This window comes from Kitasatospora sp. NPDC088346, from assembly GCF_044740765.1.
Taxonomy (GTDB): Bacteria; Actinomycetota; Actinomycetes; order Streptomycetales; family Streptomycetaceae; genus Kitasatospora.
Window position 1 is genome coordinate 57,672 of the sequence record NZ_JBIURH010000012.1, and the last position, 56,104, is coordinate 113,775.

Genomic DNA, 56,104 nt, shown 5'->3' on the forward strand with positions numbered 1-56,104 from the left:
TGTTCTCCGGTTCCGCCGCGCGTCTCCCGGTCGAGGCGTACGTGCAGTTGCGGGCCCGCGCCGCCGGGCTGAGCGCGAACGACCGGAGTCTCGGTGCCGCCCGGCTGCGCGGCGCGGTGTTCAGCCACCGCGAGTGGGTGGAGGCGAACAGCCGTCGCGAGCTCCACCGCCACGGCTGGCGGCGGTTCTTCGCCGAGTTCGACGTCGTGGTGTGCCCCGTCACGCCCACCCCGGCGTTTGCGCACGACCACGATCCCGACCTGATGAACCGCCGGATCGACATCGACGGCGTCGCGTACCCGTACCTGGACCAGCTCGTCTGGGCCGGTCTGGCCACCATGCCCGGGCTGCCCGCCACCGCCGTGCCGGCGGGCCGCTCACCCGAGGGGCTGCCGGTGGGTGTGCAGCTCATCGGGCCGATGTTCGAGGACCGTACGCCGCTGAGGCTGGCCGAACTGCTCGAACGGGAGATCGGCGGCTTCCGGGCACCGGAGTAGGCCGCGCGGCCGGTGACGGGTGGTGCTGCTGTCCGGGGTCGGCCGGGCGGGGGTCAGACCGTCAGGACGACGGCGCCGCGGACGGCGGGCCGGGCGAGGTGGGCGTGGGCGTCGGCGGCCTGGTCGAGGGGGTAGGCGGCGGCGATGCGGGTGGTGAGGCGGCCGTCCTCGGCGAGCTTGGTGATCTCGCCGAGCTGGCGGCCGTCCGGGCGGACGTTGACCACGACGACCCGGATGCCGCGCTGGCTCTCGGGGGCGGCCGGGGGGCGGACGGCGAGGAAGGTGCCGCCGTCGCGGACGGCGGGGAGCAGGGCGGCACCGGTCAGGGCGGTGTCGAGGACGGCGTCGACACCCGCGGGGACGAGGGCGCGGACGGTGGCGACGGCGTCGTCGCCGGCTTCGACGAACTCCGCGCCCAGGGCGGTGAGCGCGTCACGGTCGGCGGCCCGGGCGACGGCGACGACCCGTGCGCCGCGGTAGCGGGCGAGCTGGGTGGCGAAGTGGCCGAGGTTGCCGGCCGCGCCGGTGACCAGCAGGGTCTGGCCCTCGCGCAGGTCGGCGGCGTCCAGGGACTGCAGGGCGGTGAGGCCGTTCAGCGGGAGGGTGGCGGCCTCCACGGCGGTCAGACCGGCGGGGGCGGGGGCGACGGCGGCAGCGGGCAGCACCGCGTAGTCGCCGTGGGTGCCGTTGCGGGTGGCGAACCAGTGGGTGAGGCCGATCACCGGGTCGCCGGTCCGCAGGTCCTCGACGCCTTCGCCGACGGCGTCGACGATGCCGGCGGTGTCCCAGCCGAGGCGGTACGCGGGCTGCTCGGGGAGGAGGGCGGCGAGGAAGCCGGCCCGGACCGCGACGTCCGCCGGGTGGATCGCGAGGGCCTGGTTGCGGATCCGGACCTCGCCGGGGCCGGGCGCGGGCCGGTCGATCTCCGCGATCTCTGCGGTCTCCGGTCCGCCGAACGTCTTGACGAGGACTGCGCGCATGGCGGCGCTCCTTCTCCCTGGGTGGTTCCTGGTGACGCTGTCGAGGCTGTCACCGGTGGGCCGGGCTGAGGAGAGGAGCGTTCTGCCTGGGATCGGCGGTCCCGGGTTGGGGCCGTCCCCGGTCGGGACCGTCTCCGGTCGGGGTCAGAGCGTGACGGTGGCGCGGAAGACCTCGGCCCCCGGACCGTCGAGGGCGGTGTCGGTGCCGGTGGCGGGCAGGAAGGCGGACTGGCCGCGGACGAGGGTGAGGGCGGCGCCGTCGGCCCGGGTGAGGCGGGCGGTGCCCTCGGTGCAGAGCAGGATCTGCGGGGCGCGTCCGTCGAGCCGGCGGGTCTCCGGGCCGAGGGTGAAGCGGGACAGCCGGAACTCGTCGATCGGCACCGGGTAGTGGCGTTCGCCGTCCGGGCCGGGTTCGGGCCGCAGGACCCGGGGCTGCTCCGCGCGGAACTCCACCACCCGCAGCAGCTGCGGGACGTCCACGTGCTTGGGGGTGAGCCCGCAGCGCAGCACGTTGTCGGAGTTGGCCATCAGCTCGATGCCGGTGCCGCGCAGGTAGGCGTGCGGAACGCCGGCGCCCAGGTAGAGCGCTTCGCCGGGGGCGAGCACGATGTGGTTGAGCATCAGGGCGGTGATCAGGCCGGTGTCGCCGGGGTGGCTGCGTCCGGCGAAGGCGTAGCCGGCGAGCATGCCGGTGGGGTCGCCGTCGGCGGCGGCCTCGATGGCGGTGGCGACCTCGGCGACCAGCGGCCGGGCGGTGTCGGCGGGCATCGACAGGACGGTGGCCAGGACGCCGCTGAGCGCCTCGGGCTCGGGCTTGGTCCGCAGCAGCTCGATCAGCGGGTCGAGGCCCGGGACGCCGAGGGAGGCCATCAGATCGGCGGTGTCGGCGGGCCGGCGGAAGCCGCAGAGTCCTTCGAACTCGCTGAGCGCGCAGATGAGTTCGGGCTTGTGGTTGGCGTCCTTGTAGTTGCGTTCGGCCGCGTCGAGGGGGATGCGGCGGCGCTCCTCGTCCGCGTAGCCGGCGCGGGCCTGTTCGAGGGTGGGGTGGGCCTGCACGGACAGCGGGGTGCCGGCGGCCAGGACCTTGAGCAGGAACGGCAGGGTGGGGCCGAACTTCGCGGTGGTGGCGGCGCCGAGTTCGCGCTCCGGGTCGGCGGAGATCAGCTCGGCCAGGGTCCGGGGGCCGTCGCCGCGGTCGACCAGCGAGGGCGAACCGGGGTGGGCGCCCATCCAGAGCTCGGCCTGCGGCTCGCCGGTGGGCTCCTGCCCGAGCAGCTCGGGGATGGCGGTGGCAGAGCCCCAGGCATAGGGGCGGACGGTGTTGCGGAGCCTGTCCATGACGCTGTCCTTGATCCGTTCCCTATCCGGTCGGCCGGTGAGGCTCAGACTCTAGCCGAGTGCCGTGAGCGGCCCGTGGGCCAGCGGTGCGGGGCCACCCGCCCGGGCGCGCCTACCCGGCATTCCCCCGGGCTTGCTTCCAAGCTGGTAGCGCACGGGGCCGGTGGGCCCGCCGCGCCGACCAGGGAGCTGAAGTGACGCCGTCGCCGCCCGACGAGACCGCCGGACCGGACCGGGCGGAGCAGGGCCGGCCGCCGGTCAGGCCGCTGGAGGTGGAGGTCTTCACGGGTCCGGAGACGGCCTTCTTCGCCACGTCGAGCCTGATCATGGGGGAGCGCACGGCGATCCTGGTGGACGCGCAGCTGACCCGCACCGCGGGCCGGGAGCTGGCGGAGTGGGTGGCGGGCAAGGACCGCCAGCTGCTGGCGATCGTGATCACCCACCGGCACCCGGACCACTACTTCGGCGCGGAGGAGGTGCTGCGGCTCTTCCCGGCCGCGCAGCTGCTGGCCGCCCCGCCGGTGGTGGCGGGGATCGCGCACACGGCGGCGGCCAAGGTGGCGCAGTGGAAGCCGGTCTTCGGGGCGGACATCCCGGACCAGCCGCTGGTACCGGCCCCGCTGCTGCCGCAGCCGCTGATGATCGACCGGCAGCTGATCCGGGTGCTGCCGCTCGGGCAGGGCGACAGCGCCGACTCGACGGTGGTGCACATCCCGAGCATCGCCACCGTGCTGGCCGGCGACTTCGTCTACAACGGCACCCACGTCTGGACCGCCGACACCGACCCGGGCCAGCGGACGGAGTGGGCGAACAACCTGGGCCGGATCGCCGAGCTCGGCGCCCGCCGGGTGGTGGCCGGGCACCGGGCGCCGGGGCAGGACGACGACGCGGCGCGGGTGCTGGGGTTCACCGGGGAGTACCTGCGGCACTTCGACCGGGCGCTGGCCGCGCACCCGCACGACCCGGAGGCGCTGGCCGCGGCGGTCAACGAGCGGTACGGCGCGCTGACGCTGCCGGCGATCCTGGAGCTGGGCGCGGCCGCGGCCACCGCGCCGCGCACCGCCGAGCTGCGCCGGATGGAGCCGCACGAGCGCGAGGACGCGACGGACGACATCATCGACGCGGAGATCGTCGAGGACCCCTGACCGGCCCCGCCCGGCCCGCCCGGTCTGTCGGAGGACGCGGTGCCCGTCCGATACTGGGGGGATGACGGCGTACGACGCGGTGGTGCTGGCGGGCGGCGCGGCGACCCGGCTCGGCGGGGCGGACAAGCCGGGGCTGGTGGTCGGCGGGCGGACGCTGCTGGAACGGGTGCTGGCGGCGTGCGCCGGCGCCGGTACGACGGTGGTGGTCGGGCCGGCCAGGCCGACCGGGTCCGGGCCGGTGCGCTGGACCCGCGAGGACCCTCCCGGCGGCGGGCCGGTCGCGGCCCTCGCCGCGGGACTGGCGGAGGTCACCGCGGAACGCACCCTGCTGCTCGCCGCCGATCTGCCGTTCCTGGACGGCCGCACCCTGGACCGGCTGCTCGCGGCGCTCGACGACCCCGAGCCGGACGCCGCGGTGCTGGTGGACGCGGACGGCCGCGACCAGCCGCTCACCGGTGCGTACCGGACGGCCGCCCTGGTCACCGCCCTCGACCGGCTGGGCGACCCGGCGGGCCGGCCGTTGCGGCGGCTGCTGGCACCGCTGCGCACCGTGCGGCTGGCGGATCCCGGCGGTGCGGCGCTGGACTGCGACACCTGGGAGCAACTGGCGGCGGCCCGGCGCCGGGCCGGCCTCCCGACCGGTCACGCGGTGGGCCTCACGGCGGGCGGACCGGGCGGGTGAGCGAAACGACCCGCGATGCTCACCGCCCGCGGCTCGGCCGCGCCGCCGGCATCGGGCAGCATGGGGCTATGGAGCGCACGCTGGATGACTGGATGGCCCTGGTCGGCACGGAGCTGGGCATCGACCTGGCGGTCGACGTGCCGGAGCTGCTGGACCTGGCCCGGGTGGTCGCGCACGGGGTGGCCCGCCCGGCGGCCCCGCTGACGGCCTTCCTGGTGGGCTACGCGGCGGCGCAGCAGGGCGGCGGCCCGCAGGCGGTGACGGCGGCGGGCGCCCGGGTGGCCGCGCTGGCCGAGCGCTGGGCCGCGGAGGAGCGGCCGTGACGGCGGTGCGGGAGTCGGGGCAGCCGGGCCAGGGCACCATGGCGGCCGGCGGCGGGGCGGCCGGGGAGCCGCCGCTGCGCGACTGCCCGTGGCCGACGGCCCGCAACACGGCCCGGTCGGCGGGCGCTCGGCCGTCGCCGGTGCGGTCGGTGGAGCTGGCCGCGGCGCTCGGGCACACGCTGGGGCGTCCGCTGGCCGCGCTGACCGATCTGCCGGCCTTCGACACCTCGGCGATGGACGGGTGGGCGGTGGCCGGGCCGGGCCCGTGGCGGACGGTGGGCCGGGTGCTCGCCGGGCAGGACGCGGCGCCGCTGGCGGACGGGACGGCGGTGGAGATCGCCACCGGTGCGCTGCTGCCGCCGGGGGCGACCGGGGTGCTGCGCCGGGAGCACGGCCGGGTGGAACGGGGTCTGCTGCGCGGCGCGGCGCTCGTCCCGGGCCAGGACGTGCGGCCGCGGGGGCAGGAATGCCGGCGCGGCGAGGAGCTGCTGCCGGCCGGGACGGTGGTCACGCCGGCGGTGCTGGGGCTGGCCGCGGCGGCGGGGCACGACCGGCTCGCCGTGCACCACCGGCCGACCGTGGAGCTGCTGGTGCTCGGTGACGAGCTGCTGGACTCGGGTCTGCCCGGGCCCGGGCTGGTGCGGGACGCCCTCGGGCCGCTGCTGCCGCCGTGGCTGGCGGCGGCGGGCGCGGAGCTGATAGCCCGCCGGCACGTGCGGGACGACTTCGGGTCGCTGCGGGACGCGGTGCGGCGTTCGCCCGCGGACCTGGTGGTGACCACGGGCGGGACGGCGGCCGGGCCGGTGGACTTCCTGCACGCCGCGCTGGCCGACGCGGGCGCGCGGCTGCTGGTGGACGGGGTGGCGGTGCGGCCCGGGCACCCGATGCTGCTGGCCGGGCTGCCGGGCGGCCGGCACCTGGTGGGGCTGCCGGGCAATCCGCTGGCAGCGGTGGCGGGCGCGTTGACGCTGGCGCTGCCGCTGCTGGACGCGCTCAGCGGCCGGCCGGTGCCGGGGCGCCGGACCGACCGGGCGGCGGGCGCGCTGCCGGGGCATCCGGTGGACACCCGGCTGCTGCCGGTGGTCAGGACCGTGGACGGCGTGGTGCCGCTGGCCTTCGACGGTCCGGCGATGCTGCGCGGTCTGGCGCTGGCCGAGGCGCTGGCGGTGGTGGTGCCGGGCGGCGTGCCGGAGGGTGGCCGGGTGGAGCTGCTCGACGTGCCGTGAGCGGGTTCAGGGCCGGGCGGGCCTGATCACGATGACCCGGTCGGTGAGCTGCAGGGCGGCGGCCTCGGGCTCGGTGTAGTTGAGCACCCGGCGGCCGCGGACCACGGCGATGACCAGGTCCTCGCAGTCGCGGGGGCTGCGGCCGGCCTCGGCCCTGGTGATCGGCCGCTCCATGACGTCGAGGCCGTTGCCGTAGGTGAGCAGGTCCTCCATGACGGAGCCGGCGTGCGGGCTGAGGGTCGACATGCCGAGCAGCCGGCCGGCCGAGCTGGAGCTGGTGACCACCACGTCGGCGCCGCTCTGGCGCAGCAGCGGGGCGTTCTCGTCCTCGCGGACGGCGGCGACCACGGTGGCCGCCTTGTTGAGCTGCCGGGCGGTCAGGGTGATCAGGGCCGCGGTGTCGTCCCGTTCGGGGGCGACGACCACCTGGGAGGCGCGGGGGAGTTCGGCGCGCAGCAGGGTGTCGGTGCGGGTGGCGTCGCCGACCACGCCGGCGATGCCGTCCAGTGCGGCCTGTTCGATGACCTTGCGCTGGGGGTCGACGACCACGATCGACTCCTTCGGGACGCCCTGGACGAGCAGGGTGTCGACGGCGCTGCGGCCCTTGGTGCCGTAGCCGATGACGACGGTGTGCTCGCGCACGGTGTTCCTCCAGCGTTCGATCCGCCACTGGTGGCGGGTCCGTTCGGTGAGCACTTCGAGGGTGGTGCCGACCAGGATGATCAGGAAGACCACGCGCAGCGGTGTGATCACCAGGATGTTGATCAGCCGGGCGCTGTCGCTGACCGGGGTGATGTCGCCGTAACCGGTGGTGGAGAGGGTGACGGTGGCGTAGTAGGCGGCGTCCAGCAGGTCGACCGAGCCGTCCGAGTTGTCGCTGTACCCGGCCCGGTCGAGCCAGACCACCAGGGTGGTGAGGGCGAGCACCCCCAGCGCCATCAGCAGGCGGCGGGCGACCTGGACCAGGGGCGGGGTGGGCGTCCTGGTGGGGAGCAGGACGCGGTGCGCGACGTCGGGATCGGGTGCGACGCGGTGCCGGGACTGGCGCGGGGGCGCCGTGCGGCTGTTCGGTCCGGTGGCGGGGTCGGTGTGGGGCACAGGGTCAAGCATGCGGTGCGGGTCGGCGCGGGCCGTCGCCGGGCCGCGGAGTGTCGTGGCCGACGGCGGGTCAGCGTCCAGCGGGCCGGGCGGACGTGAGGCGGCGTCCGCGCGTAGCGTTTGCGCCATGCGAGCCATCACGATTCCCCAGTCCGGCGGCCCCGAGGTGCTGACCTGGTCGGAGGTGCCGGACCCGGTGCCCGCCGCCGGTGAGGTGCTGGTCGAGGTCGCGGCGACCGCCGTCAACCGCGCCGACCTGTTGCAGCGCCAGGGCTTCTACGATCCGCCGCCCGGGAGTTCGCGGTATCCCGGGCTGGAGTGCTCGGGCCGGATCGTCGCGCTCGGCGCGGGTGTGTCCGGGTGGGCCGTGGGTGACGAGGTGTGCGCGCTGCTGTCCGGCGGCGGGTACGCGGAGCTGGTCGCGGTGCCGGTGGGACAGTTGCTGCCGGTGCCGAAGGGGATCGGTCTGGTGGAGGCCGCGGCGCTGCCCGAGGTGACCGCGACGGTGTGGTCGAACGTCTTCATGGTGGCGCACCTGCGGCCGACCGAGACGGTGCTGGTGCACGGCGGGGCGAGCGGCATCGGCACGATGGCGATCCAGCTGGCCAAGGCGGTCGGGGCGCGGGTGCTGGTCACCGCGGGCGGACCGGAGAAGCTGGCGCGCTGCGCGGAGCTGGGGGCGGACGTCGGGATCGACTACCGGCAGCAGGACTTCGTGGCGGAGGTCCGGGAGGCGACCGGGGGCGCGGGGGCGGACGTCGTCCTCGACATCATGGGGGCCAAGTACCTGCAGCGGAACGTGGACGCGTTGGCGGTCAGCGGCCGGTTGGTGGTCATCGGTCTGCAGGGCGGGGTGAAGGGGGAGCTGGACCTCGCCAGCCTGCTGCGCAAGCGGGCCGCGGTGGCGGCGACCAACCTGCGGGGCCGGCCGCTGGAGGAGAAGGCGGCGATCGTGGCGGCGGTGCGCGAGCACGTGTGGCCGCTGGTCGAGGCGAAGGTGGTGCGGCCGGTGGTCCACCAGGTGCTGCCGATCGCGCGGGCGGCGGACGGGCACCGGGTGCTGGAGGACGGCGGGCAGGTCGGCAAGGTGGTGTTGCAGGTCCGCTGAGCGGTGTTATGGGTCCGCTGAGCGGGGCCTGCGGCGCGAATATGCGCCGAAATGCCCCAATTGTCGGAATGTGTGAGGCTGGTGCGGAGCTGTCCGCCGCCGATCGCGCCGAGCGCGGTCGGCCGTCGGAAGGACCTGCTTACCGTGGCTGCACTTCCGTATGCGCTCTCAGCGTTCCGTACCGCTCTCCCCGCCGCCGTACGCCGTGGTGCCGTGCTGGCCGGGACCGGGCTGGCCCTGCCGCTGCTGCTGGCGGGTCCGGCCGCGGCGGCGTACGCGGCAGGTGCGCCCGCGGCGGGTGCGGTCACGGCGGGTGCGGTCACGACGGAGGCGACGGCGGGTGCGGCCGTGACGGGCGGGACCGTGACGGACGGGACCGCCGTCGGGCCGTCGGTGCAGCAGCTGCTGGACGTGGCGCAGGTGCTGCGGGCGGCGGTGGGGATGTCCCCGGTGCCGCTCGTCCCGTCCGCCGGGCCGGTGGCGGACGCGGACGCGGTCGCGGTCGCCGAGCTGTCCCCGGAGCCGGAGCCGGAGCCGGAGCCGGATCAGGCCGGCGACCCGCTCCCGGAGCCGGCCGCCGACCCGGACGCGGGCGACGGGGAGTCCGGCCTGCCGCCGTCGGGCCCGGCGCGCTCCACGCCGCTGCCGTCGGCCGCCCCGCAGGCGCCGGGCCCGGTACCGAGTGCGGCACCGAGCCCCGCACCGCAGGCCCCCAGCGGCCCGGCCGCCTCCGCCGGCCCCGTCCCGGCCGGCCCCTCTGCGGGCCCGTCCGCCCCCGCGGGCCCGGCCGTCGCCACCCCGTCCCCCACCGCGCTGCCGGCCGGGCCGCCGGAGCCCTGGGACGTCCCCTCCGCCGCGGCCGTGGTCGCCGGGCCGCCGCCGGGGGACGGCCCGCCCGGACGGCACCACCACCACGCCCCGGCGCCCGGACCCGGGCTGTCGGGCGGTCCCGGCCTCTGGGGGGCACCGGCGCAGACCGCTCCCGTCCAGGCCGCCCCGGCCCCGGCGTCCCCCACCACGCCGACGCCGACGCCGACGCCGTCGCCGAGCGCGGTACCGGACCGGGGCACCGGCGCGGGCGCCCGGAGCCAGGCCACCCGGGAGCCGTCGGGCGAGGAGGCCCCGCCCGCCTCCGGCCGGCCCAGCGTGCAGGCGGCCGGACCGGTCGCGGCCCCGGTGGAGCAGTACCCGGCGCAGCCGGTGCTCCCGTCGCGGCTGACCGACCCGGCGGGCCTGCAGTTCCCGCTCGGGACCGGGCTGGCGCTGATCGGCTGCGGCTTGGCGCTGATCGGCCTGCGGATGCGCCGGAGCTGACCCGCGCTCCCCGGTGACCTGGTCGTTCGTCAACAGCGCCGCCGAAGAACGGGATTGGCGGCGCACCCGGCCGCGCCGGGGCTCCGGTGTGGGACGATCTGCCGTGCCGTCGGTGGGTGCCCGAAGCAGTGTCCGGGCGGTCGCCGGCGGAGTCCGGCGGCGGGCGGTCGCAGGTGTGCAGCGGCCCCGGCTCGTTGACCAGCTCGATGGACGAAGCATATGAAGGAGCTATGACCAATCCGATGAACGAACGGCCGCAGGAGCCCTACCAGGCGTCGGAGCCGTACCAGGCGTCGGGCGGGCAGGAGCAGGACGGCCCCAAGGTGCTGATCGTCGGGCCGGACGGCATGCCGGTCGGCGCGGTGCCGGGGTCCGGCTTCGGCCGGGGCGCGGGCGCGGGCGAGCCGCGGGAACTGCCGGTGACCGAGATGGTCGAGCAGCCGGCCAAGGTGATGCGGATCGGCAGCATGATCAAGCAGCTGCTGGAGGAGGTCCGGGTCGCGCCGCTGGACGAGGCCAGCCGGGTCCGGCTCAAGGAGATCCACGCCAGCTCGATCAAGGAGCTCGAACTGGGCCTGGCCCCCGAGCTGGTCGAGGAGCTGGAGCGGCTGTCGCTCCCGTTCACCGACGACGCGATCCCCACCGAGGCCGAGCTGCGGATCGCCCAGGCCCAGCTGGTCGGCTGGCTGGAGGGACTGTTCCACGGGATCCAGACGGCGCTGTTCGCCCAGCAGATGGCGGCCCGCGCGCAGCTGGAGCAGATGCGCCGGGCGCTGCCGCCCGGCCTGCAGGGCGTCGAGGCCGAGCCGGAGGAGCCCGGTCCGGGCCGGGGCATTCGGTCGGGTCCGTACCTTTAGTGCGGCCCCGGGGCCGCGCGCGACAGGCCTGTCCCGGGTCTGTCGCAGGTCGGACACGTTCGCGGCCCTGCACCCGATCACGTCGGTGCGAGCCGATACCCTGGCCCCTGCCGTCGGACTCGACCGGCGGCGGGGGTCGGTCGGCCACGGGCCTGCCGCCCAGTGCATCCGGACCACACCATAAGGCTGCGGCGGCGCCGCGCCGAGGGGGAAGCAGGGACCATGAGCGAGGACGCCAACCCGGTCGAGGGCCACTCCCTGGGCAACGGCCGCTATGTGATCCGGCGTCTGCTCGGACAGGGCGGCATGGCCTCCGTCCACCTGGCCCACGACACGGTGCTGGACCGGCTGGTCGCGGTGAAGACCCTGAACATCGAGCTCGGCGGGCAGGCCGCGTTCAAGGAGCGGTTCCGCCGCGAGGCGCAGGCCGTGGCACGGCTGCAGCACACCAACATCGTGTCGGTCTTCGACAGCGGCGAGGACGTCTCCCCGGAGGGCGTCGCCACCCCCTACATCGTGATGGAGTACGTCGAGGGCCTCGCCCTGCGCGACGTGCTCAACGACTCGATCGCCCAGCACGGCGCGATGCCCACCGCGCAGGCGCTGAAGATCACCGCCGCGGTGCTGTCCGCGCTGGAGGCCTCGCACGACCAGGGCCTGGTGCACCGGGACATCAAGCCCGGCAACGTCATGGTGAGCACCAAGGGCACCGTGAAGGTGATGGACTTCGGCATCGCCCGGGCGCTGCAGTCGGGGGTCACCTCGATGACCCAGACCGGCATGGTGGTCGGCACCCCGCAGTACCTCTCGCCGGAGCAGGCGCTCGGCAAGAGCGTGGACGCCCGCGCCGACCTGTACTCGGTGGGCTGCATGCTGTTCGAGCTGCTCACCGGCCAGCTGCCGTTCGACGGCGACACGGCGTTCACCATCGCGTACAAGCACGTGCAGGAGCCGCCGCCGGCGCCCTCCAGCGTCAACAGCTCGGTGCCGCCGGCGGTGGACGCGCTGGTGGCCCGGGCGCTGCGCAAGGACCCGGCGCACCGGTTCCCGACCGCCGAGGCCATGCGCGAGGAGGTCGAGCGGATCTCCGCCGGGGACAAGGGCGGCGTGCCGCTGCAGGCGAGCACCCCGCTGGTGATCAGCGAGGGTCCGCGCTCGGTGCACGCGGCGCCGTCGATGACCAACTTCCCGCAGGTCGGCGGGGACATCCGGACGCCGACGCCGCAGGTCCAGCCGCACTACCAGCCCGCGCCGCAGACGCCGCCGCCGTACCAGGCGCCGCAGACCCCGCCGCCGTTCCAGCAGCAGGCGCCGCACACGCCCACGCCGTTCCCGCAGCCGCAGCAGGCGCACACCCCGCCGCCGTTCCCGCAGCCGGTGTACCAGCCGCAGCCGCAGTTCCAGACCCCGCACCCGTTCCCGCAGCAGGGCCACCCGACCGGCCCGGTGCCCGGCCCGTACGGCCCGCAGCCGCCGAAGCCGAACAACGGCTGCTCGACCGCGCTGATCGTGGTCGGCGTGATCGTCGGCGTGATCGTGCTGGCGGTGGTCATCGTGGCCATCGCGGCGGCGCAGGCGGAGAAGGACAAGGCGAACACGTACGGCGCGCCGCGGCCCGCGCTCACCCTCGACCTCGGGGCGGACGGCGACCGAATCTGACCGGGGCGGGCGGCTGCCGCACCCCGGCCGCCCGCTCGAAGCGGTAGCGTGCACAGGGACGGAACCGACAGGGCGATTGCGCACCGAGCGACGGCCCGGGGCGAGGAGCGATGGCACAGACAGAGCAGCCGGGCGACGGCGAGCCGGAGCAGCGCACCGGAGCGGCCGCCGGCGGCCCCGGGGCGGACGGTCCGGACTCGACCGCCGAGACCGCCGTGTTCTCCGCGGCCGGGACGCCCTCGCGCGGCACCGCGGCCCCGCTCGGCACCGTCGGGGACGGCCGGTACCGCCTGACCGGGAAGCTGGGGCGCGGCGGCATGGCCGAGGTCTTCGCCGCCCAGGACGTCAGGCTCGGCCGGACGGTCGCGGTCAAGCTGCTGCGCGGAGAGCTGGCCCAGGACGAGGTGGCCCGGCTGCGGTTCACCCGTGAGGCTCACTCCGTCGCGGCGCTCAACCACCACTCGATCGTCGCGGTCTACGACACCGGCGAGGAGCACCACGGCGAGGACTCCACCCCGTACATCGTGATGGAGCTGGTGGAGGGCCGGACCGTCCGCGAGCTGCTGGTGGACGAGGAGGCCCCGCCGGTCGACCAGGCGCTGATCATCATCGCCGGGGTGCTGGAGGCGCTCGCCTACAGCCACCGGCACGGGATCGTGCACCGGGACATCAAGCCCGCCAACGTGATCATCACGACCGGCGGCGCGGTCAAGGTGATGGACTTCGGCATCGCCCGGGCGCTCACCGGCGCGGCCAGCACCATGACCCAGACCGGCATGGTGATGGGCACCCCGCAGTACCTCTCGCCGGAGCAGGCGCTCGGCAAGGCGGTCGACCACCGCTCCGACCTGTACGCGGCCGGCTGCATGCTGTACGAACTGCTCGCCCTGCGGCCGCCGTTCGTCGGTGAGACCCCGCTCGCGGTGGTGTACCAGCACGTCCAGGACATGCCGGTGCCGCCGTCGCAGGTCAACCGGCGGGTGCCGCCGGAGCTGGACGAGCTGGTGCTGCGCTCGCTGGCGAAGAACCCGGACGACCGCTTCCAGAGCGCGGACGAGTTCCGCGCCCACGTGCAGCACGCGCTGCGGCAGATGCACGGCTCGGCCGGCGCAGGCTACGCCGGTGGTGCGGCGGCGGCCGCGGCCGCCGGGCTGGCCGCCGCGGCCGCGGGCACCAGCGGCGGCTACCCGGGCTTCGACGGGCCGCCGAGCGGCGGCACCGCGATGACCGCGCCGATGGGCCAGGTCGGCCCGGGCGACGGCACGGGACAGACCGAGGCGCTGCCGTACCAGGTGACCTCGCCCTACCAGACGCCCTCGCAGCCCTACCAGGGCGCGGGCGGCACCGGCGGGGCCGGCGGGACGGGCTACGACGGTGACGGGGGCGACGGGCGGCAGCGGCGGCGCAACCCCTGGGGCTGGGCGCTCGCGGCGGTCGCGGTGCTGCTCGCCGCGGGCATCGGCACGGCGCTGGCGCTGAGCGGCGGGCAGCAGAAGGAGACCCCGCCGGTGGTGACGCCGCCGGTGACGGTCAGCAGCCCCTCGGTGACGCCGGAGCAGAGCACCGGGCCGGTGACGCCGTCCACGCCGCGCAGCCAGACGGCCACCAACCCCGGCACCAACACCCGTCCGACCGAGCCGGTCACCTCCAGCCCCTCGCCCTCGGCGAGCGTCAGCCGGTCGACCTCGCCCTCGCCGTCCGCGTCGGCGAGCGCCTCGAAGTCGCCGACCACCGCGCCGTCGGGCTCCGCCTCGCCCTCCGCGAGCAAGTCGGCCCCGGTCTCGCCGCCGGCGTCGCCGTCCCCGGCCACTCCGTAGCGGCCCACGCGGCGGCCCCCGGTGCCTCGGGCACCGGGGGCCGCCGCGTGTCCGGGCTCAGTTGGTGAAGGCGTCCAGGACCTGCTCGTACTCCTCGCACCACCAGGTGAGCTGGCCGGCGGAGGCGGGGAAGAGCGGGTCGGCGCGGTGGTCGCCGCGCTGGTAGTGCCACTGGAGCATCCAGAGGTCGTTGAGCCGCTCCCACCAGACCCGGTGGACGGCGGCGGCCATCTGGCGGGCCCCGGCGGCGCCGCAGTCGCGGTAGCCGCGGGCGTAGTGCCTGACCCGGGACAGGTCGAGGACCCCGGTGACCGGGTCGTTGAAGATCAGGGTGGCCGCGCGGACGGCCTCCTCGGCCGTCGGGTGCAGGCCGAGCTTGTCCCAGTCGAGCACCGCGACCACCCGGCCGCTGCGGTGCAGCAGGTTCAGGCCGTGGAAGTCGCCGTGCGTCCAGCCGGTGGGCGGGGCGGCGGTGGGTGCGGGCCGCAGGTGGTGGTGGGCGGCGAGCAACTCGGCCCGTTCCACGAGCCGTTGTCCGGCCAGGGCGTCGAAGGCGGTGTGCGGGTCGTTGGCGCGGGCCCGGCGGAGCAGTTCGGCGATCAGCAGTCCGGTCTCGGCCGGGTCCGCCGTCAGTCGTCCGGGTGGTTGCCGCACGGGGGCGCAGACCTGCGCGAGTGCGCCGTGCAGCCGGCCGAGCAGCGCACCGAGGTCGGTGCACTGCTGCTGGTCGAGCTCGGTGCCGTGCCGGTGCGTCCCGGACACCCAGGGGAACAGCGCGAACAGCCGGTCGCCCTGGGCGACCACCGTCCGGCCGTCCTGGGCGGCCAGCGGCGGTGCCACCGGCAGGCCGAGGCGGTGCAGGGCGCGGGTGGCGCGGTGCTGGGCGGTGACGGCCGGGCGGCCCGCGGTGGCCTGGTCCACGTAGCACTTGAGGAAGTACGTGCCCGCCTCGGTGGTCACCCGGTAGCCGCGGTTGAGCAGGCCCTCGGCCACCGGCTTCACCCGCAGCGCCGGGGCGGTGCGGTACTCCCGCAGCACCGCGGCCACCGCCGTGTGCGCGACCGGCGGGCTGAGGGTGCCGACGGGAGGGGCGGCCGGATCGGGCCGGGCCGGTGCACCCGCTATCGGCCGGCCGGGTGACTGGGTGTCGCCCGGGAGCGACGGGTGGGGCAGGAACACCGGTGCGAACAGCGCCGATGCCGGGTCGGACGGGGCCGAGGGGTGCGATTGTGCGGTCACGGGGCGAGCGTAATGCCTGGCGCATTAGGTACTTGACAGTTCGTCAGGAGTGTGATTAGGGGTGCTCAGTGCTGGTGGTCGGACTGATGATCCGACTGGTGGCGGGCCACATAGGCCGCCGCCTGGGTGCGGCGCTCCATCCCCATCTTGGCCAGCAGGCTGGAGACGTAGTTCTTCACCGTCTTCTCCGCCAGGTGAAGTTCATTGCCGATCTGCCGGTTGGTCATCCCCTCGCCGATCAGGTCGAGGATCCGGCGCTCCTGCTTGGTCAGCTGGGCCAGCCGCTCGTCCTCCTTGGCACCCCCCTCGCGCAGTCGCTCCAGCACCCGGCCGGTGGCGACCGGATCCAGCAGCGACTTCCCGGCCGCCACGTCCCGGACCGCGGACAGCAGGTCGGTGCCGCGGATCGCCTTGAGGACGTAGCCCGAGGCCCCGGCCATGATCGCGTCGAACAGCGCCTCGTCGTCGGAGAACGACGTCAGCATCAGGCACTTGATCGCCGGATCGAGCGAACGCACCTCCCGGCACACCTCGACCCCGTTGCCGTCGGGGAGCCGGACGTCCAGCACCGCGACGTCCGGCTGGACGGCCGGGATCCGGGCCAGTGCCTCGGCCGCGGTGCCGGCCTCGCCGACCACCTCGATGTCGCCCTCCATCGAGAGCAGGTCGTGGACGCCCCGGCGGACGACCTCGTGGTCGTCGAGCAGGAAAACTCGGATTTGTCCGGAATTGGTCACCAACAAATCCTCCCATACCGCCCCCCGCGTGTCTCACGGTTCGAGACGGCACCCCCGGGGGTCCGGGCGGGACGGTCACAGAATCGATTCCCGTTACCCCCTTACGCCGAGCGCTTCGCCCGGATAGCGTGCGCTGGTGTCCTGACGGCACCGCCGGGAGAGCCGCGTCACATCCGTGGCTCTCGGGGTGAAGAACTAGGACGTCCTAGCGCAAGCGCGCCAAGGGGCGCCGCTGGGTAACGTTCTCGCAGAGGGACGCCGTCGGAAGAGGATCACCACCTGCCGAGCACCCGGCGCGCACACCCAAGCGCGCCGCGCGAGGCGGTGACCGGACCGGCACCGGCGACCCCGGGCGGCCGGACAGACCGAGGAGTGAACGTGACCGTCAAAAGCACGGCGAGGGCGCGCAAGAAGGCCGCCCCCGGCGTCCCTGACAACCTCCGCACGGGTACCGACGCCCCGCCGGAGCTCGTCCAGCTGCTCACGCCGGAAGGCGAGCGGGTCGAGCACCCCGAGTTCCCGCTGGAGACCACCCCGGAGGAGCTGCGCTCCCTCTACCGCGACCTGGTGCTGGTCCGGCGCTTCGACGCCGAGGCGACCTCGCTCCAGCGACAGGGCGAGCTCGGCCTGTGGGCCTCGCTGCTCGGCCAGGAGGCCGCCCAGGTCGGCTCCGGCCGTGCCATGCGGCCCGGCGACTACGCCTTCCCGACCTACCGGGAGCACGGCGTCGCCTGGTGCCGGGACGTGGACCCGCTGAACCTGCTCGGCATGTTCCGCGGCGTGAACCACGGGGGCTGGGACCCGAACGAGAAGAACTTCCACCTCTACACCATCGTGATCGGCTCGCAGACCCTGCACGCCACCGGTTACGCGATGGGCATCACCAAGGACGGCGCGGACGACGCGGTGATCGCGTACTTCGGTGACGGCGCCTCCAGCCAGGGCGACGTCAACGAGGCCTTCACCTTCGCCTCGGTCTACAACGCCCCGGTGGTGTTCTTCTGCCAGAACAACCAGTGGGCGATCTCCGAGCCGACCACCACCCAGACCAAGATCCCGCTCTACCGCCGTGCCTCCGGCTTCGGCTTCCCGGGCGTGCGGGTCGACGGCAACGACGTGCTGGCCTGCCTCGCGGTGACCCGCTGGGCGCTGGACCGCGCCCGGACCGGCGCCGGCCCGGTGCTGATCGAGGCGTTCACCTACCGGATGGGCGCGCACACCACCTCCGACGACCCGACCCGCTACCGGCTCACCGAGGAGACCGAGGCCTGGAAGGCCAAGGACCCGATCCTGCGGCTGCGGGCCCACCTCGACAAGGAGGGCCTGGCCGACGAGGCGTTCTTCGCCGAGGTCGAGGCCCAGAGCGAGCAGCTGGGCCTGCGGGTGCGCGAGGGCGTGCGCAGCATGCCGGACCCGGACCCGACCCTGATCTTCGACCACGTGTACGCCGAGCCGCACACACTGGTAGCCGAGGAACGGGCCGAGTACGAGGCGTACGCGGCCTCCTTCGAGGGTGGGGAGAACCTCTGATGGCAGGTCAGCTCAGCATCGCCAAGGCGCTCAACGAGGCGCTGCGCAAGTCGCTGGAGAACGACCCGAAGACCCTGCTCATGGGCGAGGACATCGGCAAGCTCGGCGGCGTCTTCCGGATCACCGACGGGCTGCAGAAGGACTTCGGCGAGGACCGGGTGATCGACACCCCGCTCGCCGAGTCCGGCATCGTCGGCACCGCGATCGGCCTCGCGCTGCGCGGCTACCGCCCGGTGGTGGAGATCCAGTTCGACGGCTTCGTCTACCCGGCCTTCGACCAGATCGTCACCCAGCTGGCGAAGATGCACGCCCGCGCGCTCGGCCACGTGAAGATGCCGGTCACCGTCCGGATCCCGTACGGCGGCGGCATCGGCGCGGTCGAGCACCACAGCGAGTCGCACGAGGCGTACTTCGCGCACACCGCCGGCCTGCGGGTGGTCAGCCCGTCCAACGCCGACGACGCGCACTGGATGCTCCGGCAGGCCATCGCGTCGGACGACCCGGTGATCTTCCTGGAGCCCAAGCGCCGCTACTGGGACAAGGGCGAGGTGCAGGACGCGCCCGGCGCGGACCTGTACTCGGCCCGGGTGGTGCGGCCCGGCACCGACGCGACGCTGATCGCGTACGGGCCGATGGTCAAGGTCTGCCAGGAGGCCGCCGCGGCGGCCGCCGAGGACGGCCGCAGCCTGGAGGTCGTGGACCTGCGCTCGCTGTCGCCGATCGACTTCGCCACCGTCGAGGCGTCGGTCCGGCGCACCGGTCGCGGCATCGTGGTGCACGAGGCCCCGGTCTTCCTGGGCCTCGGTGCCGAGCTGGCAGCCCGGCTCACCGAGAACTGCTTCTACCACCTGGAGGCGCCGATCCTGCGGGTCGGCGGCTACCACGCCCCGTACCCGCCGTCGCGGGTCGAGGAACAGTACCTGCCGGACCTGGACCGGGTGCTGGACGCCGTCGACCGCGCCCTGGCGTTCTGAGAGGAGCGAGAGCCGTGACCACCGAAGTTCGCTCGCTCCGCGAGTTCAAGATGCCCGACGTCGGCGAGGGGCTGACCGAGGCCGAGATCCTCACCTGGTTCGTCAAGCCCGGTGACACCGTGACGGACGGCCAGGTCGTCTGCGAGGTCGAGACCGCGAAGGCCGCGGTCGAGCTGCCGATCCCGTTCACGGGCACGGTCGAGCAGCTGTTCTTCCCCGAGGGGACGACGGTCGACGTCGGCACCTCGATCATCTCGGTGGCGGTCGCCGGTGCGGCCCCGGCCGAGCCGGCCGCCCCCGTGGCCGCCGCGCCGGTCGCCGCCCCCGCCACCGGCGGGGCCGAGGCGGCCGTGCCGGAGCGCCGCGAGGTGCTCGTCGGGTACGGCCCGCGCACGGGCGGCACGCAGCGCCGGGCACGCCGGACGCCGGGTGCCCCGGCCCAGCCCGTGGCGGCCCGGCCCGTGCCCGCACCGGTCGCGGTGCCGGTCGCCCCGGTCGTGGTGCCGGTACAGGCCGCCGCTCCCGTCGTCGAGGGCGACCGTCCGCTGGCCAAGCCGCCGGTCCGCAAGCTCGCCAAGGACCTCGGCATCGACCTGCGGACGATCGTGGCGACCGGCCCGGGCGGTGTGATCACCCGCGAGGACGTGCACTCCGCCGTCGCACCGGTGGCCGTCCCGGCCGAGGCCCCGGCGGTCGCCGCCGAGGCGCAGCCGGTCACCGCCGCGGTCGCCACCGGCGCCGGTGACGTGCGGATCCCGGTCAAGGGCGTCCGCAAGGCGACGGCCGCGGCGATGGTCTCCTCGGCCTTCACCGCTCCGCACGTGACGGAGTTCGTCCAGGTCGACGTGACCCGGACGATGAAGCTGGTGCGCACGCTCAAGGAGAGCGGGGAGCTCGGCCAGGGCGTGCGGGTCAGCCCGCTGCTGCTGGTCGCCAAGGCGCTGCTGACGGCCGTCCGCCGCTACCCGGAGGTCAACGCCAGCTGGGACGAGGCGGCCCAGGAGATCGTCCTCAAGGGTCAGGTCAACCTGGGCATCGCGGCCGCGACCCCGCGCGGGCTGATCGTGCCGAACATCAAGGACGCCGGCTCCCAGACCCTGCCCCAGCTGGCGGTCTCGCTCGGCGACCTGATCGACACGGCCCGCCAGGGCAAGACCTCCCCGGCGGACATGCAGGGCGGCTCGATCACCATCACCAACGTCGGCGTCTTCGGCGTCGACACCGGCACCCCGATCCTCAACCCCGGCGAGGCCGCCATCCTGGCCTTCGGCGCGGTCCGGGAGCTGCCGTGGGTGCACAAGGGCAAGGTGGTGCCCCGCCAGGTCACCACGTTGGCCCTGTCCTTCGACCACCGCCTGGTCGACGGCGAGCTCGGCTCCAAGGTCCTCGCGGACACCGCGGCGATCCTGGAGCGGCCGAAGCGCCTCATCACCTGGGGCTGACCCCCGGGCTGACGGCAGCCGACCGACGGACGGGCCCCGCACCTCTTCCCCGAGGTGCGGGGCCCGTCCGCGTACGGTCGTCGGCTCAGCGCCGGACGATCAGACGCACGCCGTACAGCACCCCGAGGCCGAACAGCAGGCAGGCGGCGGCCGAGCCGACCAGGAAGCCGGTCGGCGTGGAGGGGCCCGTCTCGGCCAGCTCGGTGACCGGGCCTGTGGTGGTGGTCGTGGTGGTGAAGGTGTCCGGCGCGTCGGTCCCCCGGCCCGTTGCTGCCGGTTCCGCTCTCTCCGTGCCCTTCACCCTCGTAGACGTGCGGTCGCGCCGGTGGTTCCGAATAATTCTCCGGGCGCCCGGCCGGGGCGACGGGATACTGCTCGGGTGGCCGACCCCTCGATAGTCCAGCGCCCCGCCGACCCGTCCGCGGACCTCGCCGCCGACCCGTCCGCCGACCCGTCCGCCGAGCCGTCCGCCGAGCCGGCGGCGCCCGGGCCGCGGCCCTCGCTGCGCCGGGACGTCTCCCTCCCGGCGCTGCTGGCCGGTCTGGTGTGCATCGCGGTGTCCTTCTCCGGCCCGCTCGTGGTGGTGCTCGCCGCCGCGGCCGCCGGCCACCTGGACCGGGCGCACACCGCGTCCTGGATCTGGGCGGTGTCCGTCGGCAGCGGGCTGACCTGCCTGCTGCTCTCCTGGTGGACCAGGACGCCGGTGATCACCGCGTGGTCCACCCCCGGGGCGGCGCTGCTGGTGGCGAGCCTCGGCCAGTACCCGTACCGGGACGCGGTCGGTGCGTTCGTGCTGAGCAGCGTCGCGGTCGCGCTGTTCGGGCTGACCGGGCTGTTCGGCCGGCTGGTCCGCGCGATCCCGGCCGGGATCGTCAACGCGATGCTGGCGGGCATCCTGTTCACCTTCGGCGCGGGCATCTTCACCGAACTGCGCGGCGCCCCCGTCCTGGTGCTGGGCTGCTTCGCGGCGTTCCTGCTGGCCAAGCGGCTGGTGCCGCGGTACGCGGTGCCGGTGGCCCTGCTCGCCGGGGCCGTGCTGGCGGCGGTCACCGTCGGCCTGCCGCTCAACCTCGGCTCGGGCGGCCCGACCGTGCCGGTGTTCACCGTGCCGGGCCTGTCCTGGGCGGCGACGGTGGGCCTGGCGCTGCCGCTCACCATCGTGGCGCTCGCCTCGCAGAACGCGCCCGGCCTCGGCATCATGCGGGCCTCCGGCTACCGGCCCGACGACCGGCTGCTGATCGGCGCGACCGGCGGGGTCTCCGTCCTGCTGGCGCCGTTCGGCTCGCCGGGCATCAACCTGGCCGCCATCACGGCGGCGATCTGCACCAGCCCGGAGAGCCACCCGGACCGGAACCGCCGCTACGTCGCCGGAATGTCCGCGGGCGTCCTCTACCTGCTGGTGGGCAGCTTCGGCGGGGTGCTGGTCAGCCTGTTCACCGGACTGCCGCACGCCCTGATCGCGGTGATCGCCGGGGTCGCCCTGCTCGCCTCCTTCCAGGGCAGTCTGACCGTCGCGCTGACCGAGCAGCACGGCCGGGACGCCGCGGTGGTCACCTTCCTGGCCACCGCCTCGGGGATGAGCCTGTTCGGCATCGGCGCGGCCTTCTGGGGCCTGCTGCTGGGGCTCGCGACCCACCTGGTGCTCGGCGTGCGGCGCGGCGGCTGAGCCCCCTGCCGTACTGCGGCCCGGCCCCGCCAGCCGGGCTGCGCCGAACCGGTGAGGCCTTGGGCCGCCGGGACGAACTTCGGCGCGGCGGCGACCGGGCGCGGCGGGTGGCGGGTACGTCTTCCCGACCCCCCACCCGCGCGCCCCGCCGGGTGACCGGAGCCCCGAGGACGACCCGTATGCCGTCTGGCACTCATGGCCGTTTCGTCCGGAGCACCGCAGCGCTGGTGCTGATCTCGGCCGCCGCCCTGCCCGCGGTCCTGGAACTCGTCGCGCCCTCCCCGGCCACGGTGATAGGACCGCCGGCCGGCCCGCTGATCGACCACGCCGCGCCACCGCGCGGGCCGCAGCAGGCGGACCTCAGGGCCCCCGCGGCGCCCACCGTCGACATACGGCGTTCGGGGGACCCGGGCAACCGGATCACGCTGGTCCTGCTCGGCGACGGCTACACCGCCGAGCAGCAGGGCACCTTCCGGGAACAGGCCGACCGGGCGTGGCGCGCCCTGATGGACATCGAGCCGTTCCGCAGCTACCAGGAGTACTTCAACATAAGGCGGGTCGACGTGGTCTCCCCGGAGGCCGGCATCGCCGAGGGCGAGAGCAGCGGCCGGGCGGTCGGCACCCCGCTCGGCATGCACTTCTGGTGCGAGGGCACCGCCCGCCTGCTGTGCGCCGACGAGTCCGCGACCGCCCGCTTCGCCGGCGAGGGCGACGGCCCGCAGTACCTGATCGCGCTGGCCAACTCCAGCGAGTACGGCGGCGCCGGCGGCACCGGGGTGACCACCCTGGCCGGCGGCAGCCCGGACGCGGGCCGGATCATCCAGCACGAGATAGGGCACACCGTCGGCGAACTGGGCGACGAGTACGACAGCGCCCCGGACGACGCCGACTACCCGAACCTCTCCACCGTCAACGCCGACCAGATGCGCCAGAACAAGGTGAAGTGGTGGCGCTGGCTGGACGCGCAGTCCCCCGACGGCGGCGGCCCGATCGGGGCGTACCGCAGCGCCAACGGGCTCTACCGCCCGACCGAGGACTCCGTCATGCGCACCCTCGGCGGCGCCTACAACCTGCCCTCCCGCGAGGCCATCATCGAGCAGATCTACCGGCGGGTGCAGCCGATGGACCCGCCCACGCCGGCACCCGGCGCGGTGGCCGGGAACACCCGGCTGGCCGTCCACCCGCTCCTGCTCGCCGGGCCCCGGCAGCTGCGGGTGGACTGGACGGTGGACGGGAAGCCGGTGGAGCCGCGGTCGGACGACCGGACCTGGCTGGACACCGGTCAGCTGTCGCTGGCCGAGGGCCGGCGGGTGACGGTGCGCGCCACCGTCACGGACACCACCGACTGGGTGCGGGACGAGGCGTTCCGCGACGAGTTCATGACCCGGACGGTGACCTGGACCGTCAGCGGCTGACCGCGGCGTTCTGCTCGGGGCCGGATCGAGGCGAGGCGGGGCGGGTCAGGGGCGGGTCGGGTCAGGGTGAGGCGGCCTGACGGTTGGTCAGGGGCTCGCGGTCCGGGGCGCCGGCGGGCCCTGCCGGATTGATCCATTGATGGGATGACTAGCCTGGGCCACTATGACCGTGGACCCCGTGGGCGCCGCTCGCTCCGTACCCGTACCCGTGCCCGGTCCGCGACCGCAGGGTCCGCCCGGCCCGCCCGGTCCGCCGGTCACGGCGGGCCCGCCGGGTGGCCGGGGCGCCTGGCTGGCCTGGTCGGTCGGCTGCACCGTCTATGTGCTCGCCGTGGTGCACCGGACCAGCCTCGGCGTCGCCGGGCTGGACGCCACCGAGCGGTTCGGCATCGGTGCCTCGGCACTGTCCACCTTCTCGATCCTCCAGGTGCTGGTCTACGCCGCCATGCAGATACCCGTCGGCCTGCTGGTCGACCGGTTCGGGCCGCGGCGGGTGCTGCTGCTCGGCGTGCTGCTGATGAGCCTCGGCCAGCTCGCGTTCGCGCTGAGCACCTCCTTCGGGCCGGCGCTCGGCTCGCGCGCGGTGCTCGGCTGCGGCGACGCGATGACCTTCATCAGCGTGCTGCGGGTGGCGGCCCGGTGGTTCCCGGCCGCGCAGAACCCGCTGGTCGCCCAGCTCACCGGCCTCGCCGGGATGGGCGGCAACCTGGTCACCACCGTGGTGCTGGCCGAGGCCCTGCACCGGGAGGGCTGGACCTTCTCCTTCGGCGTCATCGCGCTGGCCGGCGTCGCGGTCTTCGCCCTGGTCGCCCTGGTGCTCCGGGAAGCACCCGCCGAACCGGGCGGCGGCCGGCCCGCGCCGGCCGTCCCCCCGGCGGGCGTGCTGACGGTGGCAGGCCCCTCGGCGGGCGGGCGGCCGTCGGTGCGGCGGCAGATCCTCGACGCCTGGCGGGAGCCCGGCACCCGGCTCGGTATGTGGGTGCACTTCACCACCGCCTTCCCCGCTGCCGCCTTCGGCCTGCTCTGGGGCTTGCCCTACCTGGTGGAGGGCCAGGGCATGACCCGGGGCGAGGCCGGCGGGCTGCTCACCCTGCTGGTGTTCAGCAACATGGCGTTCGGGTTGCTCTTCGGCCGGCTGGTCTCCCGCTCGGCCGCCACCCGGATGCCGATCGCCCTCACGGTCGTCGCCGCCACCGGGCTGTGCTGGGCGGTCGTCCTCGCCTGGCCCGGCGGGCACCCGCCGCTGTGGCTGCTGGTGGTGCTGCTGCTGGTGATGGGCAGCAACGGCCCCGGCTCGCTCGTCGGGCTCGACTACGCCCGGGCGTACAACCCCGGGGAGCGGTTGGGCACCGCCTCGGGCATCGCCAACATGGGCGGCTTCATCGGGGCGATGCTCACCCTGCTGGGCATCGGCGTGCTGCTTGACGCCGTCTCGGGCGGGGGCGGGTACACCGCGCAGACGTACCGGTGGGCGTTCTGCTGGCAGTTCCTGCCGCTGGCGGTCGGCTCGGTGATGATCCTGCGCCTGCGGCGGGTGGTGCGGCGGACGCCGCAGGGCTGACCGGTCGGGCCGGCCCCGCAGCGCCGCGCCCGTCAGAGCTCCCCGGCCTCCCGCAGCAGGTCCACGATGTCGGGCGCCTCACCGTAGATCCGGGCCCGGCCGAACTCGCAGACCAGCGGCCCGGCGTACGGGCCCGGCCGCGGCTTGGGCGCGTTGGCCAGGTGGCGCACCATGTCCACCACCTTGAGCCGCGCGCAGCGGCGGATCGCCCGGCCGCCCCGGATGCCCACCCGTTCGACGCTGGTGCACTCGTAGTACTGGCCGAACGGTGGGCCGCTGTCCTGCTCCGGCTCCGGCGTGTGGAGCACCATCCGGCCGTGCCGGCAGTGCACCTCCCCGTCGGAGCGGATGTGGATGCCCGCGCCGTCCAGGTGGTCGATCTCCGCGAGGATCTGCACGCGCTGCCCGACCGCCTCGGACAGGCTCTCGGCCATCCGCTGCTGCTGCTTCGGCACCTCGGTGTCGCCGCGCCGGATCGAGGGCAGCAGCTCGCCGGTGACCCACTCCTGGAAGGGCCTGGCGGACGGCTTCGTCGACCTCATGATCAAGGTGTAGAGGCCGGCCTCGCTCACCACCCCACCTCCGGATTCCCGCGGGCGTAGGGTTTCCCACCTGCGGAAACGTCATTACCCTCAGAAATTCTGAGGGTTACCGCGCGGAGGTCCACCGTGCGGGAGTCGCCCTCGCGCACGATCCTCAGCGCTTCGCTGGGATTGCTCCTCCCCAGCACCCTGCACACGTCGGCCGTGACGAACCACGGCGCACCGTCGATCATCACGACCCGGATCGGCTGTCCGGTGACCGGAAAGCTCGTCCTCACCAACACCATGTCGGCCTCGTCGTCCACTGCCGCCCCTCCTTCACGCTCGGTGATGGGCTGCCCGGAACAACGAGGCCGAACGAGTGACGTACCGGCACCACGGGGACGTACGGGAGTGCGGGGTGCGCCACCCGGCGTGCGGTCGTGCGCGCACACCTGATCGGCCCCGCGCGGGATCGTCCCGAGGATCAGGGCGTCAGTGCGAACTGGGCGAGCACCCGGGCCGCCAACTCCCTGTCACCGGCGACCCGGACGGTGCCCGCGACGGCCTCCGGCCGGACCCGCCCGCAGGCGAGCCGGACGTAGGTCTCCCAGTCGAGGGAGAGCCGGACGTCGGGGGCCAGCGCGACCGAGGCGTCGACGGTGCCGCGGCCGCCCTCGTCGACCCGGACGGTGCGCTGGAACTCCAGCGGGCCGGTCACGTCGAGGACCACCACCGTGCCGGCCGGGGCGCCGGCCAGTTTGGCGACCACCCGGGGCAGGCCCTCCACGAGGAAGTCGCGGGTGACGGTGGCGGCGGGCGAGTCGAGGTTGCCGGGGGTCCGCAGGGCGCGCCGCAGGTCCTGCTCGTGCACCCAGACGTCGAAGGCGCGGGTGCGCAGCAGCTGGGTGTAGGGGACGTCGCGGGAGAGCGGGCCGGCCGGCCAGCGAACCAGGTCCTCGGGGCCCTGCTTGGCGTTGCGCAGGGCGCGCGAGCGGCGGATGACGGTGTACTCCAGCTCGCCGGTGAGCTCGACCGGGGTGTGGCAGCGGCGCTTGTCGACCGGCAGTTCCATGTACCGGGCGAACTCGCTGGTGACGTGCCGCAGGTCGCGCGGGAGGGAGTGGATCGGGCGCGGGTCGCCGAGCAGTTCGGACTCGACGCCGATGATGTGCGAGACCACGTCCCGCACCGACCAGCCGGGGCACTCGGTCGCCCGGTTCCACGCGTCGGTGGGCAGTGAGGCGAGCAGTTCCGTCACCGACTCGATGGAGTGGAGCCACGCGTCGGTGTACGCCTGCACGGTCTGGTTCTCCGTCACGGGAATCTCCGGTCCTCCGTCAGCTTCCGTCCCGCGCGGCCCGGGGAGTGGGGGAGACTCCCGAGCTTTCGGGCGCACGCGCTACCCGCACGTTACGCTGCCGGGTGACAGCAGGGCAGCGCTTTCGGGTGATGATCGTAGGACTCTTGCCGTGGACGGTGGTACTGTGCGCGCTTCTTTGATCCAACTCGCCGTCTCCGACGCCGAGCCGCCCGCCGAGCGCAGGGCCAGGGCGGCCGCGCTGGTGCGTGCCCAGCAGGGCGCGGACCTGGTGGTCCTGCCGGAGCTGTGGGCACTCGGGGGGTTCGCCTACGAGGCCTGGGGGCCGGGCGCCGAGACGCTGGACGGCCCGACCGCGGAGGCGATGTCGGCGGCGGCCGTGGCGGCGGGGGCGTGGCTGCACGCGGGGTCGATCGTCGAACGGGATCCCGACGGCCCGATCTACAACACCTCCCTGCTCTTCGCGCCGGACGGCGAACTGGTGCACACCTACCGGAAGATCCACCGCTTCGGCTTCGACAGCGGCGAGGCGGTGGCGATGGGCGCCGGGCAGGAGATCGTCACGGCCGCCACCGACGTCGGCCGGCTCGGCCTGGCCACCTGCTACGACCTGCGCTTCCCCGAGCTGTTCCGGGCCCTGCTGGACGCCGGCGCCGAGGTGCTGGTGGTTCCGGCCGCCTGGCCGGCCCGGCGGCGGGAGCACTGGACGCTGCTCGCCCGGGCCCGTGCGGTGGAGGAGCAGGCGTACGTGCTGGCCTGCAACACCGCGGGCACCCACGGCGGAGTGGAGCAGGCCGGATACAGCCTGGTGGTCGACCCGTGGGGCCGGGTGCTGGCCGAGGCCGGGCCCGACGAGGAGGTGCTGACGGTGGAGTTCGACCCGGCCGAGGTGGCCAAGGCCCGGGCGGAGTTCCCCGTGCACCGGGACCGCCTGCTCGGCATCCCCGCGCCCGTCCAGCGCTGACCGGGCCGCGGCGCCGGGCGGCCGTACCGGGGCGTGATGCCGGGCCGCGGTGCCGGGCCGTGGTGGGGCCGTTGACCGGGTCCTGTGATTAGGTCCGCTTTTGCGGATGCTTGACATGCTTGGCACCCGTGTGCGCAACTCTTGAGAAGGTGAGCCTGCGTCGCGTTCAGGCCTGTGGAGGAGGGGGAGGTCCGGGTGCCCGAGTCCCGCACGCCCGGTGCCGGCTCCGGCCTGTCCGGCTTCGGGCTGCCGACGGCCGCCGCGATGGCCGGCCCGGACGGGCGCTCCCCGATCAAGCGCAACAGCCTGCGGGAGCAGATCGCCGACGCCCTGCGCGAGGAGATGATGGCCGGCCGCCTCGCGGCCGGGCGCAACTTCACCGTCAAGGAGATCGCCGAGCTGTACGGGGTCTCGGCCACCCCGGCCCGGGAGGCGCTGGTCGACCTGGCGGCCCAGGGGCTGCTCCGGGCCGAGCACCACCGCGGTTTCACCGTCCCGGAGTTCGGCTGGCACGACTTCGTGGAGATCTTCGAGGCCCGCGCCCTGCTCACCGACAGCGCGATCCGCCAGCTGCTGGTCCGGCCCGCCGGTTACGACTGGAGCCGGCTGCCGTCGCTGCGCCGCCGGGCCACCGCGGCGACCCAGGCCTCCCGGGCCGGGCAGCTGGACGTCCTGGTCGGCTGCGACCTGAGGTTCTGGCAGGAGGCGTCGGCCCTGCTGGGCAACGCCCGGATCGCCGACTACCTCGGGTGGCTGCGGGTGCAGTCCTGGATGTTCGCGGCGCCGTTCCTGCGCGCGGTCGACGACCTCGGCGGCGTCTGCTGGGACCGGCACGGCGACCTGGTGGACCGGATCGAGGCCCAGGACGTCGCCGGTGCCCAGCGGGTGGTCAACGACTACAACCTGTTCACGCTGGAGCTGCTGGCCAGGCTCACCGGACAGTCGGTGGAGTCGGTGCCGGTGCTGGGGCTGCTGCGCGGGCAGCGGCCGCCCGAGCCGGTCCGGGCGCCGGCCGAGCCCGCCGTCGCCGGGCCGGCCGCGGCGGCGCCCGCCGGGCAGCCGGCCGTCGGGCCGGGGATCGGGCTGGGCCGGGTGCCGCTGCCGCGGTTCGTCCCGCCCGGGAGGTTCGGCCGGCCGCTGCGGCTGCCGCGGCCGGAGAGCGGGGAGCCCGCGCCGGGCCGGTAGGGTGGGCCGTCATTGCCCGCCCGCCGTCGGTGCCCCGCGCACCCGGCGCCCGCCCACCGGAAGGGTGAGCCGGCCCATGGCCTGCGACCTCTGGCTCGTCCCGCTCGTGGACGTCCTGACCCACAGCCCCGAGAATCCGTTCCGGGACGACCTGGTCCGCTACAACGCGGTGCTGGCCTCCAACGGCCTGCCCGAAGTACCGGTCTACCAGTACGTACCGGGGATCAGCGGAGAGGTCGAACCGATAGCCGCCTTCGACTACGACTCGCTGCACTTCCTGCGCCGGGCCTACATGCTCGGCGTCACCGGCTTCGAGATCACCCCGGTGGACGCCCTCGGCGGTGACTACGAGCAGTTGCTGGAGATGTTCGAGTCGACGGCCGAACAGTCGCACCTGGTCTGGCACTTCGACCACGCGGGCGCCTACGTGCCGGTGGACTTCCAGCTGCCGCTGGTGGACGACGCGCTGCTCGCCTCCGGCGGCCCGCTCGGCTCCTCGTACGGCCTGCTGCGCGAACTCCAGGCGGTGGCGCCCGTGTTGGGCATCGACCCGGTCAACCCGCCGGCCCCCACCCGGCCGCTCGGCCCGACCGAGCTGCAGCAGCCGTTCGGCCCGCCGCTGGACGACATCCACCCGTACGCGCGGGAGCGGCACGCCTGGGCCGGGCTCTACGCGGCGGCCACCCGGAGCGTCACCCAGGGCTCGATGGTGGTCTTCGCCTGACGCCGTGCCGGCCCCCGTGCCGGCCCTCGTGTCGGAACCGGCCCCGCCCGCGGGGCCGGCCGCGCGGTCAGCGCAGCGGGCCCTCCGGCGGGCGCTGGCGCGGCATGGTCGGCCGGGTGCCGGGCGGCGGCAGCACCCGCACCTGGGCGCCCACCCCGATCTCGCTGCGGCCGCCCCACAGCCCGGGGGACTGGGTGGGCAGCTGGGTCATCGAGGCCCGGAACTCCAGCATCCACTCCGAGGTCTCGCTGCGGACCATGTCGGAGACGTCCTCGCAGAACCGCCGCAGCACGCCCAGGCAGCGTTCGGCGGCCTCGCCCGCGGTGCCCTCGGTGGGGCCGAGCACCTCGCGCACGCACTCCGAGGCCCAGTCGAACTGGAAGGCCTCCAGGCGCCGTTGCAGCGCCTGCGCGGTGGAGACGTCGCGCATCCACCCCGAGGTGAGGCCGAAGGCCCGGTCGGCCAGCAGGCAGGCCGCCGACAGCGCGAGGCCGACGTAGCCCCACTCGGCCGCCCGGTCCAGCGCGCCGGTCAGCGCCACCAGCGGGACGCTCACCCCGCCGACCGCGAACACCCCGGCCCCGAAGCGCAGCAGCCGGGCCCAGCGGCGCTTCCACACCCGGTCCCGGCGGTACCAGTCGATCGCCTCGACCGCGCGCTCCTCGGACCAGCGGTAGAGCTCCTCCAGCCGCTCGGCGGGCTCGCCCCAGTCGCCCAGCGGGAACTGGCGCGCGCTCAGGTCGGTTCGGCGGCGGGTGGGGGTGCGCCCGGCGGCGACGGGCAGGACGGGCTGGTCGTCCTCGCCCACGTCCTTGCCCCAGGCACTCTCCTCGGGCTGCATTTCCGGCTGGCTCACCTGTGGCGCTCCCTGTGGCGGGGTGACTGCGGAGGCCCGGCGGGGTACCGGGACTGACCGTCTGTGGATCCGATGCTGCTTCGGGCGGGGGTCGTGCTGGCCGGTGGGGGCCGGCCGGCCGGATCCGCGCGCGGGGTGGGCCGCCCATGGTGTCGCGTCCCGGCCGGTGTCCGGTCATTGGTCCAACAGCACTTCTTACCGCCAAATGGCTGACCGTGGGGGCGCTTCGGCGGTGATCGTTATCGGAATTCACCTCCGGAAGGCGAGGTGAGAGGGTTGCGGCGGGTGGCGAGATTTCACCCTTCCGAGCGAGGCGCGAGCGGCGCCGGTCACTGACCCGGGGGCGCGCGGGGTCGGAACTTTGGAGGTTCCTCCAGTTCGAAAGTGCTCCCGGCCGGGACGATTCGGAGGTTCCGACGGAGCCGCGGGCGGCCGCGAACAGGCCACCGACTACCCTTCCAGACGTGAAGGTCCTCGTCATCGGCGGCGGCGCCCGCGAACACGCCCTGTGCCGCTCCCTGTCCCAAGATCCCGCCGTCAGCGAACTGCACTGCGCCCCGGGCAACGCCGGGATCGCGCAGGCGGCGACGGTCCACCCGGTCGACCAGCTGGACGGGGCGGCCGTCGCCGCCCTCGCCCAGCGGCTGGCCGCCGACCTGGTCGTGGTCGGCCCGGAGGCCCCGCTGGTCGCGGGCGTCGCCGACGCCGTGCGCGCGGCCGGCATCCCGGTCTTCGGCCCGTCCGGCCGGGCGGCCCTGCTGGAGGGCTCCAAGGCCTTCGCCAAGGACGTGATGGCCGGGGCCGGCGTGCCCACCGCCCGCGCCTACGTCTGCACCACCCCGGCCGAGGCCGCCGAGGCGCTGGACGCCTTCGGCGCCCCGTACGTGGTCAAGGACGACGGTCTGGCGGCCGGCAAGGGCGTGGTGGTCACCTCCGACCGGGACGCCGCGCTGGCCCACGCCGCCGCCTGCGACCAGGTGGTCATCGAGGAGTACCTGGACGGGCCCGAGGTCTCGCTGTTCGCGATCACCGACGGCGAGACGGTGCTGCCACTGGTGCCCGCGCAGGACTTCAAGCGCGCGCTGGACGGGGACGAGGGCCCCAACACCGGCGGCATGGGCGCCTACTCCCCGCTGCCCTGGGCCCCCGAGGGCCTGGTGCAGGAGGTGCTGGACACCGTCCTGCAGCCGACCGTGGACGAGCTGCGCCGCCGCGGCACGCCGTTCTCCGGGCTGCTCTACGCCGGTCTCGCGCTGACCTCGCGCGGCACCCGGGTGATCGAGTTCAACGCGCGCTTCGGCGACCCGGAGACCCAGGTCGTGCTGGCCCGGCTGGAGACCCCGCTGGCGGGCGTCCTGCTGGCCGCCGCCCAGGGCACCCTCGACACCCTGGAGCCGCTGCGCTGGCACGACGGCGCGGCCGTCACCGTGGTGCTGGCCTCCGAGGGTTACCCGGCGGACCCGCGCACCGGCGACGTGATCGAGGGCCTGGCCGAGGCGGACGCCGCCGACGGCACGGTCTTCGTGCTGCACGCCGGCACCCGGGCCGACGAGGAGGGCCGGGTGCTCACCGCGGGCGGGCGGGTGCTGTCCGTCACCGCGGTCGGCACCGACCTGGCCGAGGCCAGGACCCGCGCCTACGCGGGCGTGTCCCGGATCGCCTTCAAGGGCGCGCAGCACCGCACCGACATCGCACGCGGGGCGGCCGGGCAGTAGCCCCGACCGCGCCGGAGCCCGCAGGGGCACGGGCGCCGCCGCCGGACCACCCGTCCGGCAGCGGCGCCCGTCGGCTTTCCGCCGGGGCGCCGGCGAGCGCGGCCGGCCCCGGATTTCCAGCCCATCGGGTGACTCCTTGGACATCCGGCTGACGCAGTGCGACGGACCGCCGTAGGGTGCGCTGGATCGTACGGCCTGCTGGGTGCCGTTGCGGCCTCCCGTCGTCGGCGGGGCCGTTCCGGGGGGATGCTGGGGGCCGGTGGTGTGTGCGAGCCGTCACCAGGACGGGTGGAAACCCAGGCGATTCGGAACACCCGGCTGCACACGGGCGTCAAAACTGTCAGAAGTGCCACGCAGGATGCACAACCGGGGGCCGGCTCCGCCGTTTCCCGTTCGGAGTTTGATCGTTTCCGAGAGGTCTCGGGTGTCCTGATCGCTGGTCCCGGCGGATCACGGTCGTAGCGGCAACCGAGTGCCGCGAAGGGGGTGTCGCGCCGTATGGCCGCTGCCTACGCCGCCCGTGCACGGGCCCAGGCCGTGCTGAGGGTCCGCGGGCTGGCCCTGGCCGCTGCCGTGCTGCCCGCCGCCGTCGGGGTCGTGCTGCTCGCCGGGCGGTTCACCGGCCGGATCGGCGCCCCCGGCGCCCCGGACGGGCCCGGCTGGGACGCCGTCCGCTGGGCGGTCTGCGGAGTCGCCGCCGGCACCCTGCTGCTGGCCGGGCTGGTGGCCCGCTCGCACGCCACGGCGGAGCCGCCGGTCACCCCGGCCGTCCCCGTCCCCGAGCCGTCCGCGCCCGAGCTGCACCGGCTGATCGGCGAGCTCGCCGACCGGCTGGGGGTGCCCGCCCCGGCCGGCATCGCCCTCACCCCGGACTGCGACAGCTGGCTGGAGGACGGCCGGCCGCTGCGGCGCGGCCGCCGGGCCGAGCCGCCCGCACCGGTCCTGGTGATCGGCTCCCCCTTCCTGTGGTGGATGCGGGCCGCCGAACTGCGCGCGCTGCTCGCCCCCGTGGTGGCCGGCGGGGCGGCCTCGGCGGACCCGGACATCGCGGCGGCCCGCCGCTTCGTCCGCGGCCTGGACGCCGCCCTCGGCACCCGCCGTCGCGGCCCGGCCGTACTGGTCGACCGGATCAACCGCGTCCTGCTGGCGGCCTGCCGCGAGCACTCCGCCGAGCTGGAGCGGGCGGTCGCCGCCTGGGCGTCGGAGCAGGCCAAGGCCGTCGACTACGGCCTGCGGATCGCCGCCCAGGAGCAGGTCGGCCTCGCCTACGCGGGCTGGGACCGGCTGCTCACCCGGGTCGCGCTGCCCGCCTGGCGGCTCGGCCGCCACCCCGACCACCTGAACGCCGGGGTGGTCGCCGCGCTGACCGAGCTGTCCCGCCGGGACCGGCTGGCCGACGGGTACGGCACGCGGCTCGGCGACCGCCCCGCCTGCGACCTGCTGGAGGAGCCCGGCCGGGTCGACGAGGCCGTCTCGCTGCTCGCCGCCGGCCTGCTGCACGAGCCGCCCGAGGCCGGCTGGCAGCCACTGGACTGGGCCGACTACCCGGCCGAGGTGGTCGACCACGGCTGGCGGGTCCAGGCCGCCGCGCTCCAGACGGCGCTGGAGGGCGTCGCGCCGGCCGGCCGTTCCGCCGCCCCGACACTCACCCGGCTGCTCGGCACGCTGGCCGGCGGCGGCAGCGAGGCGCTGGCCACCGCACTGGCCGGCCAGGCGGCGTGCGCGGCCCGGGTCGCGCCCCCACTGCCGGCCGTCCGCAGCGGTCGGGAGCTGCTGGTCGAGCACGTGACGGCGATGGTCTGCTGCGCCGCCGTCGACACCGGCGTCGCCACCCCGGGCCTGGACTGGCTGGACGGCCCGGTGCTGCTCATGGCGGGTGGCCGCCGGGGTGAGCCCGGCCAGGCCGTGGCCCGGGCGGTCGAGCAGGGCGAGGACAAGCCGCTGCGCGCCTGGCTGGAGTCGGCCGGGATCCGGCTGGAGCGCCCGGTGCGGCTCCCGGGCTGAGCGGCCCCGGCGATCCGGCCGGGCGGCCGGATCGGGGTGTCCGCACCACTAGTTGCTACCGTTGGGTGACGCAGCGCCAGCATTGTGTGATGTGCTGGACCGCACGCACATCCGTCTGGCACGTGCCACCGGAGAGATCGTGCGACGTGCGGTGGGGAGGGCGCGTGGGGAGAGAACTCAACCGCCGTTGGGAGTCCGCCACGCTGGCCCACAGCGTGTCCGACCCGTTCGGCCAGGGCCCGCTGCCCTGGCTGCGGAGTCCCGACGAGTACCTGGCCGGGGTCGAGGCCGCCGTGCCCTGGTACGTCAGCGTGGACGCGCCGGGCCAGGAGCCGCTGGCCGGCCCGCGGCCCAGGCCCCCGGTCGGCACCCCGAAGACCTCGGACGACGTCGACCAGCAGATCAAGGGCTTCGCCTCGGCCGGGGTGATCCGCCCCGGCGGCGCGGTGGACTTCCGGGTCACGGTGAACCCGCCGCGCGAGTTCACCGTGGACGTCTACCGGATCGGCCACTACGGCGGCGACGGCGCCCACCTGGTCACCTCCAGCCCGCTGATCGCGGGCCTCGCCCAGGCCGCGCCGCTGGTGGTCGGCCGCACCGTCTCGTGCCACCACTGGTGGCAGTCGTGGCGGTTGCACGTCCCGTCGCACTGGCGGCCCGGCGCGTACGTCGCGGTGCTGACCACCGCCGACAACCTGCACCGCAATCACATCCCGTTCACCGTGCGGGACGCGGCCGACCAGCCGGGGCCCGCCGGGACGGCCGAGGCGGCCCCGCAACGGCCGTCCCCGGCGACCGAGTTGCTGCTGGTGCTGCCCGACGTGACCTGGCAGGCGTACAACCTGTTCCCCGAGGACGGCCGCACCGGGGCCAGCCTCTACCACGCCTGGGACGGCGAGGGCCGGCTCGCCGGCGAGTCGGGGGCCGCCGTCACGGTCTCCTTCGACCGCCCGCACGCGGGGGCGGGGCTGCCGCTGCACGTCGGCCACGCCTACGACTTCATCCGCTGGGCGGAGCGCTACGGCTACGACCTCTCCTACGCCACCGCCTCCGACCTGCACGCCGGGTTGGTCGAGCCGACCCGGCACCGCGCCCTGATCTTCCCCGGGCACGACGAGTACTGGTCCGAGCCGATGCGGCGGGCCGTCGAGCGGGCCAGGGACGCCGGGACGTCCCTGGTGTTCCTGTCCGCCAACACCATGTACTGGCGGGTCGACCTCACCGCCGGGCCCTCCGGCGAGCCCAACCGGCTGCTCAACTGCCGCAAGCGCCAGCGCGTTCCGGCCGGGACGCCGGCGGCCGGGGCACCGGGCGCGGGCAGCGCGCTGTGGCGGGACGCGGGAGAGCCCGAGCAGCACCTGCTGGGTGTCCAGTACGCGGGCAGCGTGCCCGAGCCGGTGCCGCTGGTGGCCCGCAACACCACCCACTGGCTCTGGGCGGGCACCGGCCTCGCGGAGGGCGGCGAGGTGCCCGGGCTGGTGGCGGGGGAGGCGGACCGCTACTTCCCCAAGGTCGCGCTGCCCGAGCACACCGAGCGGATCCTGCTGGCCCACTCGCCCTACCGGGACTCCGAGGGCCGGCCCGCGCACCAGGAGACCTCGCTGTACCGGGCGCCCAGCGGCGCGTACGTCTTCTCGGCCGGGACGTTCGCCTGGTCGCCCGCGCTGGACCGGCCCGGCCACACCGACGAGCGGATCCAGCGGGCCACCGCCAACCTGCTCGACCACCTCTGCAAGGAGGGCTGACGGCCGGGGCGCCGGGAGGGCCGCCGGGGCCGGGCGGCGGGCCATGACAGACTCGGGGGCAGTGACCTCCCCTTCGCGGCCCGCAGAAACGCGAACCACCCCTGAGGACTGAGACGACCTTGAGCGGATTTGTCACCAAGCCCGAGCCGGTCCAGGTGCCCGGCCTGGTCCACCTGCACACCGGCAAGGTGCGCGACCTGTACCGCGCCGACAACGGCGACCTGGTCATGGTGGCCAGTGACCGGACGTCGGCCTTCGACTGGGTGCTGCCCAACGAGATCCCGGACAAGGGCCGCATCCTCACCCAGCTCTCGCTGTGGTGGTTCGAGCGGATCGCCGACCTGGTGCCCAACCACGTGGTCTCCACCGACGTCCCGGCCGGGGCGCCCGCCGACTGGAAGGGCCGCACGCTGGTCTGCCGGAGCCTGGAGATGGTCCCGGTCGAGTGCGTCGCCCGCGGCTACCTGGCCGGCTCCGGCCTGGAGGAGTACCGCGCCGACCGCACCGTCTGCGGCATCGCCCTCCCCGAGGGCCTGGACAACGGCTCCGAGCTGCCCGCCCCCATCTACACCCCGGCCCTCAAGGCCGAGGTCGGCGAGCACGACGAGAACGTCCCCTACGAGGAGACCGCCCGGCGGATCGGCGCCGAGCTGGCGGCCACCCTCCGGCAGACCACGCTCGCCGTCTACGGCCGGGCCCGGGACATCGCGCGCGAGCGCGGCATCATCCTGGCCGACACCAAGTTCGAGTTCGGCCTGCTGGACGGCGAACTGGTGATCGGCGACGAGGTGCTCACCCCGGACTCCTCGCGCTTCTGGCCCGCCGACGAGTGGCAGCCCGGACGCAACCAGCCCTCCTTCGACAAGCAGATCATCCGCGACTGGCTGGCCTCGCCCGCGTCCGGCTGGGACCGCCACAGCGAGCTGCCGCCGCCGCCGCTGCCCCCCGAGATCGTCGAGCACACCCGGGCCAAGTACATCGAGGCCTACGAGCGGCTCACCGGCACCGACTGGGTCTGAGGCGTCCCGCCGGGGGCGGCCGCGGCGGGTGTCCGCGGCGACCGCCCCCGGCCCGTTCCCGGCCCGTTCCGCCGCGGCCCGTCCGGTCGCCGTCCGGCCGCTCAGATCCAGCCGTGCTCGCGGGCGATCCGCACCGCCGCGTGGCGGTTCTCCGCGCCGAGCTTCGTCGCCGCGGCGGAGAGGTAGTTGCGCACCGTCCCGGGGGACAGCGCGGCCCGTTCGGCGATCTCCCCGATCGAGGTGCCGTGCGCCGCCAGCTCCAGGACGTCGGTCTCGCGCGGGGTGAGCGGGCTTTCGCCCGCGCTGATCGCGTCGGCGGCCAGCTCGGGGTCGACGTAGCGCCCGCCCGCCCGGACGGTGCGGATGATGCCCGCGAGGTCGGCCGCGGAGACCGTCTTCGGCAGGAAACCGCGGACGCCGACCTCCAGCGCCCGCTTCAGGTAACCCGGCCGGCCGTGGCCGGTGACGATCATGACCCGGCAGTCCGGCACCACCCGCCGCAGCTCCGCGGCCACCTCGATGCCGTCCATCCCGGGCATCTGCAGGTCCAGCACCGCGACGTCGGGGCGGTGCGCCCGGGCCATCGCGAGCGCCTCGGGGCCGGAGGCGGCCTCGGCCACCACGCTCAGGTCCTCCTCTAGGCCGAGCAGGGTGGCCAGCGCACCCCGGATCAGGTGCTCGTCGTCGGCGAGCAGGATGCGAAGCGGTGGGGTCATCGGACGGCCACCTCCGGGGCCGGTGCGGGGCTGGTGAGCGGCAGCACGGCGGTGATCCGGAAGCTGCCGGCGGTGGTGGCCGGGCGGGTCAGCGCGCCGCCGTGCGCGGCCAGCCGCTCACCCAGGCCGGTCAGCCCGGTGCCGGTGTGCGGGGTGTCGCCGGGACCGGTCGGTACGCCGTCGTTCTCGACCTCCAGGACGGCCCGGCCGTCCCCGGCGCATAGCCGGATCGAGCAGTGCGAGGCCTCGCTGTGCCGCAGCACGTTGGTGGTCGCCTCGCGGACCACCCAGCCGAGCACCGAGTGGGCCACCGGCGTCAGGGCGGTCAGGTGCGCTCCCAGGTCGACCGCGCAGGCCACCCCGGCGGCGCGCAGCACCGAACGGGCGCCGGCCACCTCGGCCCGCAGGTCGGCGGTGCGGTAGCCGCGGACCACCTCGCGCACCTCGCGCTGCGACTCCTGCGCGATCCGCTGCACCTCGGTCATCTGGTCGGCCGCCTCGGGACGGCCCCGGCGGGCCAGCTGGACGGCCAGCTCGCTCTTCAGCGCGATCGTGGTGAGGTTGCGGCCGAGCACGTCGTGCAGGTCGCGGGAGAACCGCAGCCGTTCCTCGGCGACGGCCAGCTGGGACTGCTTCTCCCGGGCCTCGTCCAGCTCCCAGACCACGCCCGCCAGCCAGGCCGAGCACCGGCAGGTGACCGCGACCAGGACGAGCGAGACCGCCGCCCCGAACAGCAGCCCGCACACCGACGCCACCGGGAGCCCGGCGCCCAGCATCGCCGGTACCGTGAGCAGCAGCGCGCCCGCCCCGAGCAGCGCGGCGCCGCGCCGGCTGCGCACGGCCACCGACACCGGGGCGAACCAGAGCACCAGCAGCGCGCCGATCGCGGGCCCGGTGGACAGCGACACGTCGGTGCGCAGGCCCGGGTCGGTCAGGACCAGGCCGGAGACGCTGCCGATCATCAGCAGGGCGGCGGCCAGGATCCAGCCGGTGGGGCGCTCGCGACGGCCGAGGTAGTGGTCGAGCCCCAGCCGAAAGAGCACGAACCCCAGCCCGGAGCCGGCCAGCGCGAGGACCACCGAGGCCACCGCCACCGGTCGGGACATCACCGGCTCGGCCGGGCCGCCCACCGTTCCCAGCACCAGCAGGGGCTGGACGAGCACCATCGCGTACAGCGACCAGCGGACGTATATCTCGGTGCGCTGCGGCTTCCCGCAGGCCCGCCATCGTTGCAGCGGCCGCCACGGCTTCATCGTGTCCCCTCCCAGTGGCGTCACATCCGTCGGGCCCATCCTGGCGGGCCGCGGCCCGGCCGGTGGCACCGGCCCGGGAATCGCTTCGGCGACCGCTTCGGTGACCGCCTCGGCGCTCGGCGAGGCCACCGGCCCGGCGACGGCCCGACCGCGGCCCGGTGACGGCCCGGCGACGGCCCCGCCGCGGCCTCAGCGGCGCGGCTCCCAGCGGAACCAGCGGCGGGTCGCCCACCAGGTGGCGGCGGTCCACAGCACGGCCAGGCCCAACAGCGGGGCGGCCGGCGCCCAGGTGCCGAGGAAGTCCGTCGCGGGCCGGGAGCCGTCGGTTCCGGACCAGCCGAGCCGCAGCAGCTGGAAGGCCGGGGTCGTGGGCAGGGCCCGGCAGACGTCGGCGAGGCGCTCCGGCATCACCTCCAGCGGGAACAGCAGTCCCGAGCCGAACTGGGCGCCCAGCATCAGCGGGAGGGTGGTGATCCCGGCGCTCTCCACGGTCCGGGTGAACGCACTGGTCAGGGCGGCCAGCCCGGTCAGCAACGCCACCGCGAGCGCCAGCCCGGCGGCCATCAGCAGCGGGTTGACCGGAGCCGGCAGGTCCAGCAGCACCGCCCCGGCGACGCCGAGCACCGCGCACTGCAGCAGGGCCAGCAGCACCGAGGGGACGGCCGTGCCGGTCAGGATCTCCAGGTCCCGGGCCTCGCCGGTGCGCAGCCGCTTGAGCACCAGCTCGCCGCGCCGGGCGACGTACGAGGAGGTCAGGTTGTAGTAGACGACGAAGAGCAGCACGATCGCGGCCACGCCGGTGACGGTGGCGGCGTCCACGTCCAGGCCGGGGGTGCCCTCGGCCTGCTGCCGGAGCATCCCGCGCAGACCGCCGACCAGCAGGAGCGGCAGCGCGACGGCGGTGAACAGCGCGGTGCGGTTGCGCCGCAGCAGGGTTCCCTCGGCCCGGCCGAGGGCGAGCAGCCGACCGGCCGTGCCGGTGTTCGCGGGACGGGGGGCTGCGGGGGTCGCGGTGGTGGTCGCGGTGGTGGTCATCGGACGCTTCCGATCGGCGTGGCGGCGGGGGTGGGAGCGGGCCCGGCGGTGGCGGTGCGGCCCTCGGCGGCGATGGCGAGGAAGGCCTCCTCCAGCGAGGCGCTGCGGGCGTCCAGGGCGGCCAGCGCGATGCCGTGGTGGGCGGCCCAGCCCAGCAGGGTGGTGAGGTCGGCCTGGAGGGCGGGTGTCTTCACGGTGATCCGCCGGCCCTCGGCGGTGACCTGCGCGCCCTGCAGCGCCGGCAGGGCGAGCGTCTCGTGGCGGCCGGCCCGCTCGGGCAGTTCGAAGCTGATCCGGGCGGGGCGCCCGGCGATGACCTCGGCGACGGTGCCCTCGGTGATGATCCGGCCGTGGTGCATGATCGCCAGCCGGTCGGCGAGCTCCTGGGCCTCCTCCAGGTAGTGCGTGGTGAGCAGCACGGTGGTGCCCTGCTCGCGCAGGTGCCGCACCAGCTGCCAGACCGCGGCCCGGGCCTCGGGGTCGAGCCCGGTGCTCGGCTCGTCCAGGAACAGCACCTCGGGGCGGCCCAGCAGCGCCATCGCCAGGTCCAGCCGGCGCCGCTCGCCGCCGGACAGCTGCTTGACCCGCACCTGGCGCCGGTGGTGCAGGCCGACCAGTTCCAGGGCCTCGTCCACCGGGCGGGCGCCGCTGGTCAGCCCGGCCCAGCAGTGGCCGGTCTCGGCGACGGTGAGCTCGCCGGGGAAGCCGCCCTCCTGCAGCATGATGCCGATCCGCGGGCGGAGCGCGGCCCGTTCCCGGTACGGATCGTGGCCGAGCACCCGGACCGTGCCGGCGGTGGGCGCGGCCAGGCCCTCGATCAGTTCCAGGGTCGAGGTCTTGCCGGCGCCGTTGGTGCCGAGCAGGGCGAAGAGCTCGCCGTGCCGGACGGTGAGGTCCAGACCGCGCACCGCGTCGTGGCCCTTGTCGCCGGCGGGGCCGTAGCGGCGCTGCAGTCCGAGCGCCCGGACGGCGGGCTCCGGGTGGCTGGGGTTCGTCATGCGTCCAGCCTTCCGCCGGTCGGGCGGCGCGGGCAGTGCGTGCCGTCATCGGCCGGCGGGGCGGATTCACGGATCGGCGGTGACAAATGTCATGGGCGTGGCGGAGTGGCAGGTCCGGTCCCCGGGAACGCCGAAGGGCCCCCTCGGTGAGGGGGCCCTTCGTACTGGAGCGGACGACGAGATTCGAACTCGCGACCCTCACCTTGGCAAGGTGATGCTCTACCAACTGAGCCACGTCCGCATGTCTGTGAAGTTGTCCTGCGTTGTGCTGCTGCGCCTTTCGGCACTGCGAGCGGACGACGAGATTCGAACTCGCGACCCTCACCTTGGCAAGGTGATGCTCTACCAACTGAGCCACGTCCGCACGGTGCCTGGGGCACCGGCCGCCTCCCGGGTGTTCCCCGTTGTGGCGACGAGAAATACTCTACAACATCGATCGGACTGCTCGCCCCACCCTTCCTCCGGGGAGGAGGGGCGGGGCTCCCGAGCCGCTCCGGAGAGGTCTCAGTTGGCGTCCGCGAACGCCTCGTAGACGTGCTTCGGGATCCGGCCGCGGGCCGGCAGCTCCATGCCGTTGGACTGGGCCCAGGCGCGGACCGCGGCCGGGTCCGGGGTGAGCGCCGTGCGGCGGAAGGACTTCCCGGTGCGGCTCTGGCGGCGGCCGGCCGCGACGAACGGGGCGAGGGCCTCCCGCAGCTTTTCCGCGTTGTCCGCAGACAGGTCGATCTCGTACGACTTCCCGTCGACGCCGAAGTGGACGGTTTCCGCGGCGGCGCCGCCGTCCAGGTCGTCGGAGAGCGTGACGACTACACGCTGAGCCATGGGTGTCAATCCTCTCGGGCAATTCGGCCGCCGGGTGTCGGAAGTGCCCCGGGTGCCCCGGTGGCCGGTGGGCCGTGCGTAAACGGGCAGGCTTGCGGCCATGCCGATACGCCGCGCCTGCGGCTGCCGGTCGCCCTATTCTGCACCCAAAGGGGCCTGAATACGAAGGGCTGGGGATTCCTTTTTCGGGAAATTCACGCGATGCGCGCGAGGTCTGATACAGGACGGATAGGGGTGGTCGATCTGTCCGGAGTGCGGGTATTCGGGTGTTCTCGTCGCGGGCCGTCGCGAGGCATTAACCGGCCGGAAAACCGCCCGGTGCGCGGGGGGCGGAGAGGCCTGGAACCCTTGGTGCGTAAGGGGTGGAGGTCTACGCGCGTCGCTATGTCCGGCCCGCAATCCGGCCCGAAAGCCCAGGTAGTCTGAAGGTCCCCCCGCCTTCACGCACGACACCACCGGGAGTGCCAGTGGCACGCGTCGTAGTCGACGTCATGCTCAAGCCGGAGATCCTCGACCCCCAGGGACAGGCGGTGCAGCGTGCGCTGCCGCGTCTCGGATTCAACGGGATCGCCGACGTCCGCCAGGGCAAGCGTTTCGAGCTGGAGCTGGAAGGGCCGGTGGACGACGCCGCCCTCGCCCGCATCCGCGAAGCCGCCGAGACCTTCCTCGCCAACACCGTGATCGAGGACTTCACCGTCCGCATCGAGGAGGAGGGCAAGTGACCACCCGCGTCGGCGTCGTCACTTTCCCCGGCTCCCTCGACGACCGTGACGCCCAGCGCGCGGTCCGCCTGGCCGGCGCCGAGCCGGTCGCACTCTGGCACCGTGACAAGGATCTCCATCAGGTCGACGCCGTCGTCCTGCCGGGCGGATTCAGCTACGGCGACTATCTACGGTGCGGCGCCATCTCCCGCTTCTCGCCGGTGATGGAGACCCTCATCGAGCAGGCCAAGCTGGGAATGCCGGTCCTCGGTATCTGCAACGGCTTCCAGGTGCTCTGCGAATCGCACCTGCTGCCCGGCGCCTTGACCCGGAACGACTCGCTGCACTTCATCTGCCGCGACCAGAAGCTGCGGATCGAGAACGCCGCGACGGCCTGGACCGCCGATTACTCGGCCGGTCAGGAAATCGTCGTCCCGCTCAAGAACGGTGAGGGCCGCTTCGTCGCGGACGAGCATGTCCTCGACGAGTTGGAGGCCGAGGGCCGGGTGGTCGCCCGTTACCTCGACGTCAACCCGAACGGTTCGTACCGCGACATCGCCGGTATCACCAACGCCGCGGGCAATGTCGTCGGCCTGATGCCGCACCCCGAGCACGCGGTGGAGCCGCTCACCGGCCCGACCACCGAGGGCCTGGGCTTCTTCACGTCCGTCCTGAAGCAGCTGGTGAACGCCTGATGTCCCTGGATACCGTCAAGAACGCCGAGCAGACCCCGGACTCCGCCCAGCCCTGGGCCGAACTCGGCCTCAAGGAGGACGAGTACGCGCGGATCCGCGAGATCCTCGGCCGCCGTCCCACCGGCGCCGAGCTCGCGATGTACTCGGTCATGTGGTCGGAGCACTGCTCGTACAAGAGCTCCAAGGTCCACCTGAAGCAGTTCGGCGAGAAGGCCCCGGCCTCGGACGCGATGCTGGTCGGCATCGGCGAGAACGCCGGTGTGGTCGACGTCGGCCAGGGCTACGCGGTGACCTTCAAGGTCGAGTCGCACAACCACCCGTCGTACATCGAGCCCTACCAGGGCGCGGCCACCGGCATCGGCGGCATCGTCCGCGACATCCTGGCGATGGGCGCCCGCCCGATCGCCGTGATGGACCCGCTGCGGTTCGGTGCGGCCGACCACCCCGACACCCGGCGCGTGCTGCCCGGGATCGTCGCGGGCATCGGCGGCTACGGCAACTGCCTGGGCCTGCCCAACATCGGCGGCGAGGTCGTCTTCGACTCCTGCTACCAGGGCAACCCGCTGGTCAACGCGCTGTGCGTCGGCGTGATGAAGCACGAGGACATCCACCTCGCGCAGGCCTCCGGCGCCGGCAACAAGGTCATCCTGTACGGGGCCCGCACCGGTGGCGACGGCATCGGCGGCGTCTCCGTGCTGGCCTCGGAGACCTTCGACGCGACCGGCCCGGCCAAGCGCCCGGCCGTCCAGGTCGGCGACCCGTTCCAGGAGAAGCTCCTGATCGAGTGCACCCTGGAGATCTTCGCCGAGAAGCTGGTGCTCGGCATCCAGGACCTCGGCGGCGCCGGACTCTCCTGCGCCACCTCGGAGCTGGCCTCGGCCGGTTCCGGCGGCATGCGGATCGAGCTGGACACCGTGCCGCTGCGCGACAACACGCTCTCGCCCGAGGAGATCCTCATGAGCGAGTCGCAGGAGCGCATGTGCGCCATCGTCGAGCCCGGCAAGGTCGACCGCTTCCTGGAGATCTGCGAGAAGTGGGACGTCATCGCCACCGTCATCGGTGAGGTGACCGACGGCGAGCGCCTGGAGATCTTCTGGCACGGCGAGCAGGTCGTCGACGTGCCGCCGCGCACCGTCGCCCACGACGGCCCGGTCTACCAGCGCCCGTTCGCCCGCCCGGGCTGGCAGGACGCGCTGCAGGCCGACGCCCCGACCGCGGAGCGCCTGGCCCGGCCGACCGACGGCGCCGGCCTCAGGGCGGCCCTGCTGGCCGTCGCCGGCTCGCCCAACCAGGCCTCCAAGGCGTGGATCACCGACCAGTACGACCGCTACGTGCTGGGCAACACGGTGCTCTCGACCCCCGAGGACTCGGGCATGGTCCGGATCGACGACGAGACCAACCTCGGCGTCTCGGTCGCCACCGACGGCAACGGCCGCTACGCCAAGCTGGACCCGTACACCGGTGCCCAGCTGGCCCTGGCCGAGGCGTACCGCAACGTCGCGGCCGGCGGCGCCAAGCCGCTCGCCGTCTCGGACTGCCTCAACTTCGGCTCCCCCGAGGACCCGGACGTGATGTGGCAGTTCGCCGAGGCCACCCGCGGCCTGGCCGACGCCTGCCAGGTCCTGGGCACCCCGGTGACCGGCGGCAACGTCTCGCTCTACAACCAGACCGGCGAGAACGCCATCCACCCGACCCCCGTGGTCGCGGTGCTCGGCGTGATCGACGACGTCACCCGGCGCACCCCGATCGGCTTCGCCGAGGAGGGCCAGCTGCTCTACCTGCTCGGCGACACCGCCGACGAGCTGGGCGGCTCCGCCTGGACCGAGGTCGTCCACGGCCACCTGGGCGGCCTGCCGCCCAAGGTCGACCTGGAGCGCGAGCGGCTGCTCGCCGAGATCCTGATCGCGGGCTCCCGCGACGGCATGATCGACGCGGCGCACGACCTCTCCGACGGCGGTCTGGGCCAGGCGCTGGTCGAGAGCTGCCTCAAGGGCGGCAAGGGCGCGCGCATCGTGGTGCCGGAGGAGCTCGACCCGTTCGTGTTCCTGTTCTCCGAGTCGGCCGGCCGGGCCGTGGTGTCCGTGCCGCGCAGCGAGGAGCTCCGGTTCAACGACATGTGCGGCGCCCGCGGCCTGCCGGTCGCCCGGATCGGCGTGGTCGACGGTGACACCCTGGACGTCCAGGGCCAGTTCAGCGTCTCGCTGGCCGAGCTGAAGGACGCGCACACCGGTGTGATCGAGGCCCTGCTCGCCTGATCGGTCGCGACCCGAGGGCGGCCCGCCGGACGGCGGGCCGCCCTTCGCGCGCTCCGGGCGCCGCGGCCCCGGGCCTGCGGCCGTCCTTCGGGCGCCCCCGGCTGTCGCGGGCGGGCGCTAGCCTTCCGGCATGGCGAACCGGACCCGTACGTACGACCCCGTGAAGGTGCGCGCCGCGCTGGCCGCGCAGACCGAGGCCCTGCGCGCCGCCGTCCGCGCCCTGTGCGCCGATCCGGCGGCCGAGCGGCTGCTCGCCGCGCCGACCAGGCTCGGCACCTGGACCGTCCGCGAGCTGCTGGCCCACCTGGCGCTCCAGGTGGGCTGGGTGCCCCGGCACCTGGACCAGCCGTCGCAGGGACGGCCGCCGCTGGCCCTCACCCGGTGGGTGGCCGGGGTCGGCGACCTCGCCCCGCTGCTCGACGACGCGGCCCGCGAGCACGCCGCCGGAGCCTTCGAGGGCACCCCGGCGCGGGTCGCCGCGGAGTTCGACCGGGAGGCGGACGCCCTGCGCGACCTGCTGACGGATCCGGCCGCGGCGGATCCGGCCCGGCGGTTCGAGATCCGGCTGGGCTCGATGACGCTCACCGACATGCTGGTGACCCGGCTGGTGGAGACGGTGGTCCACGCCGACGACCTGGCGGACGCGCTCGGCCTGGGCGACTTCCCGCACGACCGGCAGGCACTGGCCGCCGTCGCCCGGCTGCTCGCGGACTCCTTCGCCGAGCAGGTGCCCGGCGGGGCGGTCGAACTGCGGGTGCCGCCGTTCGCGGTGGTGCAGGCCGTCGCGGGGCCCCGGCACACCCGCGGCACCCCGCCGAACGTGGTCGAGGCCGGTCCGCTGACCTGGATCCGACTGGCCACCGGGCGGCTGGACTGGGCGACCGCCGTCGAGGAGGGGGCCGTCTCGGCGAGCGGCGAGCGCAGCGACCTCGGCGCCCACCTGCCGGTGCTGGGGTGACCTGCCGGCGCGGGGGCCTACCTGGCCTACCTGGCCTACCTGGCCTGCCGGGCCTGCCGGGCCGGCCCGGCCCGGGGCATCAGTAAGCTCGTGGCGACCGTCGGGCGGATGACGCCGACTCAGCTGTGAAGGGGGACTCCGCCGTGGGTGGAGAGGGGCACCGGATACCGCCGCTGCGGGCGGGCCGGCGGCCGGCCGGGCTGGCCCTGCTCGGCTGGCTCGGCGACGGCCGGGCGCCGCGGCTGTGCCAGGTCACCGGGGCGGCCGGCGCCGGCAAGAGCCACCTGCTGTCCTGGCTGGCCGAGGCCGGCACCGGCGTCGACGCCGTCCTGCCCGCGGCGGACACCACCGTGCAGAGCGCCGCCTGGCTGCTGGGCCGCCGGCTGGACCTGATGGTCCGCACCCCCGAGGAACTCTTCACCGCGCTGACCGAGGACGACCGCCCGCTGGTGATCTGCGTGCCGGAGCTCGGCCGGGCCGCCGACCCGGCCGCCCTGGTGGCCGAACTGCTCGACCCGCTGCTGCGGTTGGACCGGATCAGGGTGGTCGTCGAGGGCACCCCGGAGACCGTCGGCGCCTTCACGGCCGTGGCCGGGCCGGCGGTGCTCGACCTCGACCTGCCGCAGTGGACCGACCCGGACCGCTTCGCCGCCTGGTGCGCCGCCGCGGGCGCCGACCCGGCCGGCTACCCCAGCCCCGGCGCGGCCCTCCGCCATCCGGCCGAGCCCGCCCCGCAGACCCTGGACGAACTGGCCCGCCTGCTGCCCGCACAGCCGGACGGTTCGGTGGACCCGCTCGCCGCCGCACCGCGGCAGCTGACCGGGCTGTGGCGGGCGGCGGCCCGCGAGGGCGGCGCCGACCGGCTCCTCGCCGACGCCCGGCTGCTCACCCACGCCGACCCGGTGGCCGTCTCGGCCGCGCTCTCCCGAGAGGGCGGCCGCCTGCCCGAGCTCTGGCAGGCCGCTGCGCCGGCCCTGGTGGCGGAGCCCGACCCGGGGGTGCGCGCCGCGGTGCTGCGGACCAGGCTGATCGGGCTGGACGACGCGGCCGCGGCCCGGCTGGCCGGGGTGGACGCGCCCTGGCACTGCGTCTGGGCGATGTGGCCCGACTCCGCGTTCGGCTGGCCGGGCCCGGTGTCCTCGCTGGCGCTCGGCTCGGGCCCGTACGGCCGTCAGCTGCTGCTCGCCGACCCCGGCGGTACGGTGCGCACCGTCGACGCCGCCTCGGGGCGTCCGCTGGCCCGGATCGCGGTGCCCGGCCCCCGGCCGCTGCGCGGGCTGACGGTGACGGCCGGCGGCAGCGTGGTGCTGCTGGACTCCTGGGGCGAGCTGGCGGTGGTGCCGTCCTCGGCCGAGGCCGACAGCCGGCCGGGCGAGGCGCTGGCCGCGCTGCGGGCCGGGGCCGGTTCCGACCCCAGCGCGGTGGCCGCCGTGACCGCGCTGCCCGGCGCGCTGCCGGCCCTCGGTGACGAGGACGGGCGGCTGCACTGGCGGGCGCCGGACGGCGAGGTGCTGACCGAGGCCCCGCACCAGGGCCCGGTGACCGCGCTGGCCGCCACCTGGCAGGGCGCGCTGCCGGCGCTGGTGAGCGGGGGTTTCGACGGCTCGGTCCGGCTGTGGCGGCCCGGCGGTGGCGGGCCGGCCGAGGTGCTGGCGCGGCGCGGCCGGGTGGTCAGCGCGGTCGCCGCGGCGGGCGGCGCGGACGGTCCGACCGTGGCGGCGGCCTGGTCCGACGGCCTGGTCCGGCTGTACCGGCCGGGCGCCGAACCGCTGGACCTGCGGCTGGGCGCGCCGGTCTGGGCGCTGGCGGTCACGGACGGGCTGCTGGTGCTCGGCACCTCGGACGGCATCGCGGCGGTCCGGGCCCGCTGAGACCGGCGGCCGCCGACGTCCCCCGGCAGGGGGTGAGGGCCCTACGGCGCGGGCGGCCCGCTGATGTACTTGCCCTCGGCGGTGTACGGCCAGGCGTTGGGCTTGCAACCCTTGAGGCCGTAGATCTGCTGCATCATCGCGGGCGCGAGCTTGCCGGGGCCGGGGCAGCCCTCGTGGTTGTGCTGGATGCGGTGGCCGACCTCGTGGTTGATGATCAGCGCCCGGTACTCCTCGATCGGGCCCGAGAACTCCGGTGAACCCGTCAGCCAGCGCTTGGAGTTGACCATCACCTGATCGTCGACGTCGCAGTTGACCTCGCCCTTGGTGTCCAGGCCCTTGGTGGCGCAGATCCGGTCGGTGGTGGCGGGCGAGGCTATCTTGACGGTGAAGTCGTAGGTGCCGTCGGAGACCAGCTGGAAGCCGTTGCGCCGGTCCGCCGTCCAGCCGCGCTTGTCGGCCAGGACGGCCTGCACCTCGGTCGCGGCGGCCTGCGGGTCGATGCCGATGCCCCCCTCGACCTCGACCCGGTAGCGCCGGATGTTGCCGGTGCCGACGGCCGGGCCGTTGGCGGCGGCCACGGTGAAGGTGCCGGTCGGGGCGGTCTGCGGCGGGGTCGTCTGCGGGGTGCCGGACGGCTGCGGGGTGCCGGACGGGGAGGCGGGGGCGGGGCTCTCCGTGCCCTGGTCCGCGGCCTCCGAGGGGACGGCCCGGGCCTGCAGGCTGGGCTTGCCGCCGCCCGGGGTGCCCTCCGAGGTGCCGAGGGCCACCGCCGCCGCGCCCAGTACCGCCAGCGAGCCGACCAGTGCCACGCCCATGCCGAGCCGGTTGCGCCGCCGCTGGGGCTTGGCGCGCCGGCGGCCCCGGGTGGGGGTGCTCCTGGGTTCGGTGGCTGCGGGCACGGACGGGCCTTTCTTCGGGAACATGGCGCGACGGGCCGTCAATTCGGTTCTGACGGTGGCGTCGTACTCACCCTCGCACGAGCGTGCGGGCGGTGTCCACATACGCAGTATGTAATCCTGTCGGGGAGACCGGCCCTCGGGGACGTGGACGCGCGGAGCGGACCGCCCGGTTCCGCCGCGCCGGTCGGGCGGGGACGGGCCGGTCGGGCGGCGCCGGCCGCCGGGGCCGGTCGGATAGGGTTTCGCCGATCCGTGGAACGCTGGGAGGCCCCCATGAGTCGAACTCCGGGGCCCGTTCCGGACCCGCCGTCGCAGCCGTCCGATCGGTCACAGTCGTCGCAGCATTCGGACCTGTCGCAGCCGCCGCAGCCGCCGCAGCCGCTGTCCTCCCCGCTGCCGATGGCCGGTCAGGCGCCGCCCGAGCGGGCCGACGCGGCGCGCAACCGTCTGAAGATCCTCGCGGCGGCCGCGGAGATCCTGGCGGCCGAGGGTCCGGAGGCGCTCACCGTGGCGGAGGTGGCCCAGGCGGCGGGCATCGGCGTCGGGACGGTCTATCGCCGTTTCGGCGACCGCACCGGCCTGCTGCTCGCCCTGCTCGACGAGCGCGAGCGGGAGTTCCAGGCGGGCTTCATGACCGGGCCGCCGCCGCTCGGTCCGGACGCCCCCGCGGCGGTGCGGCTGCGGGCCTTCGTGCTGGCCCTGGTCGACCGGATCCAGGAGCAGCACGTGCTGCAACTGCTCGCGGAGCGCAGCTCGCCGACCGGGCGGTTCCGCGGCGGCCCGTACGCGGTCTACCACGCCCACCTGGTGCACCTGTTGGGCCGGGTGCGGCCCGGGGTGGAGCCGCGGTTCCTCGCCGACGCGCTGCTCGCGGCGCTCTCGGCGGAGCAGTTGCAGTGGCTGCGGGAGGGGCGGGGGATGAGCGGGGCGGAGATCGGGGCGGCGGTCACGGACCTGCTGGACGTCTGCTGCGGGAGGCCGGAGTCCCGGGCCTAACCGGAGCTCGTTCCGCTTACCCCTTGAAACCGGAGCGCGTTCCGTTTTACTGTCGACCTGACGCAGTCGTGACGGTCGGGCGGCAAACCCTGCCGCAAGCCGCCCCGGGTGCCGCACAGTTGACCAGCGCACGTCCGGCAGCAGCTCATCGCACAGGGGAGCCACCTCTCATGGCCAGCAAGGTCGCAGTCATCTACTACTCCGCCACCGGCAGCGTGCACCAGCTGGCCGAGGCCGTCGCCGAGGGGGCCGCGAAGGCCGGCGCCGAGGTCCGGCTGCGCCGGGTCGCCGAGCTGGCGCCCGACGAGGCGATCGACGCCAACCCCGCCTGGCGAACCCACCTGAACGCCACCGCCGACGTCCCCCTCGCCTCGCTGGAGGACCTGGAGTGGGCCGACGCCTACGCGCTCGGCACCCCCACCCGGTTCGGCAACGTCGCCGCGCAGCTCAAGCAGTTCCTCGACACCACCGGGGGCCTCTGGTACCAGGGCAAGCTCCAGGACAAGCCGGCCACGGCCTTCGCCAGCGCGCAGAACGTGCACGGCGGCAACGAGTCCACCCTGCTCGCGCTCTACAACACCCTGTACCACTGGGGCACCGTCATCATCCCGCCCGGCTACACCGACCCGTCGGTGTTCGCCGCGTACGGCAACCCCTACGGCGCGGCCCACCCGTCCGGGGCCGGCGCCCCGACCGAGGAGCTGCTCGCCGCCGCCCGCTACCAGGGCGGCCGGCTGGTCACCTTCACCGACCGCCTGCTGGCGGGCCGGCGCGACTGATCCCGCCGGGGGCGGCCGCGCCCCCGAACAAACACGGACGTCCGCCGCCCGGGTCTCCCCGGGCGGCGGACGTCGTGGTCGGCCGGTCGGCCACTCAGCCGGTCGGCGGCTCAGCTGCTCAGTTGCTCAGTTGCTCAGCTGCTCAGCTGCTCAGCCGAGGGTGTCGGCGGCGGTCGGCGAGGAGTCGCGCAGGAACTGCGTGCAGCGCTCGTGCTCGTCCTTCTCCTCGATCGCGCCGGCCGCCCGCGCCAGGGCGTGCAGGGCGCGCAGGAAGCCGCGGTTCGGCTCGTGCTCCCACGGCACCGGGCCGTGGCCCTTCCAGCCGGCCCGGCGCAGCGCGTCCAGGCCGCGGTGGTAGCCGGTGCGGGCGTAGGCGTACGACTCGATGGTCCGGCCGGCCACGAAGGCGTCGTCGGCGAGCTGGGCCCAGGCGAGCGAGGAGGTCGGGAACTTGGCCGCGACCTCGGCGGGTGTGGCACCCGAGGCCAGCAGCTCCAGCGGGCCGGTCTCGGCCGGCAGGTGGGTCGGCGGCGGTCCGCCGAGCAGGTTCTCGTGAATGCTCATGGGCCCCAGTCAACCACTGTCGGGCCGGGGATCGGACATGCCGGTGCCCCCGGGCGGCGGACCGCACGGGGGCACCGGGGGAGCGGTCCTACTTGATGCGGTTGCCCGCGGAGCGCAGCTGCTGGGCGGCCTCCAGCACGCGCGCGGCCATGCCGGCCTCGGCGAGCTTGCCCCAGGTGCGCGGGTCGTAGGTGTTCTTCTTGCCGACCTCGCCGTCGACCTTCAGCACACCGTCGTAGTTGCGGAACATGTGGTCCACGACGGGGCGGGTGAAGGCGTACTGGGTGTCGGTGTCGAGGTTCATCTTCACGACGCCGTTCTCCAGCGCGGTGGCGATCTCCTCGGCGGTGGAGCCCGAGCCGCCGTGGAAGACGAAGTCGAACGGGTCGGTCTTGCCGTACTGCTTGCCGATCGCGTCCTGGAGCTCGCGCAGCAGCTCCGGCTTCAGCACGACGTTGCCCGGCTTGTAGACGCCGTGCACGTTGCCGAAGGACGCGGCCAGCAGGTAGCGGCCCTGCTCGCCCAGGCCGAGGGCCTCGGCGGTGCGGACGGCGTCGTTGACGGTGGTGTACAGCTCGTCGTTGATCTCGTGCGAGACACCGTCCTCCTCGCCGCCGGTCGGGGTGATCTCGACCTCAAGGATGATCTTGGCGGCGACGGCCTGGGCCAGCAGCTCCCGGCCGATGGCCAGGTTGTCGGCCAGGGTCTCGGCGGAACCGTCCCACATGTGCGACTGGAACAGCGGGTTGCGGCCCTGGGCGACGCGCTCGGCGGAGATCGCCAGCAGCGGGCGGACGTAGCCGTCCAGCTTGTCCTTGGGGCAGTGGTCGGTGTGCAGCGCCACGGTGACGTCGTACTTGGCGGCCACGATGTGGGCGAACTCGGCGAGCGCGACGGCGCCGGTCACCATGTCCTTGCTGTGCTGGCCACCCAGGAACTCCGCGCCACCCGTGGAGATCTGGATGATGCCGTCGCTCTCGGCCTCGGCGAAGCCGCGCAGGGCGGCGTGCAGCGTCTGCGACGAGGTGACGTTGATGGCCGGGTAGGCGAACTTGCCCGCCTTGGCCCGGTCGAGCATCTCGTTGTAGACCTCGGGAGTTGCGATGGGCATGCGAATCCGCTCCTGTCGGTGTGGGGCGATCGGACGACGCTGTCCGATGCTCAGTACGCCAGTGGTACGACGTGTGGCACCGGGCCGACGCGACTCAGCGGTACGGCTTGGTGGTACCAGGATCGACGATGTCCATGCGGTACGGGGAGAGGGTGGTCCACGACCGCGGGCCGGACACCAGTGTCATCTTCCCAGACTCGGGCCCCGGGACACCCGGCGGCCCGCCCCTTGGGACGGCGCGATGTACCCGGGTGCCGACGGCCCGGGGCGGACGGGCACTCCGAGCCCCCGGTCATCAGGGGGCGCTATCCTGCGCGCGTGGACACCTTCAACCAGCTCGCCGTCAATGTGCTCGATGCGAAGTCGCTGATCTCGTCTCTCGGCGCCATCGGACTGCTCGCGATCATCTTCGCCGAGACCGGCCTGCTGGTCGGGTTCTTCTTCCCCGGTGACTCCCTGCTGATCCTGGCCGGTGTGGCCGCCTCCGGAGCGGCCTCCTCGGTGCTCGGGGAGGGCGCCCGGCTGCCCATCGCGGTGCTGCTGATCGGTGCCCCGCTGTGCGCGATCGCCGGGGCCCAGCTCGGCCACTTCTTCGGGGCGCGGTTCGGCCCCAAGCTCTTCGACAAGCCGGAGTCCAAGATCTTCCGGCGTGACTTCGTGGTGAAGGCCGAGGAGTACTTCGAGAAGTTCGGCCCGGCCAAGGCCGTGGTGATCGCGCGCTTCATCCCGGTCGTCCGCACCTTCCTGAACCCGGTGGCCGGCACCCTGGAGATGCCCGCGAAGACCTTCTTCGTCTGGAACGTGGTCGGTGCCGTGCTGTGGACCGAGTCCATGCTGCTGATCGGTTACTTCACCGGTGACTCGCTGGCCCCGGTGATCGACAAGTACCTGATCCCGGCGATGGCGCTGATCATCCTGATCTCGGTCTCGCCGATCATCTTCGAGGTGCTGCGGGAGCGGAAGAAGAAGAAGGCCGGGGCCGTCGAGGTCGACGCGGAGCAGCAGCACTCGGTGGCCGGCGGCCGCCACCGCAAGGGCTGACGCACCCGCCCCCAGAGACCTCCCGGAGAGACTTCCCGGAGACACCCACGGAGCCCCGGACCCCCGTACGGCGGAGGGTCCGGGGCTCCGTCGTGCGGGGGCGGGCCCGCCCGGTGGCGGGCGTCAGGGCGTGACGATCGGGAAGTCCCGGTCCGGGGTGTCCAGGTAGGAGACCAGGGTGGCCAGCGCCCGGGGGTCGCCGCTGTGCTCGACGCCGTCCGGGGCGGCGCCCGCGAACAGGGCGAGCAGCTGCGCCTTGGCGAGGGTGAGCGTGAGCGTGGCCGGGCCGTCGCCGAGCGGCTGCCCGGCCTCGGCGCTGCGGTGGGTCAGCGCGCCGTTGGAGAGGGTCAGCCGCCAGCTCCGCCGCTGGTCGGTGACGTGCAGGTCGACGGTGAGCGCGGCGTCCCAGGCCCGCGGTCCGTCGATCCGGATCGCGATCGAGTCGATCAGCTGGTCGACGGTGAGGGCCGCGGCCATCTCCGGGTTGGTGGGGTCGAGGTCGACGGTGGCGAGCGTCCCGCGCAGCTCCATGGCGGCGGTCAGGTAGAAGTTGCGCCAGGTGCCGTTCTCCGCGCCGTGGCCGAGGCGGTCGTAGACGGCGGCCAGGGCGTCCCGCGCGGGGCGGTGGTCGGGGTCGGCGAAGACCGCGTGGTTGAGCAGGGTCGCGGCGAACCGCAGGTCGCCGCTGTCCGCGTACCCCTGGGCCTTGGCGACGGTCGCCTCGATCCCGCCGAGCACGTCCACGTACCGCTTCGCCTGGGCCACCGGCGGGTGCGGCCACAGGTTGGCCGGGTTGCCGTCGTACCAGCCCATGTAGCGCTGGTAGACCGCCTTGACGTTGTGGCTGAGCGAGCCGTAGTAGCCGCGCAGGGCCCAGGACCGCTCCAGGGCCGGCGGCAGCCGGATCTCCTCGGCGATCTCCGGACCGGTGAGGCCGCGGTTGAGCAGCCGCAGGCTCTGGTCGTGCAGGTAGGCGTAGAGGTCGCGCTGCCCGGTGAGGTACCGGGTGATCCGCTCGGTGCCCCAGGTCGGCCAGTGGTGCGAGGCGAAGGAGACGTCGCAGGAGGGGCCGAACAGCTGGAGCGCCTCGTCGAGGTAGTGCGCCCACACCCGCGCGTCGCGCACCAGCGCGCCGCGCAGGGTGAGCACGTTGTGCATGTTGTGGGTGGCGTTCTCGGCCAGGCACAGGGCGCGGCGCTGCGGGAAGTGGAAGTTCATCTCGGCCGGCGCCTCGGTGCCGGGAGTGAGCTGGAAGACGATCCGCACCCCGTCGACCACCTCCTCCTGCCCGGTGCGGGTGATGTCCACGGTGGGCGGGACGAGGGTGATGGTGCCGGTGGAGGTGGTCATGCCAAGGCCGCAGCCGATCTGGCCGTCCGGGGCCTTCGGCAGCTGGGCGCCGTACATGTAGACGGCGCGCCGGGCCATCGCGGTGCCGGCGTAGACGTTCTCGCTGACGGCGTGCTCCAGGAAGCCGGCCGGCGCGAGCACCGGGACCGGCTCGTGGCCGTGCGGGAGGACGCCACGGGCACCGCCGAAGTGGTCGCCGTGCGAGTGGGTGTAGATCAGGCCGGTGACCGGCCGGTCGCCGCGGTTGCGGCGGTAGAGCGCGAGGGCGGCGGCGGCCGTCTCGACGGAGATCAGCGGGTCGATGACGATCACCCCGCGGTCGCCCTCCACCAGCGTCATGTTGGAGAGGTCGAGCCCGCGGACCTGGTAGATCCCCTCGGTGACCTCGAACAGGCCCTGCTTGGCGGACAGCTGCCCCTGGCGCCAGAGGCTGGGGTGGGCGGTCGGCGGGCAGTCCTGGTCGAGGAAGGCGTAGGCGTCGTTGTCCCAGACCACCCGGCCGTCCGCGGCGGTGACGACGGCGGGGGAGAGCGCGTCGACGAACCCGCGCCCGGCGTCGGAGAAGTCCTCGGTGTCCTCGAAGGGAAGCGTCGTCATGGGCCGAGAATCGCACCGGACGGGCGGTTCGGCCTGTTCTGGTCCTGTGCCGTCCCGCCGCTCCCACCTCCCCCGGCGGGCCGGGGTGCACCAACGGCCGGTGCCGCACGCTGTTTCACGTGAAACACCGGCCGTTGGGACGGACGGGTGAGACGGACCGGCCGGGCTCAGCCCAGGTCGAGGTCGGCCAGGGTGTAGGCGGTGGCGTACGGCAGACCGGCCTCCGCGATCGCGGGCGCGGCGCCGCGCTCCACGATCACCGCGACGCCGACGACCTCGGCGCCCGCCTCGCGCAGGGCCTCGACCGCGGTCAGCACCGAGCCGCCGGTGGTGGAGGTGTCCTCGACCGCCAGCACCCGGCGGCCCTTCACGTCCGGGCCCTCGATCCGGCGCTGCAGACCGTGCGCCTTGCCGGCCTTGCGGACCACGAAGGCGTCCAGCTTGCGGCCGCGGGCGGCGGCGGCGTGCAGCATCGCGGCCGCGACCGGGTCGGCGCCCAGGGTCAGACCGCCCACCGCGTCGTACTGCAGGTCCGCCGTGGCGTCCAGCATGACCGAGCCGACCAGCGGTGCCGCCTCGGCGTCCAGCGTGATCCGCCGCAGGTCGACGTAGTAGTCGGCCTCCAGCCCGGAGGAGAGGGTGACCTTGCCGTGCACGACGGCCTTGTCCTTGATCTGCGCCAGCAGGGCGTCGCGGTCGTTGCTCATGAGCAGTCAGTCTAGGCCCCGCGCGAGCCGGGCCCGCCGTCGGCCGGGACCGGCATGTCAGCGCCGGCGCAGCGCCCGGACCAGCACCACGGCC

At 74.6% G+C, this 56,104-nt stretch carries 50 protein-coding genes, 2 tRNA genes and 2 pseudogenes (2 of these 54 only partly in view); 31 read left to right on the forward strand and 23 right to left on the reverse strand.

The window, feature by feature from the left end; all coding sequences use genetic code 11:
* Positions 1-497, forward strand: the 3' portion of a protein-coding gene (locus tag ACIOFR_RS18145) for an amidase (RefSeq protein WP_400998112.1). The gene continues 955 nt to the left of window position 1, outside the view; 497 of the gene's 1,452 nt are visible here — the last part of the coding sequence; the start codon falls outside the window, past its left edge; it ends in the stop codon at positions 495-497.
* 53 nt (positions 498-550) lie between these two features.
* On the opposite strand, the gene ACIOFR_RS18150 is transcribed toward ACIOFR_RS18145, so the two are convergent.
* Both ACIOFR_RS18150 and manA read right to left on the reverse strand, forming a co-directional pair.
* Positions 551-1,477, reverse strand: coding sequence for an NADP-dependent oxidoreductase (locus ACIOFR_RS18150; RefSeq protein WP_400998114.1), 927 nt, complete (start codon positions 1,475-1,477; stop codon positions 551-553).
* A gap of 144 nt (positions 1,478-1,621) precedes the next feature.
* On the reverse strand, positions 1,622-2,815 hold the full coding sequence (gene manA, locus ACIOFR_RS18155) for a mannose-6-phosphate isomerase, class I (protein WP_400998117.1): 1,194 nt from the start codon (positions 2,813-2,815) through the stop codon (positions 1,622-1,624).
* Between the two features lie 194 nt (positions 2,816-3,009).
* Here manA and ACIOFR_RS18160 point away from each other — a divergent pair, with 194 nt between their 5' ends.
* The 4 genes and pseudogenes from ACIOFR_RS18160 to ACIOFR_RS18175 all read left to right on the forward strand — a co-directional run bounded on the left by ACIOFR_RS18160 (position 3,010) and on the right by ACIOFR_RS18175 (position 6,191).
* Positions 3,010-3,960, forward strand: coding sequence for an MBL fold metallo-hydrolase (locus ACIOFR_RS18160; RefSeq protein ID WP_400998120.1), 951 nt, complete (start codon positions 3,010-3,012; stop codon positions 3,958-3,960).
* Positions 3,961-4,021: 61 nt separating this feature from the next.
* A pseudogene (locus tag ACIOFR_RS18165) lies at positions 4,022-4,590 on the forward strand (molybdenum cofactor guanylyltransferase); the annotation flags it as partial.
* A gap of 108 nt (positions 4,591-4,698) precedes the next feature.
* A pseudogene (locus tag ACIOFR_RS18170) lies at positions 4,699-4,965 on the forward strand (DUF6457 domain-containing protein); the annotation flags it as partial.
* Positions 4,966-5,003: 38 nt separating this feature from the next.
* On the forward strand, positions 5,004-6,191 hold the full coding sequence (locus ACIOFR_RS18175; protein ID WP_400998472.1) for a molybdopterin molybdotransferase MoeA: 1,188 nt from the start codon (positions 5,004-5,006) through the stop codon (positions 6,189-6,191).
* A 6-nt stretch (positions 6,192-6,197) separates the two neighbouring features.
* Here the strand turns inward: ACIOFR_RS18175 and ACIOFR_RS18180 are convergent, their stop codons facing one another.
* Positions 6,198-7,289, reverse strand: a complete 1,092-nt coding sequence (locus ACIOFR_RS18180; protein ID WP_400998122.1) for a potassium channel family protein — start codon at positions 7,287-7,289, stop codon at positions 6,198-6,200.
* A 127-nt stretch (positions 7,290-7,416) separates the two neighbouring features.
* Between ACIOFR_RS18180 and ACIOFR_RS18185 the strand changes: the two genes are divergently transcribed.
* The 5 genes from ACIOFR_RS18185 to ACIOFR_RS18205 all read left to right on the forward strand — a co-directional run bounded on the left by ACIOFR_RS18185 (position 7,417) and on the right by ACIOFR_RS18205 (position 14,044).
* Positions 7,417-8,397, forward strand: coding sequence for an NAD(P)H-quinone oxidoreductase (locus ACIOFR_RS18185; RefSeq protein WP_400998125.1), 981 nt, complete (start codon positions 7,417-7,419; stop codon positions 8,395-8,397).
* A gap of 144 nt (positions 8,398-8,541) precedes the next feature.
* A complete protein-coding gene (locus tag ACIOFR_RS18190) occupies positions 8,542-9,711 on the forward strand; it encodes a hypothetical protein (protein WP_400998128.1) in 1,170 nt (389 codons plus the stop codon).
* A 230-nt stretch (positions 9,712-9,941) separates the two neighbouring features.
* Positions 9,942-10,568, forward strand: coding sequence for a bacterial proteasome activator family protein (locus ACIOFR_RS18195; protein WP_400998131.1), 627 nt, complete (start codon positions 9,942-9,944; stop codon positions 10,566-10,568).
* A 222-nt stretch (positions 10,569-10,790) separates the two neighbouring features.
* Positions 10,791-12,227, forward strand: a complete 1,437-nt coding sequence (locus ACIOFR_RS18200) for a protein kinase (RefSeq protein WP_400998134.1) — start codon at positions 10,791-10,793, stop codon at positions 12,225-12,227.
* A gap of 110 nt (positions 12,228-12,337) precedes the next feature.
* A complete protein-coding gene (locus tag ACIOFR_RS18205) occupies positions 12,338-14,044 on the forward strand; it encodes a protein kinase (protein ID WP_400998137.1) in 1,707 nt (568 codons plus the stop codon).
* A 57-nt stretch (positions 14,045-14,101) separates the two neighbouring features.
* Here ACIOFR_RS18205 and ACIOFR_RS18210 read toward each other — a convergent pair whose 3' ends face one another.
* A complete protein-coding gene (locus ACIOFR_RS18210; protein WP_400998474.1) occupies positions 14,102-15,169 on the reverse strand; it encodes a phosphotransferase in 1,068 nt (355 codons plus the stop codon).
* Positions 15,170-15,348: 179 nt separating this feature from the next.
* Entirely contained in the window at positions 15,349-16,020 is a 672-nt protein-coding gene (locus ACIOFR_RS18215; RefSeq protein ID WP_400998140.1) for a response regulator, read from the reverse strand.
* Positions 16,021-16,398: 378 nt separating this feature from the next.
* On the opposite strand from ACIOFR_RS18215, the gene pdhA reads away from it, so the two are divergent.
* From pdhA to ACIOFR_RS18230, 3 genes are read left to right on the forward strand one after another with little or no spacing between them, the layout of a single operon-like run.
* Positions 16,399-17,550 carry a pyruvate dehydrogenase (acetyl-transferring) E1 component subunit alpha gene (gene pdhA, locus ACIOFR_RS18220; protein WP_400998143.1) on the forward strand — a complete coding sequence of 384 codons (1,152 nt, stop codon included), beginning with the start codon at positions 16,399-16,401 and terminating at the stop codon, positions 17,548-17,550.
* Positions 17,550-18,524 carry an alpha-ketoacid dehydrogenase subunit beta gene (locus ACIOFR_RS18225; RefSeq protein ID WP_400998146.1) on the forward strand — a complete coding sequence of 325 codons (975 nt, stop codon included), beginning with the start codon at positions 17,550-17,552 and terminating at the stop codon, positions 18,522-18,524. Before pdhA ends, ACIOFR_RS18225 begins: the two co-directional genes overlap by 1 nt.
* Before the next feature lie 14 nt (positions 18,525-18,538).
* Positions 18,539-19,966 carry a dihydrolipoamide acetyltransferase family protein gene (locus ACIOFR_RS18230; RefSeq protein WP_400998149.1) on the forward strand — a complete coding sequence of 476 codons (1,428 nt, stop codon included), beginning with the start codon at positions 18,539-18,541 and terminating at the stop codon, positions 19,964-19,966.
* 85 nt (positions 19,967-20,051) lie between these two features.
* Here ACIOFR_RS18230 and ACIOFR_RS18235 read toward each other — a convergent pair whose 3' ends face one another.
* A complete protein-coding gene (locus tag ACIOFR_RS18235; RefSeq protein WP_400998152.1) occupies positions 20,052-20,267 on the reverse strand; it encodes a hypothetical protein in 216 nt (71 codons plus the stop codon).
* A gap of 78 nt (positions 20,268-20,345) precedes the next feature.
* Between ACIOFR_RS18235 and ACIOFR_RS18240 the strand changes: the two genes are divergently transcribed.
* The 3 genes from ACIOFR_RS18240 to ACIOFR_RS18250 all read left to right on the forward strand — a co-directional run bounded on the left by ACIOFR_RS18240 (position 20,346) and on the right by ACIOFR_RS18250 (position 24,608).
* On the forward strand, positions 20,346-21,632 hold the full coding sequence (locus tag ACIOFR_RS18240; RefSeq protein ID WP_400998155.1) for a benzoate/H(+) symporter BenE family transporter: 1,287 nt from the start codon (positions 20,346-20,348) through the stop codon (positions 21,630-21,632).
* Positions 21,633-21,811: 179 nt separating this feature from the next.
* Positions 21,812-23,047: a M64 family metallopeptidase gene (locus ACIOFR_RS18245; protein ID WP_400998158.1), complete on the forward strand. Its 1,236-nt coding sequence runs from the start codon at positions 21,812-21,814 to the stop codon at positions 23,045-23,047.
* A 163-nt stretch (positions 23,048-23,210) separates the two neighbouring features.
* Positions 23,211-24,608, forward strand: a complete 1,398-nt coding sequence (locus tag ACIOFR_RS18250; protein WP_400998161.1) for a nitrate/nitrite transporter — start codon at positions 23,211-23,213, stop codon at positions 24,606-24,608.
* A 32-nt stretch (positions 24,609-24,640) separates the two neighbouring features.
* On the opposite strand, the gene ACIOFR_RS18255 is transcribed toward ACIOFR_RS18250, so the two are convergent.
* The 3 genes from ACIOFR_RS18255 to ACIOFR_RS18265 form a co-directional block, all read right to left on the reverse strand.
* Entirely contained in the window at positions 24,641-25,150 is a 510-nt protein-coding gene (locus tag ACIOFR_RS18255; RefSeq protein ID WP_400998164.1) for a hypothetical protein, read from the reverse strand.
* 26 nt (positions 25,151-25,176) lie between these two features.
* Positions 25,177-25,455: a BRO family protein gene (locus tag ACIOFR_RS18260; protein WP_400998166.1), complete on the reverse strand. Its 279-nt coding sequence runs from the start codon at positions 25,453-25,455 to the stop codon at positions 25,177-25,179.
* Positions 25,456-25,616: 161 nt separating this feature from the next.
* On the reverse strand, positions 25,617-26,450 hold the full coding sequence (locus ACIOFR_RS18265; protein ID WP_400998169.1) for a maleylpyruvate isomerase family mycothiol-dependent enzyme: 834 nt from the start codon (positions 26,448-26,450) through the stop codon (positions 25,617-25,619).
* 166 nt (positions 26,451-26,616) lie between these two features.
* On the opposite strand from ACIOFR_RS18265, the gene ACIOFR_RS18270 reads away from it, so the two are divergent.
* From ACIOFR_RS18270 to ACIOFR_RS18280, 3 genes are all read left to right on the forward strand, one after another.
* Positions 26,617-27,414: a carbon-nitrogen family hydrolase gene (locus tag ACIOFR_RS18270; RefSeq protein ID WP_400998171.1), complete on the forward strand. Its 798-nt coding sequence runs from the start codon at positions 26,617-26,619 to the stop codon at positions 27,412-27,414.
* A 195-nt stretch (positions 27,415-27,609) separates the two neighbouring features.
* Positions 27,610-28,599 carry a GntR family transcriptional regulator gene (locus tag ACIOFR_RS18275; RefSeq protein WP_400998174.1) on the forward strand — a complete coding sequence of 330 codons (990 nt, stop codon included), beginning with the start codon at positions 27,610-27,612 and terminating at the stop codon, positions 28,597-28,599.
* 76 nt (positions 28,600-28,675) lie between these two features.
* A complete protein-coding gene (locus ACIOFR_RS18280) occupies positions 28,676-29,323 on the forward strand; it encodes a hypothetical protein (RefSeq protein ID WP_400998177.1) in 648 nt (215 codons plus the stop codon).
* Positions 29,324-29,390: 67 nt separating this feature from the next.
* Here ACIOFR_RS18280 and ACIOFR_RS18285 read toward each other — a convergent pair whose 3' ends face one another.
* Positions 29,391-30,179, reverse strand: coding sequence for an SLATT domain-containing protein (locus ACIOFR_RS18285; RefSeq protein WP_400998179.1), 789 nt, complete (start codon positions 30,177-30,179; stop codon positions 29,391-29,393).
* 464 nt (positions 30,180-30,643) lie between these two features.
* On the opposite strand from ACIOFR_RS18285, the gene purD reads away from it, so the two are divergent.
* From purD to ACIOFR_RS18305, 4 genes are all read left to right on the forward strand, one after another.
* Positions 30,644-31,894: a phosphoribosylamine--glycine ligase gene (gene purD, locus ACIOFR_RS18290; RefSeq protein ID WP_400998182.1), complete on the forward strand. Its 1,251-nt coding sequence runs from the start codon at positions 30,644-30,646 to the stop codon at positions 31,892-31,894.
* Positions 31,895-32,392: 498 nt separating this feature from the next.
* Positions 32,393-33,898, forward strand: a complete 1,506-nt coding sequence (locus tag ACIOFR_RS18295; RefSeq protein WP_400998184.1) for a hypothetical protein — start codon at positions 32,393-32,395, stop codon at positions 33,896-33,898.
* 164 nt (positions 33,899-34,062) lie between these two features.
* Positions 34,063-35,643 (forward strand): N,N-dimethylformamidase beta subunit family domain-containing protein, encoded by a 1,581-nt coding sequence (locus tag ACIOFR_RS18300; protein ID WP_400998186.1) that lies wholly within the window; start codon positions 34,063-34,065, stop codon positions 35,641-35,643.
* A 119-nt stretch (positions 35,644-35,762) separates the two neighbouring features.
* Positions 35,763-36,662 carry a phosphoribosylaminoimidazolesuccinocarboxamide synthase gene (locus ACIOFR_RS18305; RefSeq protein ID WP_400998188.1) on the forward strand — a complete coding sequence of 300 codons (900 nt, stop codon included), beginning with the start codon at positions 35,763-35,765 and terminating at the stop codon, positions 36,660-36,662.
* Positions 36,663-36,763: 101 nt separating this feature from the next.
* Here the strand turns inward: ACIOFR_RS18305 and ACIOFR_RS18310 are convergent, their stop codons facing one another.
* The 7 genes from ACIOFR_RS18310 to ACIOFR_RS18340 form a co-directional block, all read right to left on the reverse strand.
* Positions 36,764-37,378 (reverse strand): response regulator, encoded by a 615-nt coding sequence (locus ACIOFR_RS18310; RefSeq protein ID WP_400998191.1) that lies wholly within the window; start codon positions 37,376-37,378, stop codon positions 36,764-36,766.
* On the reverse strand, positions 37,375-38,631 hold the full coding sequence (locus ACIOFR_RS18315) for a sensor histidine kinase (protein WP_400998194.1): 1,257 nt from the start codon (positions 38,629-38,631) through the stop codon (positions 37,375-37,377). Before ACIOFR_RS18315 ends, ACIOFR_RS18310 begins: the two co-directional genes overlap by 4 nt.
* Positions 38,632-38,820: 189 nt before the next feature.
* On the reverse strand, positions 38,821-39,666 hold the full coding sequence (locus ACIOFR_RS18320; protein WP_400998197.1) for an ABC transporter permease: 846 nt from the start codon (positions 39,664-39,666) through the stop codon (positions 38,821-38,823).
* Positions 39,663-40,664: an ABC transporter ATP-binding protein gene (locus ACIOFR_RS18325; RefSeq protein WP_400998199.1), complete on the reverse strand. Its 1,002-nt coding sequence runs from the start codon at positions 40,662-40,664 to the stop codon at positions 39,663-39,665. Before ACIOFR_RS18325 ends, ACIOFR_RS18320 begins: the two co-directional genes overlap by 4 nt.
* Before the next feature lie 165 nt (positions 40,665-40,829).
* Positions 40,830-40,905 (reverse strand) — tRNA-Gly (locus ACIOFR_RS18330).
* Positions 40,906-40,955: 50 nt separating this feature from the next.
* Positions 40,956-41,028, reverse strand: a tRNA-Gly gene (locus ACIOFR_RS18335).
* A 140-nt stretch (positions 41,029-41,168) separates the two neighbouring features.
* Positions 41,169-41,486: an Lsr2 family protein gene (locus tag ACIOFR_RS18340; RefSeq protein ID WP_033817889.1), complete on the reverse strand. Its 318-nt coding sequence runs from the start codon at positions 41,484-41,486 to the stop codon at positions 41,169-41,171.
* A 467-nt stretch (positions 41,487-41,953) separates the two neighbouring features.
* On the opposite strand from ACIOFR_RS18340, the gene purS reads away from it, so the two are divergent.
* The 5 genes from purS to ACIOFR_RS18365 all read left to right on the forward strand — a co-directional run bounded on the left by purS (position 41,954) and on the right by ACIOFR_RS18365 (position 47,966).
* Positions 41,954-42,208, forward strand: a complete 255-nt coding sequence (purS, locus tag ACIOFR_RS18345; RefSeq protein ID WP_400998202.1) for a phosphoribosylformylglycinamidine synthase subunit PurS — start codon at positions 41,954-41,956, stop codon at positions 42,206-42,208.
* On the forward strand, positions 42,205-42,882 hold the full coding sequence (purQ, locus tag ACIOFR_RS18350) for a phosphoribosylformylglycinamidine synthase subunit PurQ (RefSeq protein ID WP_400998205.1): 678 nt from the start codon (positions 42,205-42,207) through the stop codon (positions 42,880-42,882). The genes purS and purQ overlap by 4 nt, the downstream gene beginning before the upstream one ends.
* Positions 42,882-45,137: a phosphoribosylformylglycinamidine synthase subunit PurL gene (purL, locus tag ACIOFR_RS18355; protein WP_400998208.1), complete on the forward strand. Its 2,256-nt coding sequence runs from the start codon at positions 42,882-42,884 to the stop codon at positions 45,135-45,137. The genes purQ and purL overlap by 1 nt, the downstream gene beginning before the upstream one ends.
* Positions 45,138-45,267: 130 nt before the next feature.
* Complete coding sequence (locus tag ACIOFR_RS18360) at positions 45,268-46,095, forward strand: sterol carrier family protein (RefSeq protein ID WP_400998210.1); 828 nt, start codon at positions 45,268-45,270, stop codon at positions 46,093-46,095.
* 143 nt (positions 46,096-46,238) lie between these two features.
* Positions 46,239-47,966: a WD40 repeat domain-containing protein gene (locus ACIOFR_RS18365; protein ID WP_400998213.1), complete on the forward strand. Its 1,728-nt coding sequence runs from the start codon at positions 46,239-46,241 to the stop codon at positions 47,964-47,966.
* A gap of 41 nt (positions 47,967-48,007) precedes the next feature.
* Here ACIOFR_RS18365 and ACIOFR_RS18370 read toward each other — a convergent pair whose 3' ends face one another.
* Positions 48,008-48,889 (reverse strand): DUF3152 domain-containing protein, encoded by an 882-nt coding sequence (locus ACIOFR_RS18370; RefSeq protein ID WP_400998215.1) that lies wholly within the window; start codon positions 48,887-48,889, stop codon positions 48,008-48,010.
* A gap of 375 nt (positions 48,890-49,264) precedes the next feature.
* Between ACIOFR_RS18370 and ACIOFR_RS18375 the strand changes: the two genes are divergently transcribed.
* Both ACIOFR_RS18375 and wrbA read left to right on the forward strand, forming a co-directional pair.
* Entirely contained in the window at positions 49,265-49,861 is a 597-nt protein-coding gene (locus ACIOFR_RS18375; RefSeq protein ID WP_400998218.1) for a TetR/AcrR family transcriptional regulator, read from the forward strand.
* A gap of 170 nt (positions 49,862-50,031) precedes the next feature.
* Positions 50,032-50,640 carry an NAD(P)H:quinone oxidoreductase gene (gene wrbA / locus ACIOFR_RS18380; protein ID WP_400998220.1) on the forward strand — a complete coding sequence of 203 codons (609 nt, stop codon included), beginning with the start codon at positions 50,032-50,034 and terminating at the stop codon, positions 50,638-50,640.
* A gap of 150 nt (positions 50,641-50,790) precedes the next feature.
* Here wrbA and ACIOFR_RS18385 read toward each other — a convergent pair whose 3' ends face one another.
* Together ACIOFR_RS18385 and fbaA are read right to left on the reverse strand one after the other, a co-directional pair.
* Positions 50,791-51,204 carry a DUF3151 domain-containing protein gene (locus ACIOFR_RS18385; protein WP_400998222.1) on the reverse strand — a complete coding sequence of 138 codons (414 nt, stop codon included), beginning with the start codon at positions 51,202-51,204 and terminating at the stop codon, positions 50,791-50,793.
* Positions 51,205-51,292: 88 nt separating this feature from the next.
* Positions 51,293-52,315 (reverse strand): class II fructose-bisphosphate aldolase, encoded by a 1,023-nt coding sequence (fbaA, locus tag ACIOFR_RS18390; RefSeq protein WP_400998225.1) that lies wholly within the window; start codon positions 52,313-52,315, stop codon positions 51,293-51,295.
* 318 nt (positions 52,316-52,633) lie between these two features.
* Here fbaA and ACIOFR_RS18395 point away from each other — a divergent pair, with 318 nt between their 5' ends.
* A complete protein-coding gene (locus ACIOFR_RS18395; RefSeq protein WP_400998228.1) occupies positions 52,634-53,356 on the forward strand; it encodes a DedA family protein in 723 nt (240 codons plus the stop codon).
* Between the two features lie 123 nt (positions 53,357-53,479).
* Here the strand turns inward: ACIOFR_RS18395 and ACIOFR_RS18400 are convergent, their stop codons facing one another.
* From ACIOFR_RS18400 to ACIOFR_RS18410, 3 genes are all read right to left on the reverse strand, one after another.
* Positions 53,480-55,303 carry an alkyl/aryl-sulfatase gene (locus ACIOFR_RS18400; protein WP_400998230.1) on the reverse strand — a complete coding sequence of 608 codons (1,824 nt, stop codon included), beginning with the start codon at positions 55,301-55,303 and terminating at the stop codon, positions 53,480-53,482.
* Between the two features lie 167 nt (positions 55,304-55,470).
* Positions 55,471-56,010: an orotate phosphoribosyltransferase gene (gene pyrE, locus ACIOFR_RS18405; RefSeq protein ID WP_400998233.1), complete on the reverse strand. Its 540-nt coding sequence runs from the start codon at positions 56,008-56,010 to the stop codon at positions 55,471-55,473.
* Between the two features lie 57 nt (positions 56,011-56,067).
* Positions 56,068-56,104, reverse strand: partial view of a carbon monoxide dehydrogenase subunit G gene (locus ACIOFR_RS18410; RefSeq protein ID WP_400998235.1) — the end only. 869 nt of this gene lie beyond the right edge of the window; 37 of the gene's 906 nt are visible here — the last part of the coding sequence; its start codon lies off the right edge, out of view — the gene reads right to left on this strand; the stop codon is at positions 56,068-56,070.

Coding starts and splice junctions, on each gene's coding strand:
- ACIOFR_RS18195 (WP_400998131.1), top strand. CDS start 9,942: ATGACCAATCCGATGAACGAACGGCCGCAGGAGCCCTACCAGGCGTCG.
- ACIOFR_RS18250 (WP_400998161.1), top strand. CDS start 23,211: ATGACCGTGGACCCCGTGGGCGCCGCTCGCTCCGTACCCGTACCCGTG.
- ACIOFR_RS18385 (WP_400998222.1), bottom strand. CDS start 51,204: ATGAGCATTCACGAGAACCTGCTCGGCGGACCGCCGCCGACCCACCTG.
- ACIOFR_RS18360 (WP_400998210.1), top strand. CDS start 45,268: ATGGCGAACCGGACCCGTACGTACGACCCCGTGAAGGTGCGCGCCGCG.
- ACIOFR_RS18255 (WP_400998164.1), bottom strand. CDS start 25,150: ATGAGGTCGACGAAGCCGTCCGCCAGGCCCTTCCAGGAGTGGGTCACC.
- ACIOFR_RS18280 (WP_400998177.1), top strand. CDS start 28,676: ATGGCCTGCGACCTCTGGCTCGTCCCGCTCGTGGACGTCCTGACCCAC.
- ACIOFR_RS18320 (WP_400998197.1), bottom strand. CDS start 39,666: ATGACCACCACCGCGACCACCACCGCGACCCCCGCAGCCCCCCGTCCC.
- ACIOFR_RS18340 (WP_033817889.1), bottom strand. CDS start 41,486: ATGGCTCAGCGTGTAGTCGTCACGCTCTCCGACGACCTGGACGGCGGC.
- ACIOFR_RS18315 (WP_400998194.1), bottom strand. CDS start 38,631: ATGAAGCCGTGGCGGCCGCTGCAACGATGGCGGGCCTGCGGGAAGCCG.
- ACIOFR_RS18310 (WP_400998191.1), bottom strand. CDS start 37,378: ATGACCCCACCGCTTCGCATCCTGCTCGCCGACGACGAGCACCTGATC.
- purL (WP_400998208.1), top strand. CDS start 42,882: ATGTCCCTGGATACCGTCAAGAACGCCGAGCAGACCCCGGACTCCGCC.
- ACIOFR_RS18150 (WP_400998114.1), bottom strand. CDS start 1,477: ATGCGCGCAGTCCTCGTCAAGACGTTCGGCGGACCGGAGACCGCAGAG.
- ACIOFR_RS18375 (WP_400998218.1), top strand. CDS start 49,265: ATGGCCGGTCAGGCGCCGCCCGAGCGGGCCGACGCGGCGCGCAACCGT.
- wrbA (WP_400998220.1), top strand. CDS start 50,032: ATGGCCAGCAAGGTCGCAGTCATCTACTACTCCGCCACCGGCAGCGTG.
- fbaA (WP_400998225.1), bottom strand. CDS start 52,315: ATGCCCATCGCAACTCCCGAGGTCTACAACGAGATGCTCGACCGGGCC.
- ACIOFR_RS18185 (WP_400998125.1), top strand. CDS start 7,417: ATGCGAGCCATCACGATTCCCCAGTCCGGCGGCCCCGAGGTGCTGACC.
- ACIOFR_RS18225 (WP_400998146.1), top strand. CDS start 17,550: ATGGCAGGTCAGCTCAGCATCGCCAAGGCGCTCAACGAGGCGCTGCGC.
- ACIOFR_RS18200 (WP_400998134.1), top strand. CDS start 10,791: ATGAGCGAGGACGCCAACCCGGTCGAGGGCCACTCCCTGGGCAACGGC.
- ACIOFR_RS18175 (WP_400998472.1), top strand. CDS start 5,004: ATGGCGGCCGGCGGCGGGGCGGCCGGGGAGCCGCCGCTGCGCGACTGC.
- ACIOFR_RS18295 (WP_400998184.1), top strand. CDS start 32,393: ATGGCCGCTGCCTACGCCGCCCGTGCACGGGCCCAGGCCGTGCTGAGG.
- ACIOFR_RS18370 (WP_400998215.1), bottom strand. CDS start 48,889: ATGTTCCCGAAGAAAGGCCCGTCCGTGCCCGCAGCCACCGAACCCAGG.
- ACIOFR_RS18205 (WP_400998137.1), top strand. CDS start 12,338: ATGGCACAGACAGAGCAGCCGGGCGACGGCGAGCCGGAGCAGCGCACC.
- ACIOFR_RS18325 (WP_400998199.1), bottom strand. CDS start 40,664: ATGACGAACCCCAGCCACCCGGAGCCCGCCGTCCGGGCGCTCGGACTG.
- manA (WP_400998117.1), bottom strand. CDS start 2,815: ATGGACAGGCTCCGCAACACCGTCCGCCCCTATGCCTGGGGCTCTGCC.
- ACIOFR_RS18400 (WP_400998230.1), bottom strand. CDS start 55,303: ATGACGACGCTTCCCTTCGAGGACACCGAGGACTTCTCCGACGCCGGG.
- ACIOFR_RS18245 (WP_400998158.1), top strand. CDS start 21,812: ATGCCGTCTGGCACTCATGGCCGTTTCGTCCGGAGCACCGCAGCGCTG.
- pyrE (WP_400998233.1), bottom strand. CDS start 56,010: ATGAGCAACGACCGCGACGCCCTGCTGGCGCAGATCAAGGACAAGGCC.